We start from the raw sequence: 56,612 nt of genomic DNA, 5'->3' as shown, positions 1-56,612 counted from the left end.
TGGACTCGCCCACCTTGTGTGCCGCCACCGGCAACGGATGCACGTTGCGTTCGAGCACCACGATGCGCATGTCGGGGTATTCGCCCTTCAGTTGCAGGGCCAGCGTCAGGCCGGCAAGGCCTCCACCGAGGATGATTGCGTCATGTGTCGTGCGATCCATCGTGGTGGCCTCTCGAGCGATGCGGTGGTGCGGGGGATCAATGCGAAGGGTGCGCGGCGCTGCCGGCATCGACCACGACGGGGTGGGCGCGTGACGAGCGGTAGCAGGCCATGACATTGCCGTAGTGGAAGATGCGCCCGATCGTGTAGACCGTGATACGGGTGACGTCGCGTACGGGCTGGAAATGGCTGAGCCGGAACTCGCCTTCGTAACGCGAAGCGATCGGCACGGAGACGACGCCAATGCCGCGTTCGCGGCAGGCGGTGATCAGCAGCGCGGCCTCGAAGACGAAATGCTCCGCCGGCAGGTCAACCAGTTCGATGGCGGCACGTGGGTAGAGCCGCTGGCCGCTCTGCGTGTCGGCCACCGGTCGGCCGCAGGCCCACGAGATGCCCCAGTCGGCCACGGCATTGGCCCGGCGGCGACCCGGCGGTTGCTGGTCGCGCGCGAGCAGCCGCGCGCCGATCACGATGCTGCCCGGATAACGCCGGTTGGCCTCGAGGATCGCCGGAATGTCGGACGCGCGATGCTGCCCGTCACCGTCCATCGTGATCACGTTGTCGATGCCCTGCCTGAGCGCTTCGCGAAACCCGGTACGCAACGCTTCGCCCTTGCCCCGCCGTGTGTCGTGGCGGAGCAGGGTGACCGGCAGCGCACCGACGATATCCGGGGTGCGATCGTCCGATCCGTCGTCGACGACGATGACAGGCAGGCCCAGTTCCAGGGCCTCGCCGACGACGCGAGCAATGGCGCGTTCCTCGTTGAGGCAGGGAATGAGGATGCAGAAGCGTTCACCAGCCGCGGTCATGCCGAGATCTCCAGATCGATATGCAGGTCAAGCCCCTGGGCGGCCGCCACTCGCAGGGCGGTGGGGCGGCCATGGGCCAGGGCGCGCAGCAGCGGCAGCGCCAGGGCGGAAGGATTGCTCGCCGCTACTGCATCCATCCATGGATCGCCCGAGGGCTCATGGGCGCTGTTGCCCACGGTGGGCATCAGGTCGAGCCGCATGGCGGAACGGTCTTCATGGGGCGACAGCACCAGTGCGCAGGCGAAGGGCCCGGTGCTGCTGGTCATCTCGCCTAGCGGCCCGGTGCCGGCGATGTCGTAGCTGGCGAGCAGCACGCTCCGGTCGTCCGCGACCGCCAGCGTGGCGGCTTCGAGCAGGCCGGCACCGAACGTAGCCTCACCGCCCGTTATCGCGCTGGAGCTGGCATGGCAGTGCGTGGCGATGGTCCAGTAACCGGCCGGGGCGTTGTGCACCGAGTTGTGGAATTTCGTCGGCGACAGTTCGGTCGGTGCGCTGGCCAGGGTGGTGCACATGTAGTCCGTGATGGCCTGGTCACCGTGCGCGGAAGCGAACACGCAGGGCAGCGAGGCGGCATCGTAGCCGCTCATCTGCACGGCCTGTCCGGCGGCGGCGGCGGCAAGCAGCACGCTTTCCGGCGCACGCCGGCGTTCGTTGGGCGGCAGGACGTCCGCCGTGGGACGCGTCGTGGCCGTTTCGGGCGCGGCACCGTCGTTGACGACGGCGAGGAAGCTCGTCCAGTTCGCCACGCCGGGTGCCCACAGGCCGACGCCCTTGACCCATACGGTCAGCGCCGCGCTCATGCCGGTTCTCCGGCGCGTGCGAATGCCAGGCATGCGTTGTTACCACCGAAGCCGAAGGAATTGCTCAGGGCGAAGCGGATATCGGAGGTCTCCCGCTGCCAGGCCATCTGCGGACCGCACAGCGGGTCCGGCACGCTCGCGCCGAGGTTGGCCGGCACGACGCCGTCGCGCATCGCGAGCAGGGTCAATGCGGCTTCGAGGATGCCGGCGGCACCCAGGGTGTGTCCGGTAAAGCCCTTGGTCGAACTGGCGCGCGTCGTGGCGGGGAAGCGGCGCGCTACCAGCGCGGCCTCGACTTCGTCGTTCTTCTGGCTGGCGGTGCCGTGCAGGTTGATGTAATCCACCTTCGTCGCCACGAGGCCGGCGCGGGTCAAGGCGTCGTCGAGGGCCAGTTCGGCGCCCAGGCCTTCGGGATGGGGCGTGGACATGTGGTGGGCATCGCTGGCCTCGCCGTAGCCGATCAACAGCGGCAGGTGCTCACCCTCCACGGCACGTTCCAGCAGGGCGAAGCCGGCGGCCTCGCCGATCGAGATGCCGGCGCGCTCCGCGTCGAACGGCTGGCACGGCGACGCCGAGACAAGTTCCAGCGAGTTGAAGCCGAACAGCACGCTGTCGCATAGCGTGTCGGTACCGCCGACGACGGCGGCATCGATCAGGCCCAGCCGGATCATCCGCTCCGCGTTGGCGAACACCTTGGCGCTCGACGAGCAGGCCGTGGCGACGGTGAGGCAGGGACCCTCGAGCGCGAACGTGGTGGCGACGAAGCCGGCCAGCGAATGCGGGGTATGCAGCATGGGGCGTCGCAGGTCCGCGGGCATGCGCCCGTCGTCCAGGCGGCGGTAACCCTCTTCGGTCAGGCCGATGCTGGCGGTGGAGGTGCCCAGCAGCACGGCGACGCGGGAGGCGCCATAACGCTCGCGTGCCGCATGCACGGCACCGGCGAAACCATCCTGTTGCAGGGCCAGCCAGGCGAGCCGGTTGTTGCGGCAGTCCCACCCGGCCCATTCGGGTGGGAGGGGTTCGTCTTCGAGGCCGTCGACGCGCCCGATCCAGCACGGTAGCGGCGCGGAACTGAAGTCGTTCGGACGAAGGCCCCCTTGTGACGAGGCGATGGCGGCGGCGTGTGCGTCGAGACCGCGACCCAGCGCGGAGGTCGCCGTGTACGCGCGTATGGCGAGGGGGGGCATGGGATGAGGCATGTGAAGAGCCTATCCTTTTTAGCGCGCAGCGTCGCGTGAACGAGGGTCGCAGGGGCGCCATGTCGTTGCGTCGCGCAGCCCGAGTGGCCAGACTCCGCTGCCTATGGCCGGCTTACTCAAACCCCTCCGCCGCGGCGTCTGGCGCTACCTGAGCGATCGCGACATCCTGGTCGCGGCAGGGGTGACCCTCGTCGTCTTCGTCGGCAGCCTCGGCCTGGTCTACGTGACGCATCTGGTCAACGTGTGGCGCATTGCATGGCGCAGTCCCGTCCTCGGCAACACGCGCCGCGCGCTGCTGATCTTCGGGCGCATGCTGGTCCAGGATCGGCCGGAGGCGGATTTCATCGGTCGCCTGGCACGGGGCCGGGACAACGTGCTGGCCGGCCGGGCCGACCGGGTCCTGCTGCTGGGCGGCAGCAGCGGCGGTTCGATCAGCGAAGCCGAGGCCGGCCGACGCTGGCTGGCCGCGGCCGGCGAGTGGCCCGCGGAGGTCGCCGTGACGCTGGAGCAGCTGTCGATCGATTCCCTCGAAAACCTGCGGCACGCGCGCGAACTCCTGCGCCCCGCTCAGGCGGCGCCGTTGCCTGCGGTCTGGCTGGTCACCAGCCGCTATCACCTGGCCCGCTGTCTGTACCTGGCGCGACGGCTCGGCTTCGATGCCGCGCCCATCGCGGCGGAGCCCCGTCTGGCGCTGTCCGGCCGCTATATCGTGCGGATGCTGATGGAAGCGGGTTACCTGATGTGGATCGACATCGGCATGCGCTGGGCGTCGCTCACCGGCAATCGGCGGATGGCCGCGCGCATTTCCTGATGCGTCACCGTCGCGCGGCCGCGTGCCGCAGCAGGGGCGTCGCCGCGTCTTGCTAAGCTTCGGGGTATCCCTCGTAAAAGGCCCCCCGCACCATGTCCGAACAAGCCGACCTAGCCGAATTGTTCCTGCGCGGGCTGCAGGACCGCATCTGCGCCGCCGTGGAAGCCATCGACGGCACCGCGCGGTTCGAGGAAGACGCGTGGACGCGCCCCGCCGGCGGCGGTGGCCGCACCCGCGTGCTGCGCGACGGCGCGGTGTTCGAGCAGGCGGGAGTGAACTTCTCGCGCGTCTCCGGCTCGCAGCTGCCGCCCAGCGCGACGGCGCATCGGCCCGACCTGGTCGGTGGCAGTTTCGTCGCCACGGGCGTGTCGCTGGTGCTTCACCCGCGTAACCCGTATATCCCGACCACCCATGCCAACGTCCGCTATTTCGAGGCATCGAAGGAAGGCGCGGAGCCGGTCTGGTGGTTCGGCGGCGGTTTCGACCTCACGCCGTTCTACCCGTTCGACGAAGACGTGCGTCACTGGCATCGCACGGCAAGGGACCTGTGCGCACCCTACGGCGACGATGTCTACGCGCGTTACAAACAATGGTGCGACGAGTATTTCTACCTGAAGCACCGGAGCGAGACGCGTGGCGTGGGCGGCCTGTTCTACGACGACGTCAACGAAGGCGGCTTTGCACGCTGCCTGGATTTCACCCGCGATGTCGGCCAGGGTTTCCTCGACGGCTACCTGCCCATCGTCGAACGCCGTCGCGACACGCCCTATGGCGAGCGCGAACGGGAGTTCCAACTCTATCGGCGCGGCCGCTACGTCGAGTTCAACCTGGTCTACGACCGCGGCACCTTGTTCGGCCTGCAATCCGGCGGGCGCACCGAGTCCATCCTGATGAGCCTGCCGCCGCGTGTCCGCTTCGAGTACGGCTACACCCCGGAAGCGGACACCGCCGAGGCCCGGCTGTCCGAATACCTCAAGCCGCGCGACTGGATCTGAGTCCGCGGTTCGGGTTACGGCGCGCTGCCCGAGAACGATTGCGGCGTCGCGCCCTCGATCTTGCCGACCTTGGCCGAGGCACTGACATAAAGGTTGACCTCGTGCTCGAAGGTCAGCGGACCCTGGACCACGGCATGGGGCCCGATCACGATCGTCGGGATCTTGTCGTTGCTGCTGTGCCAGCCCATCCTCGGCTTCTTCACCAGGATCCCGCCTTCGACCTTCGCGCCGCCGTCCAGCGTGATATCCGCATTGACGGTCTCGATGCCGCCGCCGACATGCGCGCCGTCGAGGGAGATCTCGCCGTTGACGTTGGACAGTTTGCCCTTGACGTCCGCGCCGCGCTCCAGCTGGACCCGGCCGTTCACGGTGTGCAGATCCTCGCTGACGCGGGTTTGCGGATGCAATGACACGGAACCGTTGACCGTGCTGACCTCCGTCGCCGTGGCGCCCTCGGCGAGGTCGATCGAGCCGTTGACCGTGCTGGCCTTTTCCACGGTGGCGCGCGCGCCGATCTTCACCGAGCCGTTCACCGTGTGCACGTCGCCAGCGGTCTGCCCGGCGTCGACCGAGGCGGTGCCATTGATCTTGCTGATGTCGTCGGCGGCCATCGCGGCGCCTGCGCCCGCCACGGAAAAGGCGATGAGGAGGGAAAGAAGGGTACGACGCATGGTGCGGCACTCCGGCAGTGGACTAGGACACCTGAGATGCGCGCGGGCGTCGTAAGGTTTAGCGTGACTTCCGACAGGGATGCCCCACGCGTGTCGAAGTTGACGCCTCGCGGGCGAGGTTCCACCATCGGATTTTTCTTCCCGACGTTGGATGCCATGTACAAGCTTGTCATGATCCGCCACGGCCAGTCGGCCTGGAACCTCGAAAACCGCTTCAGCGGCTGGGCCGATGTCGACCTGAGCGAGCAGGGCGTGGCCGAGGCCCGCGAGGCGGGTCGCCTCCTGAAGGAAGCCGGCTTCACCTTCGACGTGGCGCACACGTCCTATCTCAAGCGCGCCGTGCGCACCCTGTGGCATGCGCAGGACGCGATGGACCTGATGTGGATTCCGGTGGTTACCGACTGGCGCCTCAACGAGCGTCACTACGGTGCGCTGACCGGCCTCAACAAGGCCGAGACGGCGGCGAAGTACGGCAACGACCAGGTCCATGTCTGGCGCCGCAGCTACGACACGCCGCCCCCGGCGCTCGAGGCCGGCGCCATGGCCTTTGCCGACGATGCCCGCTACGAGGGCATCGACGTGCCGCTGACCGAGTGCCTGAAGGACACCGTGGCCCGCGTGCTGCCGTACTGGCACGAGGTGCTGGCCCCGGCGATCAGGGAGGGCCGGAACGTCCTCATGGCCGCCCACGGCAATTCCATGCGCGCTCTGGTGAAGTACTTCGACGGCATCTCCGACGACGATATCGCCGAGCTCAACATCCCCAACGGCATTCCGCTGGTGTACGAGTTCGATGCCGATCTGAAGGCCGTGAAGCACTACTACCTGGGCGACCAGGCCGACATCGAAGCCCGGATGGCCGCGGTGGCCAACCAGGGCAAGGCGAAGTAAGTCGCCCCTTACCTGACATACGTCACCTCGAAACCCTCACATCCGGCCCTGCCGTGGGGCCGGCCCCGGTCGTAAGGTGAGCCCACAGTCCACCCCTGCCGAGGCCATCCCATGCTTGCTCCCGCCGCTATCCCGTTCATCGTCGCCCCGTTAATGGCCTTCGCCGTCTACCGCCGGGTTCGTGGCAGCTTCGGGCGGCAGCCCATCCGGACGAAGCGCATGACCGCCCGCGTGGTCATTTTCGCCCTGGTCGCCTGCTTCGCGATGCTTTCGGGCCTGCAGGATATCCGGCTGGGGGAGGGGGCGTTGGGCGGCATCGTGCTGGGCAGCGCCCTGGCCCTGATCGGGCTGCGGCTGACCCGGTTCGAATCCACGCCGGACGGCGGCGACTTCTACGTCCCCAATCCCTGGATCGGTGCCGCATTGACCGCCTTGCTGGTGGGCCGCATGGCCTGGCGTTTCCTGGTGCTGGCCCCGGTCGTGGAGGGCGCGGTGCCGATGGCGGCCCACACGCCGCCGCCGGGGAACAGCCCGCTGACCATGCTGGTGGTAGGACTGACCCTGGGCTACTACGCGGCGTACTACGCCGGCATCCTGCTGCACCACCGCCGCTTCAAGCGGCTGGCTCCCGCCGTCTGATCGTCAACGACGCCGTCAGAGGGCGTCGTTGTCCAGTTCGCCGGTGCGGATACGCACCACCTGGTCGAGCTGGCTGACGAAGATCTTGCCGTCGCCGATCTTGCCCGTGCGGGCCGCGGCCTGGATCGCCTCGACCACGCGCTCGATCTGGTCGTCGGCCACGGCCACCTCCAGCTTGATCTTGGGCAGGAAGTCGACCACGTACTCGGCACCCCGGTAGAGCTCGGTATGGCCCTTCTGCCGGCCGAAACCCTTGACCTCCGTCACCGTGACGCCCTGGACACCGACCTCGGCGAGGGCCTCGCGGACGTCGTCCAGCTTGAACGGCTTGATGATGGCGACGACCAGCTTCATGTAACACTCCTGAAGGGCACGTCCGGCTACCGGCGCGCAGGCGGTCATTGTGCCATCCGCGATCGGTTATCGTCTGCCCGAGGCATTTTGTAGGGGAAACCCTACACGCCGTGTAGGCGTAGGCCTATAGCGCCTACAAATGAATCACCTAAACTTCTTTCCACGACATCGGGGTGCGCAAGATGGATGTGCAGGGTATCGATCAACTCGCACAGCGGTTGGCATCGTTGGTTCCGCCAGGGTTGGCGCAAGCGCGTGAGGATATGCACGCCAACTTCAAAGATATTCTGGCGCAGGGACTACGCCGCCTCGATCTCGTTACTCGTGAAGAATTCGATGTGCAGAGCCAGGTGCTGGCTCGTACGCGAGAAAAGCTCGACGCTCTGGAAAAGCGCCTCGCCGACCTGGAAGTCAGCGTAGCGCAGCACGGCCAGCCAGGAAGGCCGTAAGGCCCGGGACCGCCCCTGATCCGTCACCCTCACCCCGAGAGCGGTCGGGGGCGGTTATTTTTCCCACGCCGGGCACAAGGAGAGGCTAATGAGCGCCGGATCCCTACAGGATCGCAGACGTTCGCCTCCCACCGGTTTGCGTAACCGGTTACGATATCCCTTGTCATGAGCCTCGCCGTCACCTTATCGCGCGCGCAGGAAGGCGTCACCGCGCCACAGGTCATCGTCGAGGTGCACCTCTCCGGCGGGCTGCCGTCCACCTCCATCGTCGGGCTTCCCGAGGCCGCCGTACGGGAAGCGCGCGATCGCGTCCGCGTGGCCATCCAGAACACCGATTTCGAGTACCCCAGTCGCCGGGTCACCGTGAACCTGGCGCCCGCCGAACTGCCCAAGGACGGCGGCCGGTTCGACCTGGCCATCGCGCTGGGTATCCTCGCCGCGGGCTCGCAGGTGCCGCGGGAACGCCTGGACGACTGCGAATTCCTGGGCGAGCTGGCGCTCTCCGGCGAGTTGCGAGCCGTCCCGGGCATCCTGCCGGCGCTGATCCGGGCCCGGCGCAGCGGTCGTCGCATCGTGGTGCCGCTGGCCAATGCCGCCGAAGCGGCTCTCATCGGCGAGGGCGACGTACTGCTGGCGGGCAGCCTTGCCGAGGTCTGTGCGTGGTTGCGTGGCCAGGCGGAGCTTGTCAGTCCGGCGGCCGCGGATTTCCACGACCAGCCCGCCTGCGGCCCGGATATGCGCGACCTCCGGGGCCAGTACCAGGCACGCCGGGCGCTGGAGATCGCCGCGGCTGGCGGCCACCACATCCTGCTCATCGGTCCGCCGGGCACGGGCAAGACCATGTTGGCCGAACGGCTGCCGGGCATCCTGCCGCCCATGACCGAATCGGAGGCGCTGGAAAGCTGCGCCATACGCTCGTTGTCCGGCGAAGCCATCGATCCGGCCTGCTGGCGCCGGCGGCCTTTCCGGGCACCGCACCACACCGCCTCGGGCGTTGCCCTGGTCGGCGGCGGCTCCAGCCCGCGGCCGGGTGAGATCTCGCTGGCACACAACGGCGTGCTGTTCCTGGACGAGCTGCCCGAATTCAGCCGGCAGGTGCTGGAGGTGCTGCGCGAGCCGCTGGAGTCCGGACAGATCGTCATCTCGCGGGCGGCACGCCAGTCCACGTTCCCCGCCGAGTTCCAGCTCGTCGCCGCCATGAACCCGTGCCCCTGCGGATACTCCGGCGATCCGCTGCATGCCTGCCGTTGCACGCCCGACCAGATCCATCGGTATCGCGGGCGCATCTCCGGTCCGTTGATGGATCGCATCGACCTCTGCGTGGAAGTACCCCGCGTGCCCATTGCCGAGTTCGCGGCCATGCGTGGTCCACGAGACGACGACAGCGCCACCGTGCGTGCGCGCGTGATCAACGCCCGCGAGAAAGCGCTTCTGCGCGCCGGGCAGGCCAACGCGGAATTGAGCGTGGTCAACCTGGAGCGCGACTGCGCCCTGCCATCGGCGGAGCGGGAATGGCTGCAGGAAACCCTGGACACGATGGGTGCGTCGGCGCGGGCGTACCACCGGATTCTGCGCGTGGCGCGGACCATCGCCGATATGGAGGGCGGGGCGGGGTGTGTGGAGCAGTCGCATCTGGCTGAGGCGCTGCATTACCGGCGGTTTTGAAAAAGTCGATCAGGCAGACAGCCATGTCTTATCCATGGCTGGTTTCGCTTATTCCCACGACGCAAGCAGGTATGCTCCGCCGCTTGCTTGCCCGTCGGCATGAGCCGTCGTATCTGATGCTCCAAGGAGAAAACATGCGTCGCATTCACTGGCTTGCCCTCGCCACCCTGGTCATGGTCTCACCGACGTGCTTTGCCGCCAGTTTCGACTGCGCGAAGGCCAGCACACCGACCGAGAAGACGATTTGTGCCGACAGCGTCTTGTCCAGCCTCGATACACGGCTTCAGCAAGCCTATAAGGACGCGATGGCCGCCGCCGCGCCTTCGAGCAAGCCAACGCTCGTCACCGAACAGCGTCACTGGAATCGGTACGTGCGCGACGTATGCACGGATGGCACATGCCTCACGCGTGCCTACGAGGCTCGTATCGCCATGCTGTCCACGAACGACAAGTACATCGCCGATACATCGAAGTGCGACATTCCCGAGGGGAAATCGTGCCGCAGCGTCATCACGATGCGCGATACGGGGGCTCGCGTGGATGCGTTCAACAAGTCGTTGGCGGAGAACAAGAAGCCCGGTCGGATCCTCGGGTGCGACAGGCTTATCGACCTGCCCAGCGGTACGTCCGGTGGCAATCACAGTTATGGTGCCCTCTGTACGCTGCAGACCGGTTCCGCGCGCCAGCGTGTGCGCATCTGCAATGACGAGATGGTCGGCCACTTTGCTCTGGAACCGTCGACCGACGACTCAGCAACAGCCTTGCGTGAGTTTACCAACAGTCAGTGTTTCGGAGGCTGACGAACCCGTTCCATCCACCGATTCATCGAGCATCAGGAGTTACGATCATGACGGACATGACCACCGACCAGCTGCGCACCATGCTGTTCTCCACTGAGAACGGCAATAACGCGTCGGCACTCAATACCTTCAGCTATGCAGGCGGCGACAAGAGTTCTTATTCGTTTGGCATGCTGCAGTTTGATGTACGCACCGACCACGGTGGCGTCCAGGATTTCCTGCGCGAAAACGGGTTTTCGCAGCAGCAGATTCAGGCCCTGTCGCAGCATGGTGGGCTCAGCCAGCAGGAGCTTTCCGGCCTGAACGCCCAGCTCCAGGCGATTCCGCAGGCAAGGCTCGATGCATTCACCAACTCGCAGCTCGATGTGGCCGCCAGTCGCGTCAGCGATGTCGTCGATCGAGTCCAGCAGAAGAACCCCGCCGTGGGTAACGCCATTGCGGCCGACCCGGCGTTGCAGCTGGCCCTTGCCGACTACGACAACCAGTTCACCATCAGCGGCATAGACAACGCAGCGGCGCCGAAGAATTCGATGCTCGCATACCTGGAAGGCAACCCGGTAACGCTTCCAGGCGGAACAGTGCAACTGCATGGCGACACGATCACGCGCGAAGACATCCAGACGTTCATCAACGCGACGCGCTATGGTGTGGACCATCCTACCTCGGTGGCCAATCGCGAAACGCGGCTTGAAAACGCATTGACGGCTATGCACCTCGGCACCGGCCAGAGTCAGCCGCTACCCGGTGCGCCTGCCGCCCCTGGTCCGTCATCGGCAGGGACCGTACGGGACGCTACCCTGCGCGAGGGCATGCACGATGACGCCGACGTCCGTGCCATGCAAACTGCGTTGAGCACGCTAGGCTACAAGGACGCCCAGGGCCGCCCACTGCATGCGGATGGCGACTTCGGGCCGGCAACGCGCCATGCCGTCGAAGCGTTCCAGCGCGATCACGCTCTGTCAGCCGACGGCGTTGCAGGCAAGGACACCCTGGGCGCCTTGGGCGCGGCCAGCGTGCTACGCAGCACGGTAGCGGGCAACGACATGCAGGCCGCCACCATGGACCAACCCGGCCACGCCGGCAACGCGATGTATACGCAGGCCCTGGCGTCGGTCCATCGCGTCGATGAAGCACACGGGCGCACCCCCGACCAGCAAAGTGCGAACTTTGCCGGCTCGCTCGTCGCGAAGGGTCAGGCGGAAGGCTTGAGTCGTATCGACCAGGTGGTTCTGAGTGAGGATGGCACCCGCGCATGGGCCATCCAGGGCGAGCTGAACTCGCCTTTCAGGCGTGTTGCGGAGGTGGAGACAGCGCAGGCAGTCAATACCCCGCTTGCCCGGAGCACACAGGCATTCGAGGAGGCGAATGCGAGGCAAGGCCAGGCGCCGGGGCTTGCCGCTCCGCAAGAGCAGACCGAACAGCAAGCGGTCCGCCAGCCGGCCGTTGCACCGGGCATGTAGGCTGCACCACCTTAAACTTATTTCATGTACTGACCAGTTGACGAATGCCGCGACCGCGCGGATAATTCTGTACCAGGCGGTTCTCTAATGAACTGCTTGCCCCGCTCCGGTGCTGGAACCCCTCCCTCCCCCCGCTCCAGCACCGGGGCCCGGCCTTTATCTTCACCAACGATTCCCTATGCTCTTCTTTAACGGCCCGCCTTCGGCGTTGGCCGTTTTTTCTTTCCAAGGCACAGGGAATCACATGGGACTCGAACTCGGCATCCTGCTGACATTGATGCTTGGCATCGGCTTCCTTTGCCAGTGGGTGGCCTGGCGGGTGCGCCTGCCGGCGATCCTCTTTCTGCTCCTGGCCGGCATCTTGGCCGGACCCGTGACTGGATTGCTCAAGCCGGACAAAGTCATGGGCGACCTTCTCTTCCCCGTGGTGTCGCTGGCGGTGGCCGTGATCCTCTTTGAGGGCAGCCTTACCCTGCGCTTTAGTGAATTGAAGGGCATCGGGAACGCCGTCCGCGGTCTGGTCACCTACGGCGCGGTTATCGCCCTGCTGCTGCTGGCTGCGGCGGCGCACTGGATCGGCGGGCTCAGCTGGGAGCTGGCGCTACTGTTCGGCGCGCTCACCTGCGTCACCGGGCCGACCGTCATCGCGCCCATGCTGCGCACGGTAAGGCCCAATGCGCGCATCGCCAACATCCTGCGGTGGGAGGGCATCGTCATCGACCCGATCGGCGCGCTGTTCGCCGTGCTGGTGTACGAGGCGATCGTGTCGCACCGCGAGGGCCACTCCATCCAGGTCTTCCTCGGCACCATCGCGTGCGGCGCGATCGTGGGTGGCTTGTCGGCGCTGATCCATGGCACGTTGCTGCGGCGCCACTGGATACCCGAGTACCTGCAGAACTTCGGCACACTGGCTGCCGTACTCGCGGCATTCACCCTGTCCAACACGTTCGCGCACGAATCGGGCCTGCTGGCGGTGACGATCATGGGCATCGCGTTGGGCAACATGCGTGATGTGCACATCGACGACATCATGGATTTCAAGGAGCACCTGACCACGCTGCTGGTCTCGATGCTGTTCATCCTGCTGGCGGCGCGACTCGACTGGCCGCTGCCCGACGGCGCGCTGCTGGGTGGCGTGCTGATCTTCTTCGTCGCGCAGCTTTTCATCCGGCCGTTCTCGGTGTTCCTGGCCAGCCTGGGCAGCGGATTGTCGTGGCGCGAACGGGCGCTGATCGCCTGGGTGGCGCCGCGGGGCATCGTCGCGGCGTCGGTGTCGGCTCTGTTCGCCATTCGCCTGGAGAAGGCAGGGATGGCCGGTGCGGACAAGATGGTGCCGCTGGTCTTCCTCATGATCATCGGCACGGTGGTGTTCCAGAGCGCCACGGCCCGTCCGCTGGCGCGCTGGCTGAAGGTCGCTGAGCCGGAGCCGCGCGGCGTGCTCATCTACGGGTCCGACATCGTGGCGCTGGAGATCGCGCGTGCGCTCGCGGCCAACGAGGGCTTGCGCGTGGTCGTGGCCGACGACGACTGGAATGGCATCCGCACGGCGCGCATGGCCGGCCTCTCCACCTTCTTCGGTAACCCTTCGTCGCAGGCGGCGGACCGCAACCTCGACCTGGCGGGCATCGGCCACCTGCTGGCGGTGTCGACGCATCGCGAGCTCAATTCGCTGGCCAGCGTGCATTACCGCGAGGAATTCGGCCGCGACAAGGTGTTCCGCTTGCGCAACCTGTCGATCGAAGAAAGCCATGGCCGCGCCTCCCTCGCCGGCAGCCTGGTCGCCACGGCGCTGTTTGCCGAGGACATGACCCATGCGCGGTTCGCCGAGCTGCTGCACGAGGGGTGGCGGATCAAATCCACACGGCTGACCGAGACCTTCGACTGGCCGCACTTCATCGAGGAATACGGCTCGCGTACCGTGCCGCTGTTCGGCGTGGAAGAAAAGGGTGACCTGCGGATCGCGTCCGGCAAGCACTCGCTTGAGCCTCGCCCCGGCTGGACGGTGATCGCGTTGGTGCCGCCGCCGCGCTGACCCGTTGCTGCGCGCCCCCTCATTCCTCAGGCCGCCGAGGCCGACGCCGGATGAAACTGGTGTTCCTCGGTGGACCCACTCAGCGCCGACAATGAGCTGAGCGATCCCGCGATCACCTGGTTGACCGTGTCGAAGTAACCGGTGCCCACTTCCCGCTGATGGCGGGCAGCCGTATAGCCGTCCTTCTCGGCCGCGAACTCTGCTTCCTGCAGTTCGACGTAGGCGGCCATCTGGCGATCGCGATAGCCGCGCGCCAGCTGGAACATCGAGTGGTTGAGCGCATGGAAGCCGGCCAGGGTGATGAACTGGAACGCATAGCCCAGCTCCCCCAGCTTCTGCTGGAAGGTGGCGATGGTGTCCTCGTCGAGGTTCTTCTTCCAGTTGAAGCTGGGCGAGCAGTTATAGGCCAGCTTCTTGCCGGGGAACTTCGCGTGGATGGCTTCGGCAAAGCGCCGCGCCTCGTCCATGTCCGGCGTGGAGGTCTCGCACCAGAGCAAGTCGGCATAGGGCGCATACGCGAGCCCACGGCTGATCGCCTGGTCGAGGCCCTGCCTGGCTTCGTAGAATCCCTCCACCGTGCGCTTGCCGGTCAGGAACGGCTTGTCGTGGTCGTCCACGTCCGACGTGACCAGCGCGGCACCCATCGCATCGGTGCGCGCCACGATCAGCGTGGGCACGCCGGCCACATCCGCGGCCAGTCGTGCGGCGATCAGTTTCTGTACGGCCTCCTGTGTCGGCACCAGCACCTTGCCACCCATGTGGCCGCACTTCTTGGCGCTGGCCAGCTGGTCCTCGAAGTGCACACCGGCCGCGCCGGCTTCGATCATATGGGTCATCAGCTCATAGGCGTTGAGCACGCCGCCGAAACCCGCCTCGGCATCCGCCACGATCGGCACCAGCCAGTCGATGCCGTGCCTGCCTTCCGCGTGGTGGATCTGGTCCGCGCGTAACAGGGTCTTGTTGATCTTGCGCACCACGTTGGGCACCGAGTCCACTGGATACAGCGACTGGTCCGGATACATCGCGCCAGCCGTGTTGGCATCGGCCGCGACCTGCCAGCCTGACAGGTAGATCGCCTGCAAGCCGGCCTTGACCTGTTGCATGGCCTGGTTGCCCGTGAGCGCGCCCAGCGCGTTGACATAAGGCCGCTCGTGGAGCGCGCGCCAGAGACGTTCGGCGCCGTGGCGCGCCAGCGTGTGTTCCACCTGGATCGTGCCGCGCAGCTTCACCACGTCGTCGGCGGTGTAGGGCCGTTGAATACCCTGCCAGCGATCGTTGTCCGTCCAGTCCAGGGTGATGTGCTCGGCGTTGTGCGTCTTCATCGTTCGGATTCCTTGGAGTTCGGTCAGGCAAGGTGGTCGTAGGCGGGCAGTGTGAGGAAGTCGCGCAACGTGTCGGCATGGGTGAGTGCGCTTATGAGTGCCGCCGCATCGTCGGCACGCGAGGCACCGGGCAGCGTGCTGTCGCGCAGGCGATGGGCGTGCGCGGCCAGCGCGTGATCGAACAGGGCGAAGTCGATGTGCGCATCGTCGCTGAAGGCCAGCGGGCCGTGATGCAGCCACTGCCACAACTGCGCCCGGGCAATTTCCGCCGTGGCGGCGTCTTCCATGAGGTGATGGATGGGCACGCAACCCTGGCCGTCCAGCCATGCCGCGGTATAGTGCAGGCACACTTCCACGTTGTTGTCGAAACCCGTGCGTGTCACGGTGCCGATCGCGGGTGCGATCAGCTGTTCCCTCGACACCGAGACATCATCGCGGGAGACATGCAGCTGGTTCGGCGTGGGCATGTGCGCATCGAAGATCGCCTGCGCCACCGGCACGAGCGCCGGATGCGCGACCCAGGTGCCGTCGTGGCCGGCGGTCACCTCGCGAAGCTTGTCGGCGCGCACCTTGGCCATGGCGGCTTCGTTGGCGTCGTCGTCACCCCGGATCGGAATCTGCGCGGCCATGCCGCCCATCGCGAAGGCGCCACGCCTGTGGCAGGTGCGGATCAGCAACTCCGAATAGGCCTTCAGGAACGGCACGGTCATGGTCACCTGGCCACGGTCCGGCAGCAGGCGGTCGGCATGCGCGCGGAAGGTCTTCAGGTAAGAAAAAATGTAGTCCCAGCGGCCGCAGTTCAGTCCGACGATGCGGCTGCGCAAGGCATGCAGGATTTCGTCCATCTGGAAGGCGGCGGGTAGCGTCTCGATCAGCACGGTGGCCTTCATGGCGCCATGCGGGAGCCCGAGGCGATCCTCGGCGTGGGCCATCACCGATTCCCACAGCGCGGCTTCCTCCATGCTTTGCAGCTTGGGCAGGTAGAAATACGGGCCGCGGTCGCTCTCATGCAGTGTTCGGGCGTTGTGGAACGCGAACAGCCCGAAATCCACCAGCGTGCCGCTGACCACATCGCCATCGACCTCGGCATGGCGTTCGGGCAGGTGCCAGCCGCGCGGCCTGACCATCAGCACGGCGGGATCGTTGCCCACGCGGTACACCTTGCCGTCGGCGCTGGTGAACGCGATGCTGCCGTCCACCGCGTCACGCAGGTTGCGCTGGCCATCCATCTGGTTGGTCCAGGTGGGCGCGCTCGAATCCTCGAAGTCCGCCATGAACACCTTCGCGCCGGAATTGAGCGCGTTGATGATCATCTTCCGTTCCACCGGGCCGGTGATCTCCATCCGGCGATCCTGCAGCACCGCCGGAATGGCCCCGATGCGCCAGTCCCCTTCGCGAATGGCGACCGTGTCCGACCGGAAATCGGGCAGCTCGCCGGCGTCGTAGCGCTGCTGCCGTGCGCTGCGCTCGGCCAGCAGGGCCAGTCGCCTGCCGTCGAAGCGCCGGTGCAGGTCGGCGACGAAGGCGGCGGCTTCCGGGGTCAGGATGTCGTCGTAGGCATTCGCGGCAGGGTCGAACCGTATGCCGCCTCGGCTATCGATCGCGCTTTCGGGAACAGCCATGGGTCGTGCCTCGGGATAGCGGGGGTGGAAGCCACGCTAGTCCTGCGGATACGATGTTGACAAAGCATATGTTTCAAATACATCTATTAACAAAGTTAATGAGAAGTTTAAGCTCATGGTTTGAAAGATAAAATATGACTAAGAAACTGCCGGTACGGTCTAAGAAAAGGAAGGGCAGCGCTCTGGAGGCAGCCTCTTCCCCAGGGATCGATACGCCTGCGCGCTTCTACTACAAGGGCAACCGACTCAAGCAGCTGCGTGCTTTCGTCTATACGATTCGCCTGGGAACGCTGAGTCGCGCCGCCGAGGCCCTGTTCCTGTCGCAGCCCTCGGTGAGCCTCCAGCTCAAGGCGCTGGAGCGCGAACTCGGCATGCCCTTGCTGGAGCGCACCCGTCGCCGCGTCACCCTCACCGACGCGGGGGAAGCGCTCTACGCCATGGCCCGGCCGCTCGTGGAGGGCTTCGAGAACCTCGATCGCGAGTTCCAGGCCAAGACGCGCACCACCCACAGCGGCAAGCTGACCGTGGCCGCAGGATCGTCCACCATCCAGTACCTGCTGCCCGAGCTGGTCAAGGCCTACCGCGAACGCTACCCCTCGGTGCATCTCCAACTGGCCAACGTCACTGGTAAGGACGGCCTGGCCCTGCTACGGGCGGACGAGGCGGATATCGCCATCGGCTCGATGCTGGACGTGCCCAACGACATCGCCTGGGCGCCCGTGTACCACTACGACCCCATGCTGATCATGCCGCCGGACCACCCGCTGGCAGCGAAGCAGGACATCCGACTGGAAGACCTCTCACCCTACGGCCTGATCCTGCCGCCGCAGCGCCTGACCACCTTCCGGTTGGTCGACATGGTGTTCCAGCAGCGCCACGTGCCTTACACGGTGGCGATCGAGGTGGGCGGCTGGGATGTGATCAAGCAGTACGTGGCGATGGGACTCGGTATCTCGATCGTCACCGGCATATGCATCACCGAGGCGGATCGCGAAACGCTCGCCGTGCGCAACCTTCGCCAGTATTTCCCGCAGCGCAGTTATGGCGTGGTGATGCGCAAGGGCAAGTTCCTCAGCCCCGAGGCTCGCGCCTTCATCGATCTCATTCGGCCGGGCCTGCTGACGCACCGGGATTACGACGAATCGGGGCACTCCGGTCGGTGATCAGGCGTAAAGATCGACCAGGTGATTTCTTAGATAATCTGTGAGTTCCGTGAGGCTTTGCGCCGCAGCGATCCCCGCTTCGTATTGGCGGATGGCGAGCGCGTATTTCGCATCGTCCACGCCGCGTATGGTCTTGAGCGCCTCTTTGGTGAGTGCGGTAGGGTCGATGGGAGACCGGTAGTCGACCTGAAATTCGCCGAGCTGCGACCACGCGTCATGAGATAAATAGCCCATGTGGTGAAGCCTTCCCGAAAGGCGACTCAGCTCGACCGGATTGATCGAACGCATGTTGACGGCGGCTAGCTGACGCTTGAGTGCCACCGGAAGGGTTCTCGCGACATCGGCGGCCACGCCACCTTCGATGGGTGTGTCCTGGTAGCCCAATTCGTTGCTTCGTACCCGCTCAAGCCGCCAGCCGGCACTGAACTTTGCAGGTGTCCTGACCGCGCTGTTCGTTCTCATGGGTCCGCTGTCGAAAATTCGCTTTCTTGAGCGTGTCATTGCGTTGCCGAGAAAAATGCAGGCCCGTCTATCGTTATCAGGTCGGGCAGTGCGGCTCTGCTGTAGGCAGGAAAGGCAGTCGTGTGTCTTACGAGCAATGGCGTGTTCACCGACGGAATGCCCTATCGACGAGCCTCTAACGTTCCGGACGGCATTACCGCCCTGCATATTCCTCGCCTCGGCCCCGGAAGCTATCGCATCGTCGTTAAAAACTATTTTCCGCGGCCCACGGAGTACACCGTGCGTCATTCGCGCGGTCTGGGCTGACCTCAGGCCCCGCGGTGCTTCCCGCGATAACCCACGAACAGGCGGCGAATACTCGTCATGTCCGCCTCCATGTCCCCCGTGGCATGCACCAGCGGACCAAGCGTGAAGCTCCGGCTCGGATAGTCGATAAAAACGGGCTGGATGGGCACGCCACTCGCGTGGGCAATGCGCAGGAAACCGGACTTCCACTGTGCCACCGGTTTGCGCGTGCCTTCCGGCGCGATCGCCACCCACATCGTGTCGTGGGTGGCGAATCGCCCGACGATCTGGTCGACCACGTTGGCGGCCGCGGAGCGGTCGATCGGAATCATGCCGAGGCGACGCACGATCGGTCCGAAGGGGCCGTTGAGCACCTCGCGCTTGATCATCACACCGACATCCAGCCCCATGGCCGATTTGATCAGCAGGCCCCAGACGCCGTCCCAGTACGACGAATGCGGCGCGCCGATGACGATCAGCTTCGGCAGGTCGGGAAACTCACCGACCACGCGCCAGCCAATGCGCGCGATCACCCAGCGGCAGAAACGCATCCAGCGGGACACCGGCAACGTGGGGACATGGGGCCCCAGAACGGGGATGCCGTCCACGGGGCGCAGGCTCAATCGTGGCTCCAGTCTTTCGAACGGCCCTTCTTCGTCTGGCTGCGCTGGGTCTTGCCCGCCAGCCGGCGCTCCTTCGAGGCACGTGTAGGGCGAGTCGCCACACGTTTCTTCGCGACCACGGTGGCCGCCCTCACGATCTCCGCCAGGCGGTCCCGCGCGTCGTCGCGGTTGCGTGCCTGCTCACGGAACCGGCGCGCCTGGATTACGAGCACGCCGGCATCCGTGATGCGCCGGTCGCCCCGCGCCAGCAGCCGCTCGCGCACCGCATCGGGCAACGACGGCGATGACGCGATATCGAAGCGGAGTTCGACCGCGCTTTCCGTCCGGTTGACGTGCTGGCCTCCCGGGCCGTCGGCGCGCGTGAAGCGCTCGATCAGTTCGGCGTCGGGAATGGCGATGGATGACGTGACGATGAGCATGGTGGCTGCGGATTCTAGCAGCCGTCCGATCCAATCCCTTCGTGCACCGCGGCAGGCCAGGTGTAGGCGTCCTGCCAGCCGAAGCGCGCGATCAGGCGATGCCAGGTGTCGTCCAGGGGTGCCTCGATGCACATGGGTCGTACCGCCGTGGGGTGCACGAAGGCCAGCGAGGCGGCGTGCAGCAGCAGGCGATGCGAGGCGAAGTGCTGCCGGAACAGCCGGTTGTGGTCGCCACGCCCGTGCTGGCTGTCGCCGACCAGCGGGTGATGGATGTGCGCGAAATGCTTGCGGATCTGCCGGAACCTGCCGGTGCGCGGCTCCGCGAGCATCAGCGCATAGCGTTGCGCTTCATATCGTCCGAGGGGAATGGCCACCTCGGTCGTGGCCAGCCGGCGATACTCGGTGCTCGCTTCGCGCCGCGGCCCGGTATCGCGCGACCCCGGCAACGGATAATCGATGGTGCCTTCCTCGGGATCGGGCCAGCCACGCACCACGGCGAGGTATCGCTTGCGCACGCTGCGGCCCATGAACTGCTCGCCCAGTTGCGCGGCCACTTCGGAGGATCGCGCTACCAGCAGCACGCCCGAGGTGGCGCGATCCAGCCGGTGCGCCAGGTGCAGGCGGCCGTCCACCTGTTCGCGGAGCAGGTCGATCAGGAACGCATCGTCCGGCCCGACGAAGGTGGACCGGTGCACGGCAAGGTTGGCCGGCTTGTTGACGGCGACGATGTCGTCGTCCTGGTAGAGGATATCCAGCACGTCGCTCAGCGAACCCGTCGTGGCCAGCCCACGACGAACACCAGCACACCGACCGCCGCGGCGGCGATGCCGGGCCACACGCCGCGCGGCGCCAGCGTGCCGACCAGTGCGCCGCAGATCAGCAGCGTGGCGCCCAGCAGGCCGCAGGCGATCAGGCGGCGCAGGCGCCGTGCGTCGTCGCGTGCCACCGCGAGGGCCAGCGGGTCGGCGACGTCACGACGCTGCCCACTGGCGACCTGGAGCAAGGCGTCGCGCAGGAGTTCCGGCGCGCGCGGCGCGGTGCGGATCCAGTCGGGCAGGCGCCGACGCACGTCGCGCAGCGTGGCACGCACGCTGTAACGCTCGCGCAGGATGCGGCGCAACACGGGGTGCGCCACCGCCCAGATGTCGATGTCCGGGTCGAGCAGGCGACCCACGCCTTCGATGTTGAGCAGTGTTTTCTGCAGCAGGATCAACTGCGGCTGCAGCGTGAGCTCGAAACGCTGCGCGGTGCGGAACAGCTTCACCACCAGGTCGGCGATGGAGATCTGCGACAGCGGGCGGGTGAAGTAGGGCTCGCACACCGTGCGCACGGCGGCTTCCAGCTCGTCGACGCGAACATGGGAGGGCATCCAGCCGGCGGCGACGTGCAACTGCGCGATACGGGCGTAGTCGCGCTCGAACAGCGCGATGAAGTTCTCGGCGAGCCAGTACTGGTCGGCTTCCGGGAGGGAGCCCATGATGCCGAAGTCCAGCGCGATGAAGCGCGGCTCGTCCACACGCGTGGTGTCCACCCAGATGTTGCCCGGGTGCGCGTCGGCATGGAAGAAGTTGTCGCGGAACACCTGTTCGTAGAACAGGCGCACGCCTTTGGCGGCGAGCGCCTTGCGATCGAGGCCGGCGGCGTCGATCGCCACGATGTCGTCGGCGCTGACACCACGCACCCGCTCGAGCGTCAGCACGCCCTGCGTGCTGAAATCCCAGTGGACCTCCGGCACGTAGAGATCGACGCCGCTGGCGAAATTGCGCCGGAGCAGGCTGGCGCTGGCGCCTTCGCGCTGCAGGTCCAGCTCGTTCTCGAGCATCTTCTCGACCTCGGCCACCACCTCCATCGGGCGGATCTTGTCGGCCGCGGGATGCCATCGCTGGGCCAGCTCGCCCAGGGAACGCAGAAGGTCGATGTCGCGCGCGATGCGGCGGTCGATACCGGGACGCAGCACCTTCAGCACCACTTCCCGGCCGTCGTGCAGCGTCGCCGCATGCACCTGGGCGATGGATGCGGAGGCGAGGGCGGTTTCGTCGAAGGCGGCGAACAGCGTAGCCACCGGCGCACGCAACTCACGCTCGACGATGGCCCGCGCTTCCGCACCGGGGAAGGGCGGCACCTGGTCCTGGAGCAGCGCGAGGTCGTCCGCGATGTCCGGCGGCACCAGGTCGCGCCGCGTGGACAGGACCTGGCCGGCCTTGACGAAGATCGGACCCAGCTCGGTCAGCGCCAGCCGGAGGCGTACGCCGCGCGACAGGCCGCGGGTGTCTACCGCCGGACCGGGCAGCAACGGGGTCAGCAGCTTGAGTGGACGATAAAGGCGGGCGCCTTCGATCACTTCGTCCAGCTGGTATTTCAACAGCACGGCGACCACGCGGAACAGGCGCGGGGCAAGGCGGAAAGGCGTCATGCGCGCGACCCCCCGAGGGTCCGGGCGAGGCGGGCAAGCCGGGCCTCGGCGCGTTCCGTGCGTTCGCGGACGGCATCCACACCGTCGAGGAAGGTATCCATTTCGCCCGGGGCCACGGCTACGCGGCCTTCCTCGCGCAGCCAGTCGGCGGTGTCCTCGGTGAGGTGCGAGACGGACTCGCGCGCATGGGCCAGGCCCTCGCGCAGGGCGGTGGCCAGCGGAACGCCCAGCCGGTCGCCGAAGGTCTTCGCGAAAGCTTCCTCAACGTCCGGTGCGTACTGCCGGGCCAGGCGCTCCAGGCGTCGCGCCAGCTCGGCGTCGCCCGCGATGTCCACCTTCCCGGGCGCCACGCCATCGTCGTCGCGGCGCAGCGCCATGGCCAGCAGGCTACCCGGCGAAGCGGCGACGCGCAGGCTGCCGCCTTCCTCGGGCGGCCCCACGCGCAGGCGGCCCTTCTCCACGGTGATGCGGATGCCCAGTTCGGGCCCGGCGAGGTGCACCTGCACGCTGCGGCCGTCGAGCGCGTCGAGTCGGGCACGGGTGTCGGGATCGAGGTCGACCGCGCGGTTGATCGCGGCCTCCATGGCACGGCCGGCCAGCACACGTAGCGGTCGGGGCAGGAAGCGACGAGGATCGGCGTCGGCCGGGGGACGTTCGGGAGTCATGTCCCGATTGTAGCTTGCGCGGGTCAGGCCGCGCCGTCGAAACCGGCCTGGCGCCACGCCTCGAACACGGCGACCGCCACGGCGTTGGAGAGGTTGAGGCTGCGGTTGCCCGGACGCATGGGCAGGCGCACGCGCTGCCCGGCGGGAAGGGCGTCCAGTACGTCGTCGGGCAGGCCGGCCGTCTCGCAACCGAACAGCAGGGCATCGCCTTCGGCGAAGGTCACCTCGGTATGGAGCTGCTGCCCGCGCGTGGAGAACGCGAATACACGCGGTCGGCCGAGGGCTTCGAGGCAGGCGTCCAGGGTGTCGTGCACCGCCACCCGTGCGAATTCGTGGTAGTCCAGGCCAGCGCGACGCAGGCGGGCGTCGTCGAGTTCGAAGCCGAGCGGCCGTACCAGGTGCAGCCCCGCGCCTGTATTGGCGCAGAGGCGAATCACGTTGCCCGTGTTGGGCGGTATTTCGGGTCGGAAGAGGATGACGTGGGGCATGCCCCCATTATGCGGCCGGCGACGCGCAGGTGGCATGCGCGATCGTCGCATCGCAGGTGACGGCTGGGGCGATCGTGGCCTGCCCGACGGCGGCCAGCTGGATCGGCGCACCCGTGTAGGTGAGCATGTTGCCGACGATCAGGCCGCAGACGAGCATGGAAGCGACGAGCAGGCTGCGCAGGATGAGAAGTTCGTGTTGCATGGGTGTATCTCCGACAGAAACAGTAGGGTGATCAGACCATCTGGAAGAGCGTGAACCCGCAGAGGAACATCGAGGTGACCAGCAGGCCGTTGAGCATCATCAGTTCGTATTTCATGTCGCGTTCCTTCGAGTAGCCGGGGCAGGAAGCCGCCCGGCGGGGCATGACTAGTAACGCAAGTGCCGTGCCAGCCTTTGAGTGTCGGCAATGAGTTGATTCGTATGAGGTTTGTCATGTGGCTTCCGACAGGTCGCTTGTCCGCGGACACCGACCACCCGCGACCGGACAACCTGCGGACGATCGGACACCACCGATTGCGCCCGACGGAGCGACCGGGCTAGCCTCCGTGCATCCGGGCCACGAGGGCCCTCTGGAGTCGTGCATGAAGAACCGCCTCGCCCTGCTTGCCGCCGGGCTGATCTCCTTCGTCGGGGCCGCCGCTGCGGCGTCGTCCGCGCCCGACACGATTCCGGACATCGCATACACGCGCTTCCAGTTGCCGAACGGCCTCACCGTCGTCGTGCATGAAGACCACAAGGCGCCCGTGGTCGCGGTCAGCATCTGGTACCACGTGGGCTCAGGCGACGAGCCGGCCGGCAAGACCGGCTTCGCCCACCTGTTCGAGCACCTGATGTTCTCGGGCTCGGAAAACCGCAAGGGCACCTATTTCCAGCCGTTCGAGCGCGCCGGCGCCACCGACATGAACGGCACCACGTGGTTCGACCGCACCAATTACTTCGAGACCGTGCCCACCACCGCCCTCGATATGGCGCTGTGGATGGAGTCCGACCGGATGGGCCACCTGCTCGGCGCCATCGGCCAGAAGGAGCTCGACACCCAGCGCGGGGTGGTGCAGAACGAGAAGCGCCAGGGCGAGAACCAGCCCTACGGCCGCGTGGACGAGAACGTCCTCGTCAATACCTACCCGGCCAATCACCCGTATCACCACGACACCATCGGTTCGATGGCCGACCTGGACGCGGCCTCGCTGGCCGACGTCAAGCAGTGGTTCCACGACTACTACGGGGCGGCCAACACCACGCTGGTATTGGCGGGCGATATCACCGTGGCCCAGGCCAAGGCGAAGGCCGAGAAGTACTTCGGCGACATCCCCGCAGGGCTGCCGGTGCCCCGGCAGCAGCCGTGGATCACTCCGCTGCAGGCCTCCACGCGCGGTATCCAGCACGACCAGGTCGCGCAGGCGCGCATCGTGCGGACGTGGATCGTGCCCCAGCTGGGCACGGACGATGCCGTGCAGCTCGATCTCGCCACTACGGTCCTCGGCGGCGGCAAGACATCGCGGCTCTACCAGCGTCTCGTCTATCAGGACAAGCTCGCCGACGATGTCAGCCTCGGCATCTCGCCCTTCGCCCTCGCCAGCCAGGTGCAGCTCACCGTCGACGTCAAGGCCGGGGTGGACCCCGCGAAGGTCGAAGCGGCCGTGGCATCCGTATGGAAGGATTACCTCGCCACCGGCCCCACGGCCGACGAGCTGGCGCGTGCCAAGGTCGCCAACCGCGCGGGATTCATCCGCGGCCTGGAGAAAGTGGGCGGCTCGGGCGGCAAGGCCGTAATCCTCGCCGAGGGACAGGTCTACCGTAACGATCCGGAGGCCTACAAGAAGGACCTGGAGCGGGCGCAGAACGCCACGACCGCCTCGGTGCTGGCCTCGTCGAAGAAGTGGCTTACCCAGGGCGACTACACCCTCACCGTCCTGCCGGCGCCACCGGGCTTCGACCCGGCCGCCGAGGACAAGGCGGTGACCGGCCTGGGCACCGCGCCTGGCCGCCCCACCGCCGTCACCCCGCCGGCGCGGTCCTACGCCGCCGGCGCGTCCCAGGTCGATCGCAGCAAGGGCGTGCCGTCGGTGGACACCTTCCCCGACCTGTCCTTCCCCACGCTCCAGCGGGGCAAGCTGAAGAACGGCATCGAGGTGGTGCTGGCCGAGCGCCACACGGTGCCGGTGACCCAGGTGCTGCTCCTGTTCAACGCGGGCTACGCAGCCGACCAGGGCCGCAAGCTGGGCACCGCCAGCTTCACCTCCGCGCTGCTGGAAGAAAGCACGCGCTCGCTCGACTCGGTGGAAGTGGCACGGCGCAAGGAGCGCCTGGGTGCCATCGTCTCGTCCAGTTGCTCGCTGGATACCTGCAGCGTCGGCCTGAACGCGCTCAACAGCGACCTCACGCCCTCGCTCGCGCTGTTCGCCGACATCACGCGCAACCCTGCGTTCAAGGCGGACGACATCGAGCGCGTACGTGGCCAGTGGATGGCCGGCATCGCGCAGGAAAAAACCGAACCCACCGGCCTCGCGCTGCGCACGTTGCCGCCGCTGCTCTACGGCGCCAACCATGCCTACGGCATCCCGTTCACGGGCAGCGGTACCGAAAAAGCCATCGCCTCGCTCACCGCCGCGGACCTCGCCACCTTCCAGCGCGACTACCTGCGGCCGGACAACGTGCGCATCGTGGTGGCCGGCGACACCACGCTCGCGGACATCCTGCCTCGGCTCGATGCGGTCTTCGGTGACTGGCAGGCCCCGGCCACGGCCGTGCCGGCGCGGAATATCGGGCAGGTGGCGGCCCAGCCGAAGCCGCGCGTCTTCCTGGTCAATCGCACGGACGCCCCGCAGTCGTTGATCCTGGCCGGCCTGCTGGCACCCTCCACCCGTGCGCCCGACGCTCTGGCCCTGGGCATCGCCAACGGTGCCTTCGGCGGCACGTTCACCTCGCGCCTCAACATGAACCTGCGCGAGGAAAAGCGCTGGGCGTACGGTGCGGGCAGCATGCTCTCCGATGCGCAGGGGCAGCGCCCGCTGCTGTTCTACGCGCCGGTGCAGACCGACAAGACGGCCGAATCGGCGGCCGAAATTCTCAAGGAGGCCAAGGCCGTCATCGGCCCGAAACCGCTCACCGCCGATGAAATCGGCAACATCCAGGCGCAGCGCATCCGCGCGTTGCCCGGTAGCTTCGAGACCACGTCCTCCGTGCTGGGCGCCATCAGTGGCATCCTCATCTACGGCCGCCCGGACGACTACGTGCAGACGTTGAAGTCGCGTATCGAAGGGGTCGACCGTGCCAAGGCCGAGGCCGCGCTCGCCGCCGTCATCCGTCCCGACGCCCTGACCTGGGTCATCGTCGGCGACCTGCGCAAGATCGAGGCCCCGGTGCGCGCGCTCAACCTCGGCGAAGTGCATGTGATCGATGCCGACGGCCAGCCGGCGAAGGACATCGCAGCGCCGGTGTCCGGACGCGCGGGCAAGGCCAAGGCGCCGCCCGCGACCACGGCAAGGTAATCCCCAGCGAAGGGCGCGGTCGATTCAGATCGCGCCCTTCGCGGCATTTGGCTAGCATGTCCCCCCAACGTTTTTCCGGAGCTCAATCCATGCGCAAGGTCCTCGTTCTCCTCGTCCCGCTCGCCCTCTCAGCGTGCTCGTGGGGCATCAAGCTCGACGACAGCGCGCGCAACGTCCGCACGGCCTGGAACGGCGATGTGTCCAGCTGCCGCGACCAGGGCAAGGTCACGGTGTCCGTGCAGAGCCGCGTCGGCCCCATCGATCGCGACGACCTGAAGGTCCGCGACGAACTTGAAGTGCTCGCGCGTAACGAGGCCGCGAAGATGGGTGCGGACACCATCAAGCCCCTCGGTGAGCCCAACGGTGGCTCGCAGGACTGGGGTGCGTACACCTGCGGTGCCCGTGGCGCGGCTCCGGTGCGAGGCGCTGCTCCGCCGGCATCGCAGCCGGCCCAGAACGCCGCGCCGCAGGGCGGTGGTTTCGAGACGGTTCCGCTCAAGCAGTAAGTGTGTCACTGCGACCCGACGGCCCGGTCTGCCCACGCGGATCGGGCCGTCGTCGTGTTTGTCTGGCCCTACAGCAGCGCGCACGCCTTCAAGGTCACCTGACCGGCGCTCTCGGACCCATCCCGGCATGACAGTCTCACCGTCGCGCCGGTCTTGAGGGTGGAGACGTCCGGCCAGGCATCGGCATCGAGGACGAATCGTGGATTCGTCGAACCCTTGCCGCCTTTGAGGGTGACTACGGGCGTACCATCGCCGCCGGCCTCGAGATTGCCCACCTCGCCGGTTACCTCGACGGTACGGTGTGCGAACCGAACGGTGGATGCAGTGCGATCGTCTGCAAAGGCCTGGGCAAGCTCTTGTGCGGACATGACCTCGATCTTCGCTTTCGGCATGGGTGTGGGCGCGGGCGTTTGCGCCCGTCGAACCACCGCGCCCGCGCGGGCGCCTGGCGGCACGGCGCCTTCGGCGGCAGGGTGTCGGCAGCCACTCACGAGGATGACCGTGACGAGGGCCAGAAGCAGGTTGGAAAACAGCTTGGAAGTGTTCATGGTGACTCCTGGACGCCAGAATGGGGGCGGCGGAGCGCTTTTCCAGAGGCCCGGATGGTCTGGCTAACGGGGATCGCTGACCAAGACCGTGACGGCGGCCACTGTCATGCAGTTGCTACCGTTTACATGGACGCCCCGGGAGGGGCAGGGGAATCAGGTTCAAGTCAGCAGGTCACTGGCCGATATCAGGATGGGTGCTGGCTGGCCAATTGTCAGGTGGATTTCAAGGAGCGCTGCGGCGATGATAGCCCGGTGCATCGGATGTCGAACTCAGGGAGAGGGCTGTGGGGGTTATTGTTCCATCGAGTCATGAAGACCTCTCGCGCCAGGTGTTTGGGCGCTTTCGCTCGCTCGTGGTGGACCAGGTGATCGACATCATCAGTCCCACTGACCTGGACCGCTGGTCGCGTAATTTCGAGACAGCGGAAGCTCAGTACCTCGCTGCACAGCTCTTAAGTGCTGCGGTCATCCGCACGAACAAGATGATCACGAGCAGCTACCGGCATATTGCCGAAGTGGTTCTGCCGGATCTTATGCGCTCAGCGGGGTTGTGGAACTTCGACTGCGTCGAAGACTTTCTTTTCGCCCTTCATGACAGGAAGGCCGCGCTGCCACTGCGTATCATGCCGGTGGATGGACTTCGCATCGATCGCAAGCCGGGAAATTCGGCTGATTCCGTTGTGCGAAATTTTGCCATCGCTGCCAAGGTCGGAGACGGCTACCTGTGGCGCGCGGATGACCCCAAGGCGTGGCAGCCCTTCGCCGGACTTTTGATTTTCGTCGATGACCTGTTGGGCACCGGCCGCCAGTTTGCGGGCTTTGCAAAGAAGTACCAGCTCAATGAGCTTCCTCCGCAGATGCAGTGCGTTTACATCCCGCTGTTGGCGACGGCCAAGGGAATCGGCAAGGTGCGCGAGAAGTTTCCTAGGGTAGAGATCAGGCCGGTGGAGTCCTTGCATGCGAGCGCAGGCTTCTTCAACGAGACGGTCGATAACTCCGGGTTGTGGGTGCGGGATAAGGTCAACGCCGCTGAGGACGTGCGTGCGCTGTACCGGCAGATAATGAGCGACAAGGATGTGCCAAAGGAAGGTAAGTACTCGATGGAGCTGAGCGTGCTACTTCCGGGACGCACGCCTAATAACTCGCTTCGCGCGTATTGGAATTCTACTGGCCGTTGGCAGCCGCTGATGCCACGCTAAGGGCTATGTCATGAAACTCGAAAATATCGTCGACGAGTTCGTCAACAACCGTGCAGAGCAGCTCGACGCAGACGTGACGCATGAGTTCATCGTGCCGCACAACTTCGGCCAGCTCACGCTTCATCGTGACCGCAAGTCGGTTCGTGTGATCGGCGGTCGAGGTTGCGGCAAAACCATCTTCTTGCGCTACTTCTCACATTGCACCCAGTTGAGTGAAAAGCAGGCCGAAGTGTCATTCGACATATTCGGTCAGGGTATTGGCCTATACTGGCGCACGGACACGGGTTTCTGCGATCTCATGAAGCCGGAGTGGCTCGGAGAGCAGCATGCCTATCGTGCCTTCCTGCATTACATTGCTGTCGTGGTGCTCGAAGAAGTGGCTCTCTTCATCAACACCCTGGCGAGAGCGCCGCTGCTAGGTGGATCCATCGACCTGCGTGCCCGTCCGCTGCCCGACTCGGCCGAGATCCTGCTATCACATAAAGGGGGCCATTACGCGGATCTTCGCGAGTTCGCCAAGAGACGCCGGTTTCAGCTGAGCCAGTGGGTCCAGAACCCGGGGTCGGACGCGCCGACGTTCTTGCGCGTCGATGACCTCCTAAGCGAGATCGCCGATGATATTGCCTCGGCGGATCCGCGACTTGAGAGGTTGTTCTTCCGCGTATTCGTTGACGAATTCGAGAATCTCAAGGACAACCAGCGTCGTCTGGTCTGTGACCTGGTCAAACACCCCAGGCCGCGCTACTCGTTCAATCTCGCCATGCGCAAGGATTCCGTCGACCAGTTCATCACCAGCGGTGGCGAGCAGATCGTCGAGACGCACGATATACGGTCGATCGACCTGGAAAAGCTGGTTGGCAAGACCGACAAGACGTTCAAGCTGCTTGCGGCCGAACTGCTGTTGATGAAGCTTTCCAAGCAGCACGTCGACGTTGGTTGTCCGGAATTCGAAGTTGGCCGGTTGCATGTACCGTCTCGGGTGAATGAGCGCATTGGGGACAATTACACGCGTGCTATTCGGGCTGCGGCGGGGCGGCTGCTACCGGGCCGAACCTCGGGCGAGATTGCCAGGGGCGTGTTCGATGACGCGCCGCTTCGGCGACGCCTCACGGACGTCGCGGCAAAGGGCCTGCAGAAGCATCGGGTCACGGCTTTGTCGGCTAATCAGTTCCAGTACGTAGACAAACCGGTAGCTAGCATCGTCGCGGCCTTCGTGCTTAATCGCGATAAGCCAGGTCCGGAGGTGGTGCTTAATGCCTTGGATGATTTCCAGGGGCGCAGCAGCTCGTCGAACCCTTTCAACGATTGGGAAAGTAACAATTTGCACGGCGCTTTATTCTACCTGTACGACGGCTTACCGAACCGACCCAACCCTCTCTACGCGGGCTTTGACCGGTATTGCCAGATGTCGGCCCCGAATCTCCGCTTCTTCCTCGAGTTCTGCCACAGCGCTCTGCGCGACGTGACCTCGTCGGTGGAGGCGGGTTCGTCGACCGACCTGCAGTGCGTGCCGTGGGAGGTTCAGGCCTTTGCGGCGAAGGACACCAGTGCGCTGCTGCTGAAGGATATTCCCAACCTGGGCCTACGTGGTCGCGAGCTTCAGGCGCTGATCAAACGTCTGGGTCGGTTGTTTCAGACTGCGCACCGTCGCGCTTCGCTCAGCGAACCGGAGATCAACCACTTCTCCATCGACGAGTCGGATAAGGAGGGTTTGACCGAGTCGACGCGCAGCTTGTTGCGAGAGGCGCTCATTTGGTCCGTTCTCTACGAAGAGAAGGACACGAAGAACAAGAGCGATGCATCGCTGGCCCAGCACGACTACATTCCCAACCCTATCTTCAGTGCCTATTTCGGCATCAGCTATCGCAAGCGCAAGAAGATCACGTTGAAGGCCTCGGAGGTCAACGTGATCTTCTCGGGCAGTGACAATCACTTCGAGGCGCTGCTGCGAAGCTTCCTGACCAAGTGGGACCTTTCCGCCAGTCCTGAGGACGTGAACCAAGGGTTGTTCGGGTGATCCGCTTCACGGATATGCGGCAGCTGGCACCGGGTGCGGTCCAGACTCCCGAGCGCTTCGATATCGTCTTCCATGGGCTGGCCATCGACGATCGCGGTGATCATTCGCTCAAGGTTGCTCTCGCCAGCGCAGCACAGGCGGCAGCAGTCAGCTATGACCCGCAGGGTTTTCGGATCACGGTGGGCGACGCGGTGTTCCGCGTGGCCGATCTGCACGAGATCCGTCAAGCGTATCCCGGCAGCAAGATCCTTCTGGACGCGACGTCCTTGGACGCTGTGGAGATCCTGATCCTCACCCGCGCGTTCCTGCATTGCGACACACCACGTGAGCTGGGTTACCTTTATGCCGAGCCGGAGCATTATCACCCAGCGAGTAACGACATCAGCATGGATCTGTCCTTCTCCTTTGCTGATAGCTTCGTCGGACTGAAGCCGGTGCCGGGTTTTGCGCCAGAACTTCGGCCCGATGAGCCGGGTCGCCTAGTGGCGTGCCTAGGCTTTGAGGCTGATCGGCTGGACCGCATCCTCCAGGACGATGATGGCAATTTTATCAAGCACACCACGCTGATCTTTGGCGTGCCCCCGTATCGGACTACGTGGGAAATGCACGCGCTGTTGCCCCATGCACGCTTGATTAATCAGAACCGATCTCGGGAGGTTGCCTTCGCCGGTGCGAACAACCCCAAGGCGACGTTTGAGCAGCTGAACGATGCGGAGCGTGCTATCGACGCCGGTCGGAATGAGCGCTTGCTGGTTGCCCCTCTGGGGTCCAAGCCCAGCTCCATCGGCGTTGCCCTGTTCGCTTGTTGTCGCGACGACGTGCGTTTGAAATACGACTTTCCCATTCGGGCGCGAAAGCAGACCAGCGGTGTTGGCGCCGTCCACCGCTACTTGATCAACAAGCGCGACACGTAAGGCTCCGGTCGCCGCGGTCGAGATTCCCACGACCGCGGACCTAGACAATGGTGCTATATGTGAGTATGCATAATGACGTACGTAAGGCAGGTTCGGTGCATGCCGACTCCCTCTCCGGCGCCTTCGATCAGTGGCGTCAGTCACGGCCGCTGGCCGAGCACGCTTTTATTGCCTGCCGGCGTGAAGGTGGCCGATTGCGTTGTTGGTGGTCGGCGCCAAGTGCGCAATGTAGGCTTGACGAGGTGACTGCGACGGCGTTATGCGACGCGCTGTCGTCAGACAACGAGGTGTTGCTGGCCAGCATGGGCATTATCCGTCCGCTGCAGGCCAACGCTTCCTCGGGACCTCCTTCTGTTGGTTGGCGCAGCACAACCCTAAGGCGCTGGCGATGGCGATGGCGATGGCGATGCACCTGAAGCATTGGCGAGCGCGTCGAGCCGTCGATGACGCCCGCACCGGTGATCGTCGCGCTGGCCGATCAGCTCATGAGTGAAGAGCGGGCCCGGGCGAGAGATGCCCGCGGTGGCAAGTTGAGGTCACAATGAAGGGTAAGGGGTTGCGCTCTTTTGGATGGGCGCTGGATGTGGTTACCATGCTGGCAGGGAGATCCATATGTTGAATCCGAGCAACACCCCCACGCGCACTCGTTCCCGTGCCTTGGAACAATACTTCACCCGGCCGGAGATCGGCGACTTGCTGGTGGGGCAGATGACGCTTGCCGAGGCCGGTCACGTCGTCGAGCTCGGCGCGGGCGAAGGCTCGTTGCTGGCAGCCGCCCGGCGTCGCTGGCAAGCGGCACGCCTGACGTCGGTCGATATCGACCACACTCTTCGCGTGGCCGACCAGGCGATTGGCGGTCACAAGCACCTTGTGATGAACGTGCTGTCGCCGACTTTCGCACGCAGTCGTCGGCTGGACCTCATCGAATTCGACGCGGCGGTATGCAATCCGCCCTATCAGGTGGCGGAGCTGGCTGATCCGTACAGGTCCCTGCTGAAGAAGGTTGGCCTGCATGCCGCCCTGCCGCGCGAGGGCGGCATGCCGGTAGACTTAGTCTTCCTTGCACACAATCTGCGCTTGCTTCGGCACGGGGGCCAAATGGGCATCATCGTGCCCGACGGTACGGTGACCGGCGAACGTAGCAGGCCTTTGCGCGAGGCGCTGCTGGCATCGCACGCGCTCCACAGTGTCATCGAGTTGCCGTCACGCGCGTTCCCCGGTACAGACGCCAAGACTTTTATCCTCACCCTGGAGAAGGGCGGATCCTCTCCCGATCGGATTCCCCTATACAGCGCTGACCAGTACGCCTCGCTCAGCGAGCCGCTGTACGTCTCGGCCGATGAAGCGGCGTGCCGCATGGATCATCGGTTCTACGCCTGGCAGCGATCGGCTGGCGGCCCTGCCGTTCGAGCGCTGGGTGAGTTCGCTGGCGTAGAGATCATTCGTGGTCGCTGGAACGCAACCGAGGCCCGCCATGCGGGATTGCCGATCCTGCATTCCACCGATATCCCCGGCGCCGGGCAGAATCGTGATCTGCTGCTGTCACGCGCTGGTATCCGCCGTATATATGGCGACGCTCCGCGGGCCAGGGCCGGTGACATTGTCCTGACCCGTGTCGGGCGGCATCTGGAAGAGCGCTTCGCGCGCGTCGGCGCCGGTGAGTCAGTGATCAGTGACTGCCTATACGTGGTGCGCGGACCTGCAGCGGCTATGGCTCAGCTGTGGCGCTCGCTTAACTCGGCCCATGGACATGCCTACCTGGCGGCGAACGCGCGCGGCGTGTGCGCACGCGTACTCAACCGGTCGTCTCTGATCGAATTCCCCTTGCCGATCTGTACGGGCTCGCTGCGGCGCTGAGGATCGCGCCCCCGTCCGTCACACGATGTTTTACCCGTTACTCCGCGCCACCTGCCACGTGGTCGTTGACAAGCGCGACGATTCGCTCAAGCGATGTGGCGGCCCCGTCAATGAGCTGCCTTGCCTGTTCAAGCGGACCAGCCTCACTGTCGACGCCTGCCAGTACGTAGGCCTCGTGCAACTTCCCGGAGGGCAAGTGCGCGTCCCCCAGGCGCAACTCATAGACGCCGACTAGTGCTGTCAACGTCGAGCGCGCCTGCGCAGCATCCGTGACGGTCGCCAGCGCCTGCTCAAGGTGCGCCAAGGTGCGCCATGTGGTCCCGCTCGGCGGTGTGATTACAGAGCGTAATGACCCGATATCGATGCCATCGGCGGTCAGTCGGGCGATGTCCTTGGCTAGGCTCAGCAACGAGTCACGATCGGTTACGCGGAAGCGGTGAATGGTACGAAAGATAGATTCGTTGGCCTCGTGAGCGCGAAAGAGTGGCGCGCCACACCAGGCTGTAACGAACTCGTTCACGCGATGCCACGCCGACACGAAACGCGCCTCGGGTGCAGACGTGCCGGCCGGTTGAGCGCGCCATTGCGCGGCGAAGAGCTCCTCGGAAACGCCCCCTTCAGGCGTGACGTTATGCCCAATCCAGATCCGCTGTTGCCACGGCGGCAGGTGAGCCACGTCGTAGGCGTACACACAAATCAGCCCGCGCGAGTTCACGCCAAAATGCGTCGGCACACCGTAAGCACAGCGGATGCCGCCCGTATCACCGGTGTACCAACTAAGTTGCGCGTCTCGGTATTTCAACAGCGCCGGTATCACGTCGGGTCGGAACCACAGCCAGCGGCCGATGTCCTCGTCGTTGAGGTCGGTATCGGGCAACGTTGAGCCGTCCGGCTCGACGATGTAGTGAATGGGTTGAGCCGGATCGTCGCCACGGACGCGCTCGCTTCGCTGAGCGGGCTCAAGCCATTCTTCGCGCCACAGCTCGCCTTCCACGCGGTAACGCCGCGCGCCTTCGCGCTCGTATTCCCCGGATGCCGCCGCCGTGTTCTCGTTGGTCTCGTGCCCAAACACCGGCACATCTTCCTCGACATCGCCGTCTGTGCGCCATACGCGCATCACCGCCACGCGTCCAGGTAGTCCGCCGTGCTCGTCGACCTCGAAGACCCGAATCTCGAAGCGTTCATCGTCTCCGGTGAGCTGGACTGGCTCCTGTTGCCAATTGGGCAGGGTCGAAGTGCGGTCGACGATGGCCATGTGCCGCCGGTACATGCCAATACGCAAGGCAAGGCCGCGGGCGGCAAGGTAATCGCGGAGAAATTCGTTTTTGATCTCGATGGCGTGGCAGGCCCCGTCAGCATCAAGGCGTTCCCGAATGACCTCCACGTAGCCCTCGCTTGGTCGGATCCACGAATGCCCCTCCTTGATCAACCCCAGCGCCATGATCAGGTCCTGGTCGACCAGCCACTGCCCGGGTGCGTCGCCCACGTTGTCGTGGGTGAGTATCAGGTGGAATCCCGCATCCTCACGGTCGTTGTATTGGTAGATCTCCGCACGCTTGTAGCCGCCTTCGCGGAAGGCATACGGCGCCGCGGTGGGGTGGCCAAGGTCGCTCCATCCGAGGCGGTTTCCAACACCGCGGTTATCCGCGGGAAAGGCGATAGTTCCGATGCACAGCAGGTCTTCGGCGTATCCGGGTAGGGGTTCTTCGCCGACCGATGAGAGTGTCTCGGACTGGCGCAGCGGAATCCACACGGCATTCGCCAGGCGTCGACGGCGGATATCTGCCATCTCGAACCATGTCCTTTCTGGTGCCATGCGACCTGCCTCAATGCTGGTTAGGTCGAGGCATGATAGAGCGACGACATCGGCGCGGCCAATCGAAGGAGGGAGAATAGTGCCGGCCCGCTATGACAAAAGACGGGCCATAGGGCATGCGGCCGGACTGGGCTTGTCAGGCCTTCAAGTCGATCACGTAGCGATAGCGTGCCCTCTTGACGACGACCTCCTCCTAGACCTCGTTGACCTCGCGGGGGCGACGAGCCGGTAGTCGGCCTTAATCCCGTGCTGGTGGCATACAACCATCGCTTCCTGGGTCTCGGATGACATTGATCAGCGAGCCGGCAAACCAGTCGCGCTTGAGGAGTCGGGGGAACGTGTCCGCGCCGGCTGATGGTCTAGTAAAGGCTAATTTGGCGGGTTTGCCGGGTAACGGCGTGATGGCCAGATAAAGGTGCCGACGGTCTTCTTAAGGAGGAGGCGACAGCAATTCCCCCCCCCCCGATCGGACTAAGTTCAACTATTGATAATACACAAATGAACTATATACTTGTGAGGTATCCCGGCCACGGACCTCCCCATGAGCGATTTCGCCCGCACCGAAGCACGCCTCGACGTCACTCTGCGTAAATACCCGGGGTTCCCGCGCCAGCCGGCTGTGCTCGTCCGTCTGGTCAAGCACCTCTACAAGCAGGTGCACGACGAAGCCAACGCGGTGATGAAGCCCTACGGGCTGAACCACCCGGAATACAACATCCTGATGATGCTTTACGGCTCGCCGGACAACGCGATGAACCCGTCGCAGCTGGCCGAGGCGGCCGGCGAGAAGCTGGCCAACATCACCCGGCTCACTACCCAGTTATGCGAGAAGGGCTACGTGGCCCGCGCCGGCAGCGACGAGGATCGCCGCAAGGTCACCCTGACCCTGACGCCGGTCGGGCTGGACACGATCACCCAGTTCCTCCCCGATATCGTCACGTTGCTTCACCGCCAGACTCGTAACCTCGATGCCACCGAACAGACGCAACTGGAAGGCCTGCTCAAGAAGATGCTGGCCGGGTTCGGGGAGTAACCGGGGGCGTCATGTCTGCCATCGAACTACAAAACGCCGCGCCCACCACGCGCCAGGTCGTGGTCGAGACACTACGCGAGGAAGTCGACGTCTGGCTGTTCGTCGGCAAGACCCTGCTCGCGTTTTTCCTCACCGGGTGGCTGGCCATGCGGCTGGCCCTGCCGGCGCCGTCCACGGCGATGCTGACGACGATCATCGTCGCCAACCGCCAGTCCGGCATGGTGCTGGCCAAAAGTTTCTACCGTGCGATCGGCACGCTGACCGGCGCCGCGGCGGCCATCGTCATCGTGGCCGCCTTTCCGCAGACGCGCGACCTGTTCCTGCTGTCGTTGTCGGTGTGGATCGGCGTGTGTGCCGGTGGCGCCACGCTGTATCGCAACTTCAAGTCGTATGCCTTCGTGCTGGCGGGTTACACGGCGGCCATCGTCGCCATTCCCGTGATCGACAATCCGCCCGGCGTCTTCGATTCGTCGTGGGCGCGTATCAGTGAAGTGCTGCTCGGCCTCATGGTCAGCGGCGTGGTCAACGACGTGGTGTTCCCCAGCCGCATGCGCGACGTCTTGCGGCGCGCGGCGCGCGAGCAGTTCGCGCACTTCGTTGGCTTCGTGCGCGACAGCACGGCCGGGGCGATCGCCCGCGACACGATGGAGAACGCCCACCTGCGCTTCGTGCGCGCGGCGGTCACGCTGGAAGACCTGCGCAGCTCGGTCATTTTCGAAGACGCCGAAGCCCGCGCGCGCAGCAGCCACCTGCGCCTGTTCAACCAGCGCTTCATGGCGGCATCCACCAGCTTCCAGTCGCTGCACCACCTGATCAACCGGCTCAAGCGGGCGCGCCGCGATACGACCGCACAGGCGCTGATGCGCCTGTACATGCCGATCGGCGACGCTCTCGACGCACCCATCGAGGCCGGCGCGGCCGCGCGCGTGCTGTTGCCGCGCCTGTTGGCGGCGCGCGACACGATGCGGACGACTACCCCCGCACAACGCGCTGCGCTGGCCGATCCGCAGGACATTCGCGATTTCGACACCGGCGCGTCGCTGCTGGCCCGTTTCGTCGACGAGCTTTACGACTATGTCGATACGGCCGCCTCCCTCCAGGCGCCACGGGTGAGCGCGGGCGCCGCGGAGCGGGTGCGCTTCGATCGCGGAAACGACTTCCTCGGCGCCGGGCTGGCAACGTTCCGCACGACGCTCACCATGCTGGTGCTGGGGGCGTTCTGGGTGGCCAGCGCCTGGCCGCTGGGTTCCAGTGCCATGTTGCTCGCCACGGTGTTCGCTGGCTTGTTCGCCACCACACCCAACCCGACGCGGGTGACCTGGCAGGTCATGCTCGGCTACCTCTCGGGCATGGTGCTGGGCTTCATCTGCGAGTTCTTCGTCCTTACGCGCCTGGATGGCTACGGCCTGCTGGTGGTCGGCGTGGCGCCGTTCCTGGCCGTTGGCCTGGTGCTGATGATGACCCGACGCTTCGCATCCTACGGCCTGGGCTGGGCCATGGGCTTTGCCTACATCCTCACGCTGAAGAACGTGCAGGTGTACGACCCGGCGCATTTCATCAACGACGCCATCGCACAGGTCGTCGGGCTGGGCGCGGCGGCGGTGTCGTTCGTGGTCATTCCGCCTGCGATTGGCAGCGCCTGGTTGCGGCGGCGCCAGCTGACACGCCTGCGTGGGCAGGTCGCGCTCGCCGCGGAGGCCCCGTTGCCCGGCCTTCGCCACCGGTTCGAGAGCGTCAGTCACGACCTGGTCAGCCAGGTGGTCGCCCAGACGGAGCCCGGCAGTGCCGACTCACGCACGCTGATCGCGTGGGCCCTGGCGGTGCACGAGACGGGACGGGCGTTGATCGAACTGCGTCACGACATCGCGCGTCGGTATGTCCCGGCAGCCCTGCATCCGTACCTGCAGGACACGCTGCGTACCCTGGCCCGTTTCTACGAGAAGCCCGACGCCGACGGCTATCTGCTGGCGCGGGACGCGGTCGCCACGGCCATTGCCGGCGTCAGTGAGCACGCGGGTACGCAGCACCTGCTGGCCCACCTGCACCTGGTGCGCATGGCCCTGCTCGACGGGGAATCCGTCCTGGCCGCTTACATGCCCGATATGCCGCTCAGCAAGGAGATCGCCCATGCCTCGTGAAATCGCCCTCGGTGATGCACTCGTACCGGGACTGCTCATCCTCTTCGTCGTCGCGCTGCTGGCGCTTTGGCTCTTCGACAGTATCGCTGGCCGCTTCGGGCTGTACCGCCTGGTCTGGCACCCACCGTTGTTCCGGCTCGCCGTGTTCGTCTGTGTCTTCGGCGCTTTTGCGCTGCTCCTGCTCTGAGTGAAGCCCCTATGAAACTCGCCACCGTCATCCGTTTTGCCGTGACCGCCGTCGTCGTCCTCGTCGCCGCTGTGATCGGGCACGCCCTGTGGAAGCACTACATGTATTCGCCGTGGACGCGCGACGGCCGCGTGCGCGCGGAGATCGTGCGCATCGCGCCGGACGTGGCGGGGCTGGTCACCGACGTCAAGGTGATCGACAACCAGACGGTGAAGAAGGGCGACCTGCTGTTCGTCGTCGACAAGGCGCGTTACGCGAACGCTGTGGCGCAGGCCGAAGCCAACCTCAACGCCGCCGAGGCCGCGGCACGCGCCGCGGGCGCCAGCATCAACGCGGCCCAGGCCGGTGCGTTGCAGAGCCGCTCCAACTTCGAGATGTACGCCGCCCAGTCCGAACGCCGGCAGAAGCTGATCAACAACGTGATCTCGGCGGAAGACAAGGCCAACGCGGTGGCCGCCGCCAACGCGGCCAAGGCGGGGTGGCAGCAGGCCCAGGCGAGTACGAAGCAGGCCAGCGCCTCCCAGCAGCAGGCCCTGGCGGCCGTGGCCCAGGCGCAGGTCGAACTGGCTTCCGCGCAACTCAATCTCGATCGCACGGAAGTGCGCGCCCCGGTGGATGGCTATGTCACCAACCTGGACGTACGCGTCGGCGATTACGCCAGTGCCGGCAGCGCACGCCTTGCCCTGATCGACAGCCACTCGTACTGGATCTACGGCTACTTCGAAGAGACCAAGCTGCCCGGCCTGCGTGTGGGCGATCCGGTCGACATCCGCCTGATGAGCGGTGGCGTGCGGCTGAAGGGCTCGGTTGAGAGCATCGCCCGCGGCATCACCGATGCCGATAACCCGACCGGCAGCGACCTGCTGGCCGACGTGAACCCGACCTTCAACTGGGTGCGGCTTGCGCAGCGCGTGCCGGTGCGTATCCGGATCGACACGGCGCACCTGCCGCCCGGTGTGGTGCTCTCGGCCGGCATGACCGCGACCCTGGTGGTGCACCCTTCGTCCCCGGAGGCGGTGGCGACGCGGTAGTTCAACTGCGCTGGGGTCGTGTCGCACCGGCAGCACCTGGGCGCAAGGGCTCAGGCGGCAGGCGGTGCCAGGCGATCCAACCGCAGCTGCAGCCATTGATCGACGTCGGGCCACTCGGTAGCCAGGATGCTGTAACACACCGTGTCACGCAGCGAGCCGTCGGGCCGACGCTTGTGGGCGCGCAGGATGCCCTCGCGCTTCGCGCCCAGTTTCTCGATGGCGCGCTGCGAATCCTGGTTGTAGGCGTCGGTGTGGAACTCGACGGCCACGGCGTCCCGATCCTGGAAGGCGTGGGACAACAGCAGGTGCTTGCAGGCCGTGTTGACGTGGCTGCGCTGCCAGCGCCGTGCGTACCAGGTATAGCCGATGGCCATGCGCCGCGGATCGTCGACGATGTCGTAGAAGCGCGTGGTGCCCACGATGTCGCCGGAGGCGTTCTCGCGCACCACCCAGGGTGACATCCGGCCTTCGTCCTGCCCGCGCAGGGCCGAAGCGATGTAGGCCTCCACGCGACCCGGCGCCGGCACGGAGGTGAACCACAGGTTCCAGAGGTCGCCATCGGCCGCCGCGCGTTCCAGCGGGCCGGCATGCACCGGTTGGAGCGGCTCCAGCGTCACGTGGCGGTTGGCCAGCCGGATGGGCGCCACTGCGGCCATTCAGGCGTCCAGGTCGGGGATGAGCCGGCTTTCGATCCGGGAAATGGTGTCCTTCAGCAGCAGCTTGCGCTTCTTCAGGCGGGTCAGCTGGAGCTCGTCACGGCCGATCGCGGCGGCCAGGTGGTCGATGGCGGCGTCGAGGTCGCGGTGCTCGACCTTGAGTTCGGCGAGGCGTTGCTGGAGCTCGTGAGGATCCTGGACCTGCATGGCGTTGGGCCGGGCGAGGAGGGGAAGTCCGATTGTAACCGCCGGCGAGGGGCTCCGCAGCGGCTACAATGGTCAGCCGACCCGTCCCGAACCGCCCAAACGCATGTCCGCCACGCCCGACGCCACCCGCAAGCAGAGCTACGAAGCCGGCAAACTGGCCAAACGCCTGCGTCGCCAGGTCGGCCAGGCCATCGCCGACTTCGGCATGGTAGAGGACGGCGACCGCATCATGGTCTGCCTTTCCGGTGGGAAGGATTCCTACACCCTGCTGGACATGCTGCTGTCACTGCAGGCCAAGGCGCCGGTGCGGTTCGACCTCATCGCGGTGAACCTGGACCAGAAACAGCCGGATTTCCCCGAGCACGTGCTGCCGGGTTACCTGACCGCGCTGGGCGTCCCGTTCCATGTCATCGAGCAAGACACCTACAGCGTCGTCACCCGGGTCATCCCCCAGGGCAAGACCCTGTGCAGCCTGTGCTCGCGCATGCGCCGCGGGGCGCTCTACCAGTGGGCCGCGGCCAACGGCATCACGAAGATCGCGCTGGGCCACCATCGCGACGACATCCTCGGCACGTTCTTCCTGAACATGTTCTACCAGGGCAGCCTGAAGGCCATGCCGCCCAAGCTGTTGTCCGACGACGGGCGCCATGTGGTCATCCGTCCGCTGGCCTATTGCAAGGAAGACGACATCGCGGCCTACGCGGCCAGCCGCGCTTTCCCCATCATTCCCTGCAACCTGTGCGGCTCGCAGGAGAACCTGCAGCGCAAGGTGGTCAAGCGCATGCTCGCCGAGTGGGAAAAATCCAACCCCGGCCGCAGCGAGACGATCTTCCGTGCCATGGGCAACATCGCGCCGTCGCAGCTGACGGATCGCCGCCTGTTCGACTTCGCGGCGCTTGGCGCACGCGAAGGCGCGGCGCGACCCGACGCCCACGCCTGGCTCGCCGGCGGCGACACCGTCGACGACAACGACTGATCCTTTCCTCTTCCCGCTTCGAGGCCTGCCGACCATGACCCTTTTCTCTTCCGTCGAACTCGCGCCGCGCGATCCGATCCTCGGCCTCAACGAAGCCTTCGGCGCCGATACCCGTGCCGACAAGGTCAATCTTGGCGTGGGCGTCTATTACGACGCCAACGGCCACGTGCCGCTGCTGCGCGCGGTGCGCGAGGCCGAGAAGGCCCGCCTGGAAGCCCAGCTTCCGCGTGGCTACCTGCCCATCGACGGTATCGCGCTGTACGACAGCGCAGTGCAGAAGCTGTTGTTCGGCGAGGCGTCGCCCCTGCTCGCCGAGCGCCGCGTGGTCACCGCGCAGGCCTTGGGCGGCACCGGTGCGCTGAAGGTCGGCGCCGACTTCCTCAAGCGCCTCGATCCCTCCGTGCCCGTGGCCATCAGCAACCCCAGCTGGGAAAACCACCGCGCCCTCTTCGAAGGCGCCGGGTTCGAGGTGGTCGATTACCCGTACTACGATGCCGTCACGCACGGCGTGGATGTGGATGCGATGCTCGCCGGCCTCGCATCGCTGCCGAAGGGCGCCATCGTGGTGCTGCATGCCTGCTGCCACAACCCGACGGGCGTGGACCTGACACCCGCCGACTGGACGCGCGTCATCGACACCGTGCAGGCGCAGGGCCTGGTGCCGTTCCTGGATATCGCCTACCAGGGCTTCGGCGACGGCATCGAGGCGGATGCCCTGGCCGTGCGCCTGTTCGCGGAGGCCGGTGTGGCGTTCTTCGTCGCCAGCTCGTTCTCGAAATCGTTCTCGCTGTACGGTGAGCGCGTGGGTGCCCTGTCCATCGTCACGGGCTCGCACGACGAAGCGCTCCGCGTGCAGTCCCAGGTAAAGCGCGTCATCCGCACCAACTACTCCAATCCGCCGACCCACGGCGCCGCGGTGGTCTCGGCCGTGCTCAATCACGACGCGCTGCGCGCGCAGTGGGAAGCCGAGCTGGGCGAGATGCGCGAGCGTATCCGGGCCATGCGCCGGGGCCTGGTCGAGCGCCTGGCCAGGCATGGCGATTTCGGTTTCATCGAAGCCCAGCGCGGCATGTTTTCCTACTCCGGGCTTTCCTCTGCCCAGGTGGATCGGCTGCGCACCGAGTTCGGCATCTATGCCGTCGGCACCGGCCGTATCTGCGTGGCGGCGCTCAACGAGGGCAACCTGGACCGCGTCGCCGCGGCGATCGCCCAGGTCGTCTGACCCGCTCCGCCGCTCCTTTCGTCGGCGGGCGCATGGCGCCCGTCGCGGTCCCTCATTCGCAAGAGAATCGCCGATCCATGTTCTATCGCAATCTCACCCTGTTCCGTTTCTCCGCTTCCGTCGCCGCCGATCTCGAGCGCCTTGACGAGGCGCTGCCCGAGCATCGCCTGCGTTCCGTCGGCCCCATGGAATTGTCCACGCGCGGTTTCATCTCGCCCCTGGGACGCCGGGAAGAAGCCCTCACGCATTCGGTGGCGTCCAACGTCATGGTCACCGTGGCCGGGGAGGACAAGCTGCTGCCCACGTCCGTGATCAACGACGAGCTGGCCAACCGCGTGCAGAAGATCGCCGAGGAAGAAGGTCGCAAGGTCAGCGGCCGTGAGCGCAAGCGGATGAAGGACGACGTCATGAACGAACTGCTGCCGCGGGCGTTCGTGCGCACGTCGCGCATGTCGGCTTTCGCGGACAAGAAAAACGGCTGGCTGATCATGGACACCTCCAGCCGCAAGTCCGCCGAGAACACCCTCAGCCAGATCCGCGAGGCCCTGGGCAGTTTCCCGGCCGTGCCGCTGGCCCCGGAGGAATCGCCCCGCCTGCTCATGACGCACTGGGTGTCCACGGGCGAGCTGCCGGCGGGCCTGGCCCTGGGCGACGAGTGCGAATTGCGCGATCCGGCCACGGCATCGGGGGCCATTGCGCGCTGCCGCCGCCAGGATCTCGACACGGAAGAGATCCGCGAGCATCTGCGCACCGGCAAGCAGGTGTTCCAGCTGGGGCTGGTGTTCGACGATCGCATCTCGTTCGTGCTGGGTGAGGATCTCATCCTGCGCAAGATCAAGTTCACCGACGTGGTGCTCGACGAGCAGGCAGACAGTCCCGAATCCGCCGCGGCGGAAATGGACGCCAATTTCGCCCTGATGGCCGGCGAATATGCGAGGCTGCTCGGCAAGCTGGAAGAATGGTTCAAGTTGCCGCGCCCCGAGTGACGAGGGCGCCGCGTCGCAGGAATTGACATGGCTTGGTGGGATGTTGGTCGGGATCGAAGCGAGACTCGCCACATGGCATCGGAAGAGAGCGACTGGCTGGAACTGTCCACGGCAACCGGCGGCACCATCCGGGTGCTCAAGGCAGCGCATCCGCGTGCCCGCCGCCTGCGGCTCACCGTCACCTCCCGGGGGGCGCGCCTTACCTATCCCCACGGCACGCACATGGCGCAGATGACGGCCTTCCTCCGTCATCACGCCGACTGGCTCGAGCAGAAGCTGGACGAGTTCCACCTCGATGCCACGCCGCTGCCAAGGCTGAAGGTGGGCGTACCCACCACCTTTCCGTTCCGGGGCGAGGACATCGCGCTGGACTGGGCAGAGGGCCCTTATCCTCGTGTCGAACAGCACGACGACGGCATCACCCTGGTGATACCGCGTCCGCACGCGCGGGCCCTCCTCATTGCGCGTGGCCTGCTGGCCACGCACTTCGAGGCGCAGATACGGCGTGATGTGTCACGCTGGTTGCCGGCCTACATTCCGATGATCAACGCGGCCCCCACGGCCCTGAAGATCCGTCCGCTGAAAAGCCTCTGGGGCAGCCTGGACACGCGGGACAGGATCAACCTCGATCTGGCCCTGGCGCTCGCTCCGCCCGTGGCCTTGCGTTATGTGCTGGTGCACGAGTTGTGTCATCTGAAGGTCCGCAACCACTCGCCGCGCTTCTGGCAATGGGTCGAGAGCATCTTCCCGGACTGGAAGGAGCAGCGGCATTGGCTTCGGGCGCACGGCAGCGGCCTGAAGATGCAGCTCGACCGGCTGGTTGCCGACATCGCCGATTAAGGCGCGGGCTCCGGCAGCTCCGGCACCAGCCGGAACTGCCCGGCTTCCAGCATGACCGGCCGTCCCGGAGACGTGCGCAGCACATAGTGCCTGCCCTGCGTACCGACGATGGACAGGAGGTCCAGGCTGTCCTGGCCGGCGGCTCGGGATTGCAGCAGGTCCCGCACCTTTATCTCGACGGCGAAGCCGCGTGTGCGGTCGAGTAGCCGTACGCCGCTACCGTCGACGATGGTATGCATGGGCGCATGCGGCGGCACGGCGCTCAGCCGCACGCCGAAGACGTCCCGTTCCTGCGCCTCGCTGCGTATCGCCCCCCACGTCATGCCGGGCCGCGCCGCGCCGAAGAACGCGCTTTGCTGGAGTGGATTCTCGTCGTAGAACCAGAGGCGCTCGGGCAGGTCGGCCTCGGCGACCTGCCGCAGGCGGCCCGGTAGTGAAGGGCCGACGTCGAACGAGGCGCGGATGGATTGCTCGGCGCGTATCAGCGCCTGGTGGAACCCGGCGCGCTGGCCGTCGGTCACGATACGGCGCGTGGGCAGGCCACGTATTTCGCGATACATCTGGTCCGACACCAGCTGTCGTTCGATCGCATCGGGAAAGCTCTGTTCGAGTTGATTGACGTATTCGCTGTAGAAGTCGCGCGCGGGCGTGGCATCCGTGGCCGGGCGGCCGACGGAGCGGCGATGTCCCGCGTGACGGTCGGCGTGCCAAAGCTCGCCCTGCAGCCGGATCACGGGCCCTGTTGCCTCGATGCCCGCAGGGGGCGCGGCACCGAGCCGGATGGTGCGGGTGGCTGCGTGGTAATTGGCTTCGTACAGCTTGCCTTCGATCGCCGCAAACAGCTTGCCGTCGATGCGATACATGCCCTGGGGGTCGGGTACGCCCGTCGCCGTGACGCCTTTGGCCAGGTAGCGCCGGTGGGTGCCGGGCGTGGGGCGCGCCAGGGCCCGGCTGACCAGTGCGCCTCCGATCGCGCGGAAGTGCACGGCGTAGGGTGCCGTGGTCGCGTGCAACGCCGAGATGCCCAGCGAATACGCCGCCAGTGCCATGACATAGCCTTCGGTGGCGTCGACGAAGCCATCACCGTAGCCGCCTGCCTTGATCGCGTCGTAGGCCCGCCAGGCGGCCGGAGCAACGCGGAATGGCGCGGTAACGGTGGCGATCAGGGTCTGCGCGGGAAGGACGTGAGCCGGATTGCGGTGCCACATGTCGAGCAGGAACTCGCGGTTGGCATCACGGGCGCTGCGTGTGAGCGATTGCACGTTGCGCAACGCGTGGTCGAGCGCGGTGTCGTAGAGCGCGTCGAACGGGTCGCCCGCGATGTCCTTGACGCCGGGAGCGATCGTGGCCTCGCCTTCCACCGCCGAGGTGTCCTGGCCAAGTATCCAGGCAAGGCTGCGATTCGCATTCAGGCGAAGGCGTTCCTCACCCGGCATGGTGTCGTGCGCCGCGGGAAGCCGGTCGAGCAGGTAGTCACGGAACGCGGCATGACGGAAGAACAGGCGATCGGCTTCGTCACGATCGCGGAATTCGCGGAAGGCCGCGCCATCCGGTGCGTCGGGGGTGTAATAGATCAGCGTCGCCGACGCCGCACCCCGTGCCCCCGTGTAGGGTGACTCGGCGATTTGCATCACGTCGCGCAGGGGCATGTCGCGAAACGTGACCTGTCGGACCAGGGCAGGCGACGGCCCTCCCTGGCCAAGCGCATCGAGCAGGGCGTCGACGCGTTCGCGCCCGCTGGCGGTGAGCCCGAGGTGGCGTGCCTCGCCGTAGTCGTGGCGCATGCTGGCCACGCGCGCCTCGACGGCGGCGTGCCGCATCCGGGCCATGCGCGACTCACGAAAGCCGCGCCGTCGCAGTGCGGCCTGGGGCCCGTCGCGCAGCTCGCCGAGCAGCTGTGTCTGGTAATGGGTGTGGATGTCCAGCCGGTTGAGAACGGCACGAATGTAGGGATCGCTGAACGCCGGGATGAGGTGACCGTCCTTGCCGTGGGCACTGAACCGGTCCGCACCGATGGCAGGCACGTTGCTGTAGGCCGCGTCGATGAGCGAGGCATGCAAGGGCTCCGGGCCGTAGATCAACGCCGTCAGCGAAGCGAGGCGCGCGGCGGGATCCAGCGAGCGGTCGAGCGTCAGGGTGATGTCTCGGGGATGCTCCGTGACGCCCAGTGCCTTCAGGACGGGCTCCAGTTGCCCGATGGCGTAGTCAAGCAGTTCCGTCGGCGGGTCGATCCCGGCAAGGGCCTGCCGATCCGCCATGGCTTGCAGGGTGTCCATGTATTCCGCGCGGGAGCGTCGCCAGTCGGCGGCGAGCGAGGGGGGCACGGTGAGCAGTCGCTCGGTTTCGAGGGCGATGCGCAGGCGCGCCTCACGCACCCCCAGGATGGCTTCGACATCGACAACGTCGGCCAGGTCGACGGCATCGCGCAGGCGATCGGCCAGCCGCTGGGCCCGTCCAGGCAGTGCGCGCTCGAGTTCGAATTCGATCCATGCCTGTTCGATCTTGTCGCGCTGCGTGGCGACGACGCGATCGACCACGGTGGCCAGGGCGGGCCCATTCAGGCGGTGTGACCCGACGCATGCCTCCGTGGCATGGACGTTGACCCTGGCACGCGCCAGGCCGGGGAGATCGACCCGCGCGGCCAGGACGGCCCGCACCTGCTTCTCCATGGCGGCATGTGCCTGCGCGAGGTCGGCATACCGATCCCATCCGCGCGTCGCGGTGAAGGCCATGACGATGCCTCCCGGGCGCGTGTCCACGACCAGCAGTGAACCGGCGTGCGGCGCATCGCCGATCGTCACCTCGCGCCACTCGATGTAGGGCGGGGGCACGGCATGCGGCACCAGCGCGGCGGCGACGAGCGCGCGGGCGTCGTCGTCCAGCGTGCGATCGAGGCCTTGCAGGACGGCCAGGTCGGACAGGGTCGTGCGCAGGGTGTCTTCCAGGGCGCCGCGCCGCGATCGCGTGCCGGCCGTAGCTTCGATCCCGCCCTCCCAGAAGGCCCCGACATCGGCCACGAAGGCGCTGAGCGTTTCGGCGGAGAACGTTTCGGGGAGGGCGGGCATCGCCGTCTGCTGCTCGATAAGCCAGCGCTCTGCGGCGATCAGCCTCTGGGCGGTGTCGATCGCCTCATGGTGGGTCTCGCGTACCTCGGCGGGCGGCGCGGAAGGGGGCATCGCATCCATGCGGAAACCTTGTGGGAAAGGAATCCGCAGGTTACGGATGGGGTGACCTCATCGTCTGTCGGTGAAAGACCGCTGCACAAAGGCGCAATGACGCAGCCATCGGCAGGGTGTCACGGACCCCGTGCCCGTCTTCAGTGAGCCAGGGCGAACCCCGTGAGGATGCGCGCCGTTTCGTCGGGTTTCTCGAGCATCGGCATGTGGTTGCAACCGTTCATGACGGTGGCACCGATGGACGGGGAGCTTTTCAGTCCGCCGCGCAGCGTGTCCAGCGCGGATGCGTCGATGATCTTGTCCTCGCGGCACCAGACGCCGAGCACCGGCATGGACAGGCTGCCGATAACGGGATCGAGCGAGTAGGCCTGCGCAGGCTCGCTCAGGCGGGCGAAGGTGCGCTCGATGAAGGCGCGATCCTTTTCGTTGCGCGCCAGCAGCGCGTCCTCGACCCGGCCGGGGATGTGCGGCGGGTTGAGGAATATCCGCGCGAGCAGCGCCTCTAGGTCGGCACGGTCGTGGAAGATGAAGGGGTCCTTCCCCGCCTTGACGTCGCGCACGAAATCGTTGTCCTTGAAGGTGAGCCCCAGCGAACTCATCAGGACCAGGCTGGCCACCTGGTCGGGGTGTTCGCTCGCGTACACGCCGGCAATGGCGCCACCCATCGAATGGCCGACCAGCAGGAAGTGCCCGAGGCCCGTGGCGGCGGCGAATGCCTGAAGACGCGCCGCCTGGGCGGGGACACCGTAGTCGCCTCCATCGTTGCGCGACGACTCGCCCCAGCCGGGGAGGTCGGGCGCCACCACGTGGAAGTGATCGGTCAGGCCCTTGGCCATCTCCAGCCAGGTCTCCTTGTTGGCCGCGAAACCGTGCAGCAGGACGATGGTGGGGCCGGTGCCGCCCTCGTAGTACGACCAGGTGGTGTCGCCCGCGACCACCTGCTTCTTTTCCATGTGCGCAGCCATCGCCAGGCGGGCCGCGTCGGCCTTCAGCAGCAGCGAGGGTGCGAACAGATAGACACCGCCGGCGCCGACGCCCAGTACCAGGGCCACGACGACGAGGAACTTGAGCCGGCGGATCAGCAGGCGCTGCCAGAGCGGCCGGCTGGATGTCGGGGCGGGGAGCGGGGTCTTGGCCATGGGATCGGGAGCCTGAACAAAGGACGCCCCGCAAGATGCGGGGCGTCGTGACGGTATGCAAGCCTGGGGGCTTACTTCTTCGATGTGCCGGCGAGGATACGTTCCACCGCCTGCTGGGTCATCGGGTGATAGCCGCTCTTCGCCTTGGCGTACGTGGCCTTGGCATAGGCCAGGCCTTCCGGGGTGCGGGCGAAGGCGCGGTACACCGGTGTGGTCAGGTAGAGCCGGCCGATGCGTGTCATGTGCTCGGCTGCGGCGGTCCAGACGTCCTTGTCGCCGGCGGCGATGGCGTGCGCGTACCAGCGCATGCCGATCTCGGCGTTCGGCGTGCCGGTAAGGTGCCAGGCAGCATCCAGCGCCTTCATGCTCGCCAGCGGCGGCACGTCGGGGAGGCGGTCGAGGAAATACATCCACTCCTGGGTGTTCCAGCCCTTCGCATCGAGCCTGTCGGCGGCGAGGGTGCCGGCAAGGAATGCGGTGCGCTGCGCGTCGATGCTGTCGAAGCGCGGCGAGGCGGGCAGCGGCGCATCCTTCGGGATGCCCGGCTGCCATATCCATGCACGGGCCTCGGCCTCGCTCATCTTGCCGGGGTATTTATCGAGAAGGTTCGCCTTGAGGTAGGCGAACATCGTGTCCGTATCGATACTCTGGAAGGCGAAATGGGCGAAATAGCCCTTCAGGTACGCATCGAACGTGTCGCGGCCGAACCGTTGCTCCAACGTGCGCAGGAACCACGAGCCCTTGTCGTATGCCACGGAGGACAGTGAATCGTCCGCGCCCACGCCACGCGCGTCCGGCGTCAGCTTCTGCGTGTTGGCAGGCATCTGGCCGATCGTCTTCTGCAACTCGCGCGCGGACAACAAGGCTTCCTCGTCCGCCAGCGCCTTGCCGTACACCGCTTCGGTGATGCGGCCCTGGACATAGGTGGTAAAGCCCTCGTTGAGCCAGATATCGCGCCACGCGGCGCTGGTGACCAGGTTGCCCGACCATGAGTGGGCCAGCTCGTGCGAGACCAGCGAGACCAGGCTCTTGTCGCCGACCAGCACGGTCGGCGTGGCGAAGGTCATGTTCGGGTTTTCCATGCCGCCGAACGGGAACGACGGCGGTAGTACGAGGATGTCGTAGCGTCCCCATGCGTACGGGCCGTACAGCTGCTCGGTGGTGGCGATGAGCTTTTCGGTGTCCTCGAACTCGTGCGCGGCCTTGCCGACCACGCTGGGCTCGGCATAGACGGCGCTGCGCGGCCCGGTTTCCTTGACCGCCAGGTCACCGGCGGCGATCGCCAGCAGGTACGACGGAATGGGATGCGGCTGGTCGAAGGTGAAGTCGCCATCCAGCGGATGCTTCGCGTCGTTGATGGCGCTCATTACCACGCGGACATCCTTCGGCGCGTGGATATGCGCGTCGTAGGTAAAGCGGATCGCGGGGGAATCCTGCAGCGGTACCCACGAACGGGCGTGGATCGACTCCGATTGCGAGAACATGAAAGGCTGTTTCTTGTCCGCCGTCTGTGCCGGCGTCAGCCACTGCAGCCCGGAGGCTTCCGGTGCGGTGACGTAGACGATGCGCACGCTGCCCGGATGCGTGGGGGCCTGGATCGTCAGCTTCGCGCCGAGTTCCTTGTCGCGGGGCGCCAGGGCGAACTTCAACGCCGATGCCTTGCCGCCGGCGCCGAGGGCTTCCACGCGGACGATCGTCAGGTCGCGCGTATCCAGCACGAGGTCGCTGGCCCCGGGTGCCTTCCAGTCGAGCTTCAACGTGGCTTGGCCGGCCAGTTCGCGCTTGCCGAAGTCCAGCGTCAGGTCGAGGTCGAGGTGGGTGACCCGGACCGTATCGGGCTGGGCATAGGAGTGCGGATCGGCGGCAAGGGCCGCCGCCGGGAACGCGAGGGCGAGGACGAGGATGGATGGCAGGCGCATGGAGGCTTCCGGTGCAGGCAAGCCTCCAGTATGCCACCCGGTGCCGGAGGTCTTCCGGCACCGGGGCGGATCAGGGGCGCGGTGCCGGTGGCGACGGCCACGTGCCGAGTTCGAATTCGCCCGCGGTGAGCCATACGTCACGTACAGCTGCCGGATCCCCGATGGATGGATGCGGCGTGATCACCATGCCGGTGTTGCCCGGTCCGCCGGTGCGGGACAACCGGAACAAAGGCAGGCCGTCGCTGCCGGGTCGTGTCCTTACGGCGCGCAGGTCGACCCGCACCCAGCCGCGTGCGACGGAACCGAGCGTGTCGCCTGCACCGACGCCAGCCACGACGGCACCCGGAATCTGGGCCAGCGGCGTCTCGGGGGGCAGCGTCAGGCCGGCGACGCCTCCCACGCGCCCCTGGGCGAGGATGCCCTGGGGGAGACGTATGTCGGTGGCACCGACGCGCGCGGCGATGTCCGCCTCCGAGAGGTAGATCCATACCGTGTCGGGCCATGCCGTCGGCGGCAACTCGACCAGGGGCGTCGCGGCCGGCCGGGTCAGTGCCAGGCCTGCCGGATGACGTACGGCGACGCCGCCGGAGTAACCCGCCCGTGGCTCTGCCGCGCCTGATGCCGACGCCGCGGGCGCGGCAGCCCGCGGCGGCGCGGAGAACGGTTCCACGCGCGCCGGGGCCGGGATACGCGGGATCCGGGATGCGTGCTCGAGGGCACGCTGGAAATAGCCCTGCTGCGCGGCGGAGAGGCCGCGCCCGCGTGCCGCGGGATCCGCGAGCCGCATGCTGGCATAGATCGACACGGCCTCGGACTGACTGCCGGCGAGACGCTGCAATTCGATCAGCAGGCCCCTCCGCTGCGCGCGGCTGAGCATGGCCACGCGCGGCTGGGCGCGCTCGGTCCTGACGCGTCCGAGCAGCTTGCGTGCGCGATCCTCGCCACCCCCGCGCAACCCGACGTGCCGTGTCGTTCGCCACATGCCGGACGCACTGCGTTCGATCGCGGGGCCGGTGAACTGCGCGTCGAGCGCACCGGGGCGCGCGAGTCGCCATGTGCCGTTGCCGGCATCGAAGCGCACACCGTACAGATGGCCGTGCTGGCTGATGTAGTGGTTGCCGCGCAGCGTCAGCACCCCCGCATGTACCGACTCGGCACCGGAAGGGTCGATGCCCCGGGCGACGAAGCGCGATTCGAAGACGGCCTCCGGAGGCGCTATACGCTGGCGGCTGGACACGATGCTGGCCGAACGGTTGCCGGTGCGGATCAGGCTACCCGGAAAGCTGGCGCCGAGCACTGGTCGTACCCCGATGACGTTGAGCGACGAGTGGTACGCCTGGACCATGTCGAGGAAGGCCTGCGGGTGGTCGCCTGCCTTGATGTTTTCCTCCATGCGCCACAAGGCGGGCATGATCTGCGCCGTTTGTCGCAGGGTCTGTTCGAGAAGGTCGCCCGCGAGGGTGTGCACCGGGCTGGCGGCGGCTGTCGCGGATGCGAGCGCGTGCGCGGCCGACTGCCAGTCCGCCACCCCGGTGGAACGCGTCAACGTGGCGACATGGTCCTTCAGCAGGGACACCGAGGTAGCGTAGAGCGCGTCGATCAGGTGGCCGCCCACCACGCGATGGTCGAGATCTTCCTCCATGCGCGTGTACTGGCCCGTGTCCTGCTGCGCGAACACCCAATGGCTGCGTCGTGTGGCGTCGGACACCTTGAATCGCCGTGTGCCGTTGGGCGCGGTTTCCGCGAACGTGCCGGGAAGCCGGTCGAGCAGCCAGCGTTCGTTCGCGGGATCGAGGAAGAAGCGGCGCGCCGCGTCCTCGCGCGTATGGAATTCACGGAACGCCACGCCGTCCGGTGCCCCTGGGGTGTAGAGCACCACGCGGGACGAACTGTTCTGCGAGCTGGCGCCCACCTCGAATACGTCGGCCAGGGGTACACCGGCATAGGTCACCTGGCGCGCCACGATCGTATAGCCGTCCACCGTGGGTCGCGAGGACGGCTCCGGCGCATCGATCACCGCCTTCATCCAGCGGTAGCCGATGTCCCGGTCGGCGTAGGCGAAGGCCCGCGGTACATCCTGCCGGTAGTAGGACAGGCGGCTTTCTTCCAGCTCGAAACGCATGCGGGCCTGCTGCAGGTCCCGGGCGATCGCGCGCGACGTCGTCGCCTCCGGGGACGACGTCAGGCGCCGGTCGAGATAGGCGGCATAGGCGGTACCCGCGTCCACACGGCGTACGACGTCCCGGATCGCCCGTCCGTCCAGCGAAACCGACGGCGCCGCGCCATCCAGGCGCTCCAGACCCAGCGCGGCGGCGGAGAGGCGACCGATGTTCTGGTAAGCGAACTCCACCAGCCCGGCGCGTTGGGTCGATGCACCCTGGAAGACATGGGACAGCAGCCCCGGTACATCGCCGGGCACCGGGGTGATGCGCACGACGAGATCGGCCGGTGCGTCGGTAACGCCAAGCGCCGTGAGTTCACGTTTCAAGGCGTCTTCGACGAACTCGTCCAGTGGTGTGATGTCGGTCAGGCCGGCGGCCGCGCGTCGCTGGCTGGCAGTGGCAAGGGTATCGACGTAGGCGCGGCGGGCCCGTGTCCAGTCGGCACGTACGGAGGCGGGCAGATCGGCCAGTCGTGCTTCTTCCACGGCGGTGCCCAGGCGGATGTCGCGGCGCGCGAGCATCGCATGCACGTCGAGATGATCGTTCAGGTCCAGTGCGTCGCGCACGCGATCGGCCAGTGCGCCCGCATCGACGAGGCCATCGGCGAAATCGCTCCAGGCCTCCGCGACGCGTTGTTCCTGTACGCGCGCGATGCGCGAGACCAGCACGTGGAAGGCATCCGGACCCATGGCGCGTGACGAAACGAACGGCGCATCCAGCAGTGGCTCGATATCGTCGTGCACGATGCCGGGCAGTTCCTCGTCGATCAGCAGGGTTTCCCGGAAATGCTTTTCGGCGGCTTCGTGCAGGGCGTCCAGGTGCGGAAAAGCCTGCCAGCCGGCCTCCGGCAAGAACAGCAGCACGAGATCGCTTTCATCCGGTTTCTGCAGCAACAGGGCACCGGCGTAGGGCGTGTCGCCGATGAGCAGCTCGCTGGCGACAAAGCCCGGCGGTGTGCCGGCGGCAGAGCGCGCGAACGACGTGGCCCATGTCACCGCGCGCTCGTCCAACGTGCCGTCCAGCCCGAGCAGCAGGGCATCGTCGCGCATGGCGCCGGCCAGCTGCGCGGCAAGTGCGGAGGCACGGGAGAAAGGGGGCGCTCCCGGTGCCAGGGCGACGGGCGCGCGCCAGTACGCGGTCAGACCGTCGAGATAGGCCTCCTTTCCTTCTGCGGTCGGCGAGGCGGGCCATGCGGGGAGGGCGCTGCGCTGTTCGACGAGCCAGTGCTGTACATCTGCAAGGCGCTTGACGGTATCGAGCGCCTGCTGGTGCTCGCTCTGGGTTATCGCGGGCGGTGCCTGCGGCGGTGTGGTGTCCATATCGCGTCCTTTGCGTGGGGAATCTCCACGCAAAGGTTAGGCAGGCCGAGGGGATCGGTCTGTCCGTGTCGCACACTGACAACGTGTCGCCGTCTTACAGCACGGCTGTGAGGCAACCCCTCAGAGCTTATAAGCGCGATGGATCGCGACGATGCCGCCGGTGAGGTTGCGCACTTCCACATGGCCGAAACCAGCGGCCAGCATCATGCCCTTGAGGGTTTCCTGGTCGGGATGCTTGCGGATCGACTCGGCGAGGTACTGGTAGCTGTCGCCGTCGTTGGCGAACAGCCGGCCCAGGCGAGGCAGGATCTGGAAGGAATGCACGTCGTACAAGCGCGAAAGCACCGGGCTGTGCACCTTCGAGAACTCCAGCACCAGGGCGCGTCCACCGGGCTTGAGGATCCGGTGCATATCGGCCAGCGCCTTGTCCTTGTCGGTGACGTTGCGCAGGCCGAAGGCGATGGTGACGGCGTCGAAACTGTTGTCGGGAAACGGAAGCGTCTCCGCGTTCATCTGCGCCCAGCGCAGGCCCGAGACCAGGCCCCGATCGGTCAGGCGGTCACGGCCGACGCCGAGCATGGCGGCGTTGATGTCGCCCACCACCACTTCACCCTCGTCCCCAACCACCGGCTTGAGCAGGGCGGCGATGTCACCCGTGCCACCCGCCAGGTCGAGCACGCGGTCGCCGCGACGCACACCGCTGACCGCGACGAAATGGCGCTTCCACAGGCGATGGACGCCGAAGGACATCAGATCGTTCATGAGGTCGTAACTGCGTGCGACCGAGGTGAATACCTGGCCGACGAGTTTTTGTTTGTCTGCGACAGGTACGTCGCGGAAACCGAAATGGGTGGTGTCGTGCTTGTCCATGCATGGATGGTACCCCGTTGCCGATCCCCGGGCGAGCCGTCGCGCCGCGCGGGGATCGGCAGGGTGCGAGGGGCTAGGGGAGATTCAGGGCCGTGAAATCGCCGGCCTCCAGCCCGAGGAAGCTGAGCGGGAAACCGGCATCGGGCTGAAGCACATAGGTGGTGACGCCACCGTGCCGGTCCTCGATGACGCGGATCCCCGGACGATCGCCGGCCCCGAGCCGCGCGCGGTATCGATCCAGGCGGATGTGCAGCCAGTCGTGGCCGTCCGCGGGCAAGGGTGCATCACCTCGCGCCGGCAGCCCGCGCAGGCCCGATCGGGGTACCGATTGCAGCGGCACGACCAGCGAGCCATCCCGCCCCATGCCGAGCAGCGCATCGCCCGGGTGATGCGCGTGCCATACCGAAGCGGGCCATTCTTCCGGTGACAGGACACGCCACGTCGCGCCGGGCGGCGGCGTGGCGCCCGGAGGCAGCGGCTCGACCGGCGTGCTGCGTGCTTCGCGCAGGGCGTCGTTCCAGGCCGTTCGCTGGCGCAGCGTCACGAAGCGCGGCGTCGGTTGGGAGGTGGCTTCCCAGTAGAGCAGGTTGGCCTCACCCACATTGTGCAGGCGGCGTCGGAACGCGTGCTGGAACGTCCAGCGCTGGAACTCGGAAAGTCCCTGCAACTCCTGCCCCATGATGCCGCGCGTGTTGGGCTGCGGCATGGCCCCCGGTTCCACCCAGCCGCCACGCAGGCCGATATCCGTCCGGACCCGCCACGGGCCCGAAGGTCCGGGTTCGATGAGGGGGCCGGGGAAGGTCGCATCCAGGGCGTTGGGCCGCTTCAGCCGCCAGGCATCCAGCGCGGCGTCCTGGCGTATCTCGAAAACACGGCCTTGCTGACGGAGGTAGCGACGCCCATCCAGCCAGTGAATGCCGTTTGCATCCGGTCGCGTCCCGCTGAGATCGACGCCGTCGACGGCATACCGGGTGTCCAGCGCCGGATGGCGGTCCGGAAGACGCAGTGATGACGGCGCGCGCTTCCCGCCGCGACCTTGCGGCAAGGTCAGCACGGACCGGCGGCCAGCGGAAAGGCCACCATGCCAACCCACCAGGCTCAGGGACGCGGTGTACGCCTCGGTGAAATCCACGAAGGCCTGGCTGCCGTTACCGGCCTTGACGTTGTCGTAGAAACGCCACGTGGCCTGCAACGCCTGGCCGACGG

Annotated in this window: 51 protein-coding genes (2 of these 51 only partly in view); 24 read left to right on the top strand and 27 right to left on the bottom strand. The window is 66.3% G+C overall.

Annotated elements, in window-relative coordinates:
• The 4 genes in view from QRN34_RS10620 to QRN34_RS10605 are tightly spaced (at most 37 nt apart) and all read right to left on the bottom strand, a layout consistent with a single transcriptional unit that may run on beyond the window.
• Positions 1-160, bottom strand: partial view of a tryptophan 7-halogenase gene (locus tag QRN34_RS10620; RefSeq protein WP_285404334.1) — the 5' end (the start) only. 1,445 nt of this gene lie to the left of the window's left edge; only the first 160 of its 1,605 coding nucleotides appear in the window; its start codon is at positions 158-160; the stop codon falls past the left edge of the window.
• A gap of 37 nt (positions 161-197) precedes the next feature.
• Positions 198-968, bottom strand: a complete 771-nt coding sequence (locus QRN34_RS10615) for a glycosyltransferase family 2 protein (protein WP_036138337.1) — start codon at positions 966-968, stop codon at positions 198-200.
• Positions 965-1,768 carry a beta-ketoacyl synthase chain length factor gene (locus tag QRN34_RS10610; RefSeq protein ID WP_285404333.1) on the bottom strand — a complete coding sequence of 268 codons (804 nt, stop codon included), beginning with the start codon at positions 1,766-1,768 and terminating at the stop codon, positions 965-967. Before QRN34_RS10610 ends, QRN34_RS10615 begins: the two co-directional genes overlap by 4 nt.
• Positions 1,765-2,967, bottom strand: a complete 1,203-nt coding sequence (locus QRN34_RS10605; protein WP_285404332.1) for a beta-ketoacyl-[acyl-carrier-protein] synthase family protein — start codon at positions 2,965-2,967, stop codon at positions 1,765-1,767. The genes QRN34_RS10610 and QRN34_RS10605 overlap by 4 nt, the downstream gene beginning before the upstream one ends.
• Positions 2,968-3,070: 103 nt before the next feature.
• Between QRN34_RS10605 and QRN34_RS10600 the strand changes: the two genes are divergently transcribed.
• Both QRN34_RS10600 and hemF read left to right on the top strand, forming a co-directional pair.
• Positions 3,071-3,778 carry a YdcF family protein gene (locus tag QRN34_RS10600; RefSeq protein WP_285404330.1) on the top strand — a complete coding sequence of 236 codons (708 nt, stop codon included), beginning with the start codon at positions 3,071-3,073 and terminating at the stop codon, positions 3,776-3,778.
• 92 nt (positions 3,779-3,870) lie between these two features.
• Positions 3,871-4,773 (top strand): oxygen-dependent coproporphyrinogen oxidase, encoded by a 903-nt coding sequence (gene hemF, locus QRN34_RS10595; protein ID WP_285404329.1) that lies wholly within the window; start codon positions 3,871-3,873, stop codon positions 4,771-4,773.
• Between the two features lie 14 nt (positions 4,774-4,787).
• Here hemF and QRN34_RS10590 read toward each other — a convergent pair whose 3' ends face one another.
• Positions 4,788-5,444: a hypothetical protein gene (locus QRN34_RS10590; RefSeq protein WP_285404328.1), complete on the bottom strand. Its 657-nt coding sequence runs from the start codon at positions 5,442-5,444 to the stop codon at positions 4,788-4,790.
• Between the two features lie 156 nt (positions 5,445-5,600).
• On the opposite strand from QRN34_RS10590, the gene gpmA reads away from it, so the two are divergent.
• The gene (gene gpmA, locus QRN34_RS10585) at positions 5,601-6,335 is read left to right on the top strand and encodes a 2,3-diphosphoglycerate-dependent phosphoglycerate mutase (RefSeq protein WP_036138325.1); all 735 of its coding nucleotides are present in this window, start codon (positions 5,601-5,603) and stop codon (positions 6,333-6,335) included.
• A gap of 111 nt (positions 6,336-6,446) precedes the next feature.
• Positions 6,447-6,974: a DUF1453 domain-containing protein gene (locus tag QRN34_RS10580; RefSeq protein ID WP_285404327.1), complete on the top strand. Its 528-nt coding sequence runs from the start codon at positions 6,447-6,449 to the stop codon at positions 6,972-6,974.
• Positions 6,975-6,989: 15 nt separating this feature from the next.
• On the opposite strand, the gene glnK is transcribed toward QRN34_RS10580, so the two are convergent.
• On the bottom strand, positions 6,990-7,328 hold the full coding sequence (gene glnK, locus QRN34_RS10575; protein WP_036138319.1) for a P-II family nitrogen regulator: 339 nt from the start codon (positions 7,326-7,328) through the stop codon (positions 6,990-6,992).
• 182 nt (positions 7,329-7,510) lie between these two features.
• Between glnK and QRN34_RS10570 the strand changes: the two genes are divergently transcribed.
• The 5 genes from QRN34_RS10570 (at position 7,511) to QRN34_RS10550 (ending at position 13,734) form a co-directional block, all read left to right on the top strand.
• Positions 7,511-7,777: an accessory factor UbiK family protein gene (locus QRN34_RS10570; protein ID WP_081916803.1), complete on the top strand. Its 267-nt coding sequence runs from the start codon at positions 7,511-7,513 to the stop codon at positions 7,775-7,777.
• Between the two features lie 165 nt (positions 7,778-7,942).
• Positions 7,943-9,442 carry a YifB family Mg chelatase-like AAA ATPase gene (locus QRN34_RS10565; RefSeq protein ID WP_285404325.1) on the top strand — a complete coding sequence of 500 codons (1,500 nt, stop codon included), beginning with the start codon at positions 7,943-7,945 and terminating at the stop codon, positions 9,440-9,442.
• 134 nt (positions 9,443-9,576) lie between these two features.
• Complete coding sequence (locus tag QRN34_RS10560; RefSeq protein ID WP_285404323.1) at positions 9,577-10,242, top strand: lysozyme inhibitor LprI family protein; 666 nt, start codon at positions 9,577-9,579, stop codon at positions 10,240-10,242.
• Positions 10,243-10,289: 47 nt separating this feature from the next.
• Positions 10,290-11,702 carry a peptidoglycan-binding protein gene (locus tag QRN34_RS10555; protein WP_285404322.1) on the top strand — a complete coding sequence of 471 codons (1,413 nt, stop codon included), beginning with the start codon at positions 10,290-10,292 and terminating at the stop codon, positions 11,700-11,702.
• 244 nt (positions 11,703-11,946) lie between these two features.
• Entirely contained in the window at positions 11,947-13,734 is a 1,788-nt protein-coding gene (locus tag QRN34_RS10550; protein ID WP_285404321.1) for a sodium:proton antiporter, read from the top strand.
• Positions 13,735-13,760: 26 nt separating this feature from the next.
• Here QRN34_RS10550 and aceA read toward each other — a convergent pair whose 3' ends face one another.
• Positions 13,761-15,056, bottom strand: a complete 1,296-nt coding sequence (gene aceA / locus QRN34_RS10545; RefSeq protein ID WP_285404320.1) for an isocitrate lyase — start codon at positions 15,054-15,056, stop codon at positions 13,761-13,763.
• 23 nt (positions 15,057-15,079) lie between these two features.
• Positions 15,080-16,678: a malate synthase A gene (gene aceB / locus QRN34_RS10540; protein WP_285404317.1), complete on the bottom strand. Its 1,599-nt coding sequence runs from the start codon at positions 16,676-16,678 to the stop codon at positions 15,080-15,082.
• A gap of 134 nt (positions 16,679-16,812) precedes the next feature.
• Between aceB and QRN34_RS10535 the strand changes: the two genes are divergently transcribed.
• Positions 16,813-17,841, top strand: coding sequence for a LysR family transcriptional regulator (locus QRN34_RS10535; RefSeq protein WP_285404314.1), 1,029 nt, complete (start codon positions 16,813-16,815; stop codon positions 17,839-17,841).
• Here the strand turns inward: QRN34_RS10535 and QRN34_RS10530 are convergent, their stop codons facing one another.
• The 9 genes from QRN34_RS10530 to QRN34_RS10490 form a co-directional block, all read right to left on the bottom strand.
• Positions 17,842-18,303, bottom strand: a complete 462-nt coding sequence (locus QRN34_RS10530; RefSeq protein ID WP_285404312.1) for a hypothetical protein — start codon at positions 18,301-18,303, stop codon at positions 17,842-17,844. It lies immediately after the preceding gene.
• Between the two features lie 308 nt (positions 18,304-18,611).
• Positions 18,612-19,211: a 1-acyl-sn-glycerol-3-phosphate acyltransferase gene (locus QRN34_RS10525; RefSeq protein ID WP_285404310.1), complete on the bottom strand. Its 600-nt coding sequence runs from the start codon at positions 19,209-19,211 to the stop codon at positions 18,612-18,614.
• Positions 19,208-19,630, bottom strand: coding sequence for an alternative ribosome rescue aminoacyl-tRNA hydrolase ArfB (gene arfB / locus QRN34_RS10520; RefSeq protein WP_036138296.1), 423 nt, complete (start codon positions 19,628-19,630; stop codon positions 19,208-19,210). The genes QRN34_RS10525 and arfB overlap by 4 nt, the downstream gene beginning before the upstream one ends.
• A 14-nt stretch (positions 19,631-19,644) precedes the next feature.
• A complete protein-coding gene (locus tag QRN34_RS10515) occupies positions 19,645-20,388 on the bottom strand; it encodes a pseudouridine synthase (protein ID WP_285404307.1) in 744 nt (247 codons plus the stop codon).
• A gap of 5 nt (positions 20,389-20,393) precedes the next feature.
• The gene (gene ubiB / locus QRN34_RS10510) at positions 20,394-22,043 is read right to left on the bottom strand and encodes a ubiquinone biosynthesis regulatory protein kinase UbiB (protein ID WP_285404305.1); all 1,650 of its coding nucleotides are present in this window, start codon (positions 22,041-22,043) and stop codon (positions 20,394-20,396) included.
• Complete coding sequence (locus QRN34_RS10505) at positions 22,040-22,708, bottom strand: SCP2 sterol-binding domain-containing protein (protein ID WP_285404303.1); 669 nt, start codon at positions 22,706-22,708, stop codon at positions 22,040-22,042. The genes ubiB and QRN34_RS10505 overlap by 4 nt, the downstream gene beginning before the upstream one ends.
• 23 nt (positions 22,709-22,731) lie before the next feature.
• Positions 22,732-23,196: a tRNA (cytidine(34)-2'-O)-methyltransferase gene (locus tag QRN34_RS10500; RefSeq protein WP_285404301.1), complete on the bottom strand. Its 465-nt coding sequence runs from the start codon at positions 23,194-23,196 to the stop codon at positions 22,732-22,734.
• Between the two features lie 7 nt (positions 23,197-23,203).
• On the bottom strand, positions 23,204-23,398 hold the full coding sequence (locus QRN34_RS10495) for a hypothetical protein (RefSeq protein WP_285404300.1): 195 nt from the start codon (positions 23,396-23,398) through the stop codon (positions 23,204-23,206).
• A gap of 31 nt (positions 23,399-23,429) precedes the next feature.
• Positions 23,430-23,561, bottom strand: a complete 132-nt coding sequence (locus QRN34_RS10490; protein ID WP_285404298.1) for a hypothetical protein — start codon at positions 23,559-23,561, stop codon at positions 23,430-23,432.
• Positions 23,562-23,778: 217 nt separating this feature from the next.
• Here QRN34_RS10490 and QRN34_RS10485 point away from each other — a divergent pair, with 217 nt between their 5' ends.
• On the top strand, positions 23,779-26,688 hold the full coding sequence (locus QRN34_RS10485; protein ID WP_285404294.1) for a pitrilysin family protein: 2,910 nt from the start codon (positions 23,779-23,781) through the stop codon (positions 26,686-26,688).
• Positions 26,689-26,777: 89 nt separating this feature from the next.
• Entirely contained in the window at positions 26,778-27,194 is a 417-nt protein-coding gene (locus QRN34_RS10480; protein ID WP_285404292.1) for a DUF4156 domain-containing protein, read from the top strand.
• A 68-nt stretch (positions 27,195-27,262) separates the two neighbouring features.
• On the opposite strand, the gene QRN34_RS10475 is transcribed toward QRN34_RS10480, so the two are convergent.
• The gene (locus QRN34_RS10475; RefSeq protein WP_285404290.1) at positions 27,263-27,742 is read right to left on the bottom strand and encodes a hypothetical protein; all 480 of its coding nucleotides are present in this window, start codon (positions 27,740-27,742) and stop codon (positions 27,263-27,265) included.
• A 284-nt stretch (positions 27,743-28,026) separates the two neighbouring features.
• Between QRN34_RS10475 and QRN34_RS10470 the strand changes: the two genes are divergently transcribed.
• From QRN34_RS10470 to QRN34_RS10455, 4 genes are all read left to right on the top strand, one after another.
• On the top strand, positions 28,027-28,941 hold the full coding sequence (locus tag QRN34_RS10470; protein ID WP_285404288.1) for a hypothetical protein: 915 nt from the start codon (positions 28,027-28,029) through the stop codon (positions 28,939-28,941).
• A gap of 10 nt (positions 28,942-28,951) precedes the next feature.
• Positions 28,952-30,958, top strand: a complete 2,007-nt coding sequence (locus QRN34_RS10465; protein ID WP_285404286.1) for a hypothetical protein — start codon at positions 28,952-28,954, stop codon at positions 30,956-30,958.
• Positions 30,955-31,872, top strand: a complete 918-nt coding sequence (locus QRN34_RS10460) for a hypothetical protein (protein ID WP_285404284.1) — start codon at positions 30,955-30,957, stop codon at positions 31,870-31,872. The genes QRN34_RS10465 and QRN34_RS10460 overlap by 4 nt, the downstream gene beginning before the upstream one ends.
• Positions 31,873-32,484: 612 nt before the next feature.
• Positions 32,485-33,729 (top strand): N-6 DNA methylase, encoded by a 1,245-nt coding sequence (locus tag QRN34_RS10455; RefSeq protein ID WP_285404283.1) that lies wholly within the window; start codon positions 32,485-32,487, stop codon positions 33,727-33,729.
• A gap of 37 nt (positions 33,730-33,766) precedes the next feature.
• On the opposite strand, the gene QRN34_RS10450 is transcribed toward QRN34_RS10455, so the two are convergent.
• On the bottom strand, positions 33,767-35,518 hold the full coding sequence (locus QRN34_RS10450; protein WP_285404280.1) for a hypothetical protein: 1,752 nt from the start codon (positions 35,516-35,518) through the stop codon (positions 33,767-33,769).
• A gap of 568 nt (positions 35,519-36,086) precedes the next feature.
• On the opposite strand from QRN34_RS10450, the gene QRN34_RS10445 reads away from it, so the two are divergent.
• From QRN34_RS10445 to QRN34_RS10430, 4 genes are read left to right on the top strand one after another with little or no spacing between them, the layout of a single operon-like run.
• Positions 36,087-36,578 carry a MarR family transcriptional regulator gene (locus QRN34_RS10445; RefSeq protein ID WP_285404278.1) on the top strand — a complete coding sequence of 164 codons (492 nt, stop codon included), beginning with the start codon at positions 36,087-36,089 and terminating at the stop codon, positions 36,576-36,578.
• An 11-nt stretch (positions 36,579-36,589) separates the two neighbouring features.
• Positions 36,590-38,716, top strand: coding sequence for an FUSC family protein (locus QRN34_RS10440; RefSeq protein ID WP_285404276.1), 2,127 nt, complete (start codon positions 36,590-36,592; stop codon positions 38,714-38,716).
• Positions 38,706-38,903, top strand: a complete 198-nt coding sequence (locus QRN34_RS10435; RefSeq protein ID WP_285404274.1) for a DUF1656 domain-containing protein — start codon at positions 38,706-38,708, stop codon at positions 38,901-38,903. Before QRN34_RS10440 ends, QRN34_RS10435 begins: the two co-directional genes overlap by 11 nt.
• Before the next feature lie 11 nt (positions 38,904-38,914).
• On the top strand, positions 38,915-39,934 hold the full coding sequence (locus QRN34_RS10430) for an HlyD family secretion protein (protein ID WP_285404272.1): 1,020 nt from the start codon (positions 38,915-38,917) through the stop codon (positions 39,932-39,934).
• A 50-nt stretch (positions 39,935-39,984) separates the two neighbouring features.
• On the opposite strand, the gene QRN34_RS10425 is transcribed toward QRN34_RS10430, so the two are convergent.
• A complete protein-coding gene (locus QRN34_RS10425; protein WP_285404270.1) occupies positions 39,985-40,590 on the bottom strand; it encodes a GNAT family N-acetyltransferase in 606 nt (201 codons plus the stop codon).
• Positions 40,591-40,797 carry a DUF465 domain-containing protein gene (locus tag QRN34_RS10420; protein ID WP_285404268.1) on the bottom strand — a complete coding sequence of 69 codons (207 nt, stop codon included), beginning with the start codon at positions 40,795-40,797 and terminating at the stop codon, positions 40,591-40,593. It abuts the gene before it with no gap.
• A 103-nt stretch (positions 40,798-40,900) separates the two neighbouring features.
• On the opposite strand from QRN34_RS10420, the gene ttcA reads away from it, so the two are divergent.
• The 4 genes from ttcA to QRN34_RS10400 all read left to right on the top strand — a co-directional run bounded on the left by ttcA (position 40,901) and on the right by QRN34_RS10400 (position 44,821).
• On the top strand, positions 40,901-41,773 hold the full coding sequence (gene ttcA, locus QRN34_RS10415) for a tRNA 2-thiocytidine(32) synthetase TtcA (protein ID WP_285404266.1): 873 nt from the start codon (positions 40,901-40,903) through the stop codon (positions 41,771-41,773).
• Positions 41,774-41,807: 34 nt separating this feature from the next.
• Positions 41,808-42,995 carry an amino acid aminotransferase gene (locus tag QRN34_RS10410; RefSeq protein ID WP_285404264.1) on the top strand — a complete coding sequence of 396 codons (1,188 nt, stop codon included), beginning with the start codon at positions 41,808-41,810 and terminating at the stop codon, positions 42,993-42,995.
• 77 nt (positions 42,996-43,072) lie between these two features.
• Positions 43,073-43,981, top strand: coding sequence for a recombination-associated protein RdgC (locus tag QRN34_RS10405; RefSeq protein ID WP_285404262.1), 909 nt, complete (start codon positions 43,073-43,075; stop codon positions 43,979-43,981).
• 72 nt (positions 43,982-44,053) lie between these two features.
• The gene (locus tag QRN34_RS10400) at positions 44,054-44,821 is read left to right on the top strand and encodes a SprT family zinc-dependent metalloprotease (RefSeq protein ID WP_285404260.1); all 768 of its coding nucleotides are present in this window, start codon (positions 44,054-44,056) and stop codon (positions 44,819-44,821) included.
• Here QRN34_RS10400 and QRN34_RS10395 read toward each other — a convergent pair.
• The 6 genes from QRN34_RS10395 to QRN34_RS10370 all read right to left on the bottom strand — a co-directional run.
• Positions 44,818-48,006, bottom strand: a complete 3,189-nt coding sequence (locus tag QRN34_RS10395) for a hypothetical protein (protein ID WP_285404258.1) — start codon at positions 48,004-48,006, stop codon at positions 44,818-44,820. The genes QRN34_RS10400 and QRN34_RS10395 overlap by 4 nt on opposite strands.
• A 131-nt stretch (positions 48,007-48,137) precedes the next feature.
• Entirely contained in the window at positions 48,138-49,136 is a 999-nt protein-coding gene (locus tag QRN34_RS10390) for an alpha/beta fold hydrolase (RefSeq protein ID WP_081916328.1), read from the bottom strand.
• A 71-nt stretch (positions 49,137-49,207) separates the two neighbouring features.
• Complete coding sequence (locus QRN34_RS10385) at positions 49,208-51,055, bottom strand: M1 family metallopeptidase (RefSeq protein ID WP_285404255.1); 1,848 nt, start codon at positions 51,053-51,055, stop codon at positions 49,208-49,210.
• A gap of 70 nt (positions 51,056-51,125) precedes the next feature.
• On the bottom strand, positions 51,126-54,536 hold the full coding sequence (locus tag QRN34_RS10380) for a DUF6543 domain-containing protein (RefSeq protein WP_285404253.1): 3,411 nt from the start codon (positions 54,534-54,536) through the stop codon (positions 51,126-51,128).
• 120 nt (positions 54,537-54,656) lie between these two features.
• On the bottom strand, positions 54,657-55,406 hold the full coding sequence (ubiE, locus tag QRN34_RS10375) for a bifunctional demethylmenaquinone methyltransferase/2-methoxy-6-polyprenyl-1,4-benzoquinol methylase UbiE (protein ID WP_036138249.1): 750 nt from the start codon (positions 55,404-55,406) through the stop codon (positions 54,657-54,659).
• Positions 55,407-55,479: 73 nt separating this feature from the next.
• Positions 55,480-56,612: the 3' end of a DUF6543 domain-containing protein gene (locus QRN34_RS10370; protein WP_285404251.1), read on the bottom strand. The gene runs 2,023 nt beyond the window's last position; only the last 1,133 of its 3,156 coding nucleotides appear in the window; its start codon lies beyond the right edge, outside the window; the stop codon is at positions 55,480-55,482.

The sequence above is a fragment of the Luteibacter sp. ME-Dv--P-043b genome, assembly GCF_030209605.1.
In the GTDB taxonomy this organism is placed as follows: domain Bacteria; phylum Pseudomonadota; class Gammaproteobacteria; order Xanthomonadales; family Rhodanobacteraceae; genus Luteibacter.
The sequence above is the reverse complement of the archived record's forward strand: the minus strand, read 5'-3'. Positions and strand labels throughout refer to the sequence as shown.

What these genes read in the sequence shown, in the direction of transcription:
- QRN34_RS10435 (WP_285404274.1), top strand. Translation starts at nt 38,706, where the DNA reads ATGCCTCGTGAAATCGCCCTCGGTGATGCACTCGTACCGGGACTGCTC.
- QRN34_RS10420 (WP_285404268.1), bottom strand. Translation starts at nt 40,797, where the DNA reads ATGCAGGTCCAGGATCCTCACGAGCTCCAGCAACGCCTCGCCGAACTC.
- QRN34_RS10535 (WP_285404314.1), top strand. Translation starts at nt 16,813, where the DNA reads ATGACTAAGAAACTGCCGGTACGGTCTAAGAAAAGGAAGGGCAGCGCT.
- QRN34_RS10395 (WP_285404258.1), bottom strand. Translation starts at nt 48,006, where the DNA reads ATGGATGCGATGCCCCCTTCCGCGCCGCCCGCCGAGGTACGCGAGACC.
- QRN34_RS10500 (WP_285404301.1), bottom strand. Translation starts at nt 23,196, where the DNA reads ATGCCCCACGTCATCCTCTTCCGACCCGAAATACCGCCCAACACGGGC.
- hemF (WP_285404329.1), top strand. Translation starts at nt 3,871, where the DNA reads ATGTCCGAACAAGCCGACCTAGCCGAATTGTTCCTGCGCGGGCTGCAG.
- QRN34_RS10610 (WP_285404333.1), bottom strand. Translation starts at nt 1,768, where the DNA reads ATGAGCGCGGCGCTGACCGTATGGGTCAAGGGCGTCGGCCTGTGGGCA.
- arfB (WP_036138296.1), bottom strand. Translation starts at nt 19,630, where the DNA reads ATGCTCATCGTCACGTCATCCATCGCCATTCCCGACGCCGAACTGATC.
- QRN34_RS10465 (WP_285404286.1), top strand. Translation starts at nt 28,952, where the DNA reads ATGAAACTCGAAAATATCGTCGACGAGTTCGTCAACAACCGTGCAGAG.
- QRN34_RS10405 (WP_285404262.1), top strand. Translation starts at nt 43,073, where the DNA reads ATGTTCTATCGCAATCTCACCCTGTTCCGTTTCTCCGCTTCCGTCGCC.
- QRN34_RS10450 (WP_285404280.1), bottom strand. Translation starts at nt 35,518, where the DNA reads ATGGCAGATATCCGCCGTCGACGCCTGGCGAATGCCGTGTGGATTCCG.
- QRN34_RS10425 (WP_285404270.1), bottom strand. Translation starts at nt 40,590, where the DNA reads ATGGCCGCAGTGGCGCCCATCCGGCTGGCCAACCGCCACGTGACGCTG.
- QRN34_RS10615 (WP_036138337.1), bottom strand. Translation starts at nt 968, where the DNA reads ATGACCGCGGCTGGTGAACGCTTCTGCATCCTCATTCCCTGCCTCAAC.
- glnK (WP_036138319.1), bottom strand. Translation starts at nt 7,328, where the DNA reads ATGAAGCTGGTCGTCGCCATCATCAAGCCGTTCAAGCTGGACGACGTC.
- QRN34_RS10485 (WP_285404294.1), top strand. Translation starts at nt 23,779, where the DNA reads ATGAAGAACCGCCTCGCCCTGCTTGCCGCCGGGCTGATCTCCTTCGTC.
- QRN34_RS10495 (WP_285404300.1), bottom strand. Translation starts at nt 23,398, where the DNA reads ATGCAACACGAACTTCTCATCCTGCGCAGCCTGCTCGTCGCTTCCATG.
- QRN34_RS10570 (WP_081916803.1), top strand. Translation starts at nt 7,511, where the DNA reads ATGGATGTGCAGGGTATCGATCAACTCGCACAGCGGTTGGCATCGTTG.
- QRN34_RS10530 (WP_285404312.1), bottom strand. Translation starts at nt 18,303, where the DNA reads ATGAGAACGAACAGCGCGGTCAGGACACCTGCAAAGTTCAGTGCCGGC.
- QRN34_RS10440 (WP_285404276.1), top strand. Translation starts at nt 36,590, where the DNA reads ATGTCTGCCATCGAACTACAAAACGCCGCGCCCACCACGCGCCAGGTC.
- QRN34_RS10385 (WP_285404255.1), bottom strand. Translation starts at nt 51,055, where the DNA reads ATGCGCCTGCCATCCATCCTCGTCCTCGCCCTCGCGTTCCCGGCGGCG.
- aceA (WP_285404320.1), bottom strand. Translation starts at nt 15,056, where the DNA reads ATGAAGACGCACAACGCCGAGCACATCACCCTGGACTGGACGGACAAC.
- ttcA (WP_285404266.1), top strand. Translation starts at nt 40,901, where the DNA reads ATGTCCGCCACGCCCGACGCCACCCGCAAGCAGAGCTACGAAGCCGGC.
- QRN34_RS10390 (WP_081916328.1), bottom strand. Translation starts at nt 49,136, where the DNA reads ATGGCCAAGACCCCGCTCCCCGCCCCGACATCCAGCCGGCCGCTCTGG.
- QRN34_RS10550 (WP_285404321.1), top strand. Translation starts at nt 11,947, where the DNA reads ATGGGACTCGAACTCGGCATCCTGCTGACATTGATGCTTGGCATCGGC.
- QRN34_RS10565 (WP_285404325.1), top strand. Translation starts at nt 7,943, where the DNA reads ATGAGCCTCGCCGTCACCTTATCGCGCGCGCAGGAAGGCGTCACCGCG.
- QRN34_RS10455 (WP_285404283.1), top strand. Translation starts at nt 32,485, where the DNA reads ATGTTGAATCCGAGCAACACCCCCACGCGCACTCGTTCCCGTGCCTTG.
- QRN34_RS10605 (WP_285404332.1), bottom strand. Translation starts at nt 2,967, where the DNA reads ATGCCTCATCCCATGCCCCCCCTCGCCATACGCGCGTACACGGCGACC.
- QRN34_RS10380 (WP_285404253.1), bottom strand. Translation starts at nt 54,536, where the DNA reads ATGGACACCACACCGCCGCAGGCACCGCCCGCGATAACCCAGAGCGAG.
- QRN34_RS10555 (WP_285404322.1), top strand. Translation starts at nt 10,290, where the DNA reads ATGACGGACATGACCACCGACCAGCTGCGCACCATGCTGTTCTCCACT.
- QRN34_RS10560 (WP_285404323.1), top strand. Translation starts at nt 9,577, where the DNA reads ATGCGTCGCATTCACTGGCTTGCCCTCGCCACCCTGGTCATGGTCTCA.
- aceB (WP_285404317.1), bottom strand. Translation starts at nt 16,678, where the DNA reads ATGGCTGTTCCCGAAAGCGCGATCGATAGCCGAGGCGGCATACGGTTC.
- gpmA (WP_036138325.1), top strand. Translation starts at nt 5,601, where the DNA reads ATGTACAAGCTTGTCATGATCCGCCACGGCCAGTCGGCCTGGAACCTC.
- QRN34_RS10580 (WP_285404327.1), top strand. Translation starts at nt 6,447, where the DNA reads ATGCTTGCTCCCGCCGCTATCCCGTTCATCGTCGCCCCGTTAATGGCC.
- QRN34_RS10490 (WP_285404298.1), bottom strand. Translation starts at nt 23,561, where the DNA reads ATGCCCCGCCGGGCGGCTTCCTGCCCCGGCTACTCGAAGGAACGCGAC.
- QRN34_RS10480 (WP_285404292.1), top strand. Translation starts at nt 26,778, where the DNA reads ATGCGCAAGGTCCTCGTTCTCCTCGTCCCGCTCGCCCTCTCAGCGTGC.
- QRN34_RS10475 (WP_285404290.1), bottom strand. Translation starts at nt 27,742, where the DNA reads ATGAACACTTCCAAGCTGTTTTCCAACCTGCTTCTGGCCCTCGTCACG.
- QRN34_RS10590 (WP_285404328.1), bottom strand. Translation starts at nt 5,444, where the DNA reads ATGCGTCGTACCCTTCTTTCCCTCCTCATCGCCTTTTCCGTGGCGGGC.
- QRN34_RS10600 (WP_285404330.1), top strand. Translation starts at nt 3,071, where the DNA reads ATGGCCGGCTTACTCAAACCCCTCCGCCGCGGCGTCTGGCGCTACCTG.
- QRN34_RS10505 (WP_285404303.1), bottom strand. Translation starts at nt 22,708, where the DNA reads ATGACTCCCGAACGTCCCCCGGCCGACGCCGATCCTCGTCGCTTCCTG.
- QRN34_RS10445 (WP_285404278.1), top strand. Translation starts at nt 36,087, where the DNA reads ATGAGCGATTTCGCCCGCACCGAAGCACGCCTCGACGTCACTCTGCGT.
- QRN34_RS10430 (WP_285404272.1), top strand. Translation starts at nt 38,915, where the DNA reads ATGAAACTCGCCACCGTCATCCGTTTTGCCGTGACCGCCGTCGTCGTC.
- QRN34_RS10400 (WP_285404260.1), top strand. Translation starts at nt 44,054, where the DNA reads ATGGCATCGGAAGAGAGCGACTGGCTGGAACTGTCCACGGCAACCGGC.
- ubiB (WP_285404305.1), bottom strand. Translation starts at nt 22,043, where the DNA reads ATGACGCCTTTCCGCCTTGCCCCGCGCCTGTTCCGCGTGGTCGCCGTG.
- QRN34_RS10410 (WP_285404264.1), top strand. Translation starts at nt 41,808, where the DNA reads ATGACCCTTTTCTCTTCCGTCGAACTCGCGCCGCGCGATCCGATCCTC.
- ubiE (WP_036138249.1), bottom strand. Translation starts at nt 55,406, where the DNA reads ATGGACAAGCACGACACCACCCATTTCGGTTTCCGCGACGTACCTGTC.